The organism is Plastoroseomonas hellenica (genome assembly GCF_018129085.1).
In the GTDB taxonomy this organism is placed as follows: domain Bacteria; phylum Pseudomonadota; class Alphaproteobacteria; order Acetobacterales; family Acetobacteraceae; genus Plastoroseomonas; species Plastoroseomonas hellenica.
In genome coordinates this window covers 54,500-110,180 of the sequence record NZ_JAAGBB010000020.1, presented here as the reverse complement: position 1 = coordinate 110,180, position 55,681 = coordinate 54,500, and the positions used below count along the sequence as shown (strand labels likewise).

Genomic DNA, 55,681 nt, shown 5'->3' with positions numbered 1-55,681 from the left:
GGCCAGCTCCCCTACGACCCCGCGACCGCGCTCACCGCCATCGGCATGATGGGCCTCGCCCCCAATGTGCTGGTGGTGCACCCGAGCGTGCGGGCCACCACCATGCAGGAGCTGCAGGCCCTGGCCCGCGCATCGCGCACGCCGCTGACCTATGGCTCCTCCGGTGTCGGCAGCACCAGCCACGCGACGGGCGCGATGATCGCCCAGGCGCTCGGTGTCGAGATGCAGCACGTCCCCTATCGTGGCAGCGCGCCGGCGGTGAACGACGTGATCGCTGGGCGGCTCGACATGATGTCGAACGCAGCGGCGCCGATGCTGCCGCATATCCGCGCCGGCACGGTGCGCGCCATCGCGATCGCCGGCCACGCCCGCGCGCCGACGACGCCGGAGGTGCCGACCATGGCCGAGCAGGGCTTCCCCCAGATCGAGGCCGCGACCTGGTACGCCATGCACACCACCGGCGGCACGCCGCCAGACCGCGTCGCACGGCTGCACGCCGCCCTCAACCAGACCCTGGCGGAGCCCGATGTGAAGCGCGTGCTGGCGGATGTGGGCCTCAATGTCGAACCCTCCGAAAGCCCGGCCGCCTTCGCGCGCTATTGCGAGGAGGATACCCGCCGCTGGGAACCGGTGATCCGCGCGGTCGGCGTGACGACGGATTGAGCGGCGGGCGCCGCGCCCCCTCGCGGCGTGGCGCCCCTTCTGCTTTCCTGCGCCGCGACAGGAGACTGGATTCGCATGCACAGCATCTCGCGCCGCAAGATCGTCGGCGCCGGCGCCGGCCTGGCGGCCGCGCCTTTCGCACCCGCCCTGGCGCAGCCGGCAGCCAATTGGCCGAGCCGGCCCGTCCGCCTCATCGTGCCCTATGCCGCGGGTGGACCATCGGACATCCTGGCGCGCGCGGTGCAGGCGCCGCTGCAGGCGGCACTCGGGCAGCCGATCGTAGTCGAGAACCGGCCGGGCGGCGGCGCCATCATCGGCACCGAGACGGCGGCCCGCGCCGAGGACGGCCACACCTTCCTCGTCGCCGACAGCCCGCACACCATCATCCCGGCGGTGCAAGCGCGCGTGCCCTATGATCCCGCGAACGACTTCCGGCCCATCACGCTGTTCGGCGCCGTCTCCATGGTGCTGATGGTGAACCCGGCGCTGCCGGCGCGCTCGCTCGCCGAGTTCATCGCGAGCGCCAAGGCGCGGCCGGACGCCGTGACCTTCGGCAGCTCCGGCGTCGGCAGCCTGACGCATCTGCTGCCGGAATGGCTCGGGCTCATCACCGGCGCGAAGTTCACGACGGTGCCCTATCGCGGCTCCGGCCCGGCCTTGCTCGATGTCGTCGCCGGGCAGATCAACGCGATCTTCTCGAGCACGCTGTCCGCCGCCGGCCCACTCCGGGACAATCAGGTCCGGCCGCTCGCGGTCGCCGCACCATCGCGGATCCCGACGCTGCCCGAGGTGCCGACGATGCGCGAAGGCGGCGTCGACCTGGTCTGCGGCAATTGGTGGGGCGTGCTGGCGCCGCGGTCGACGCCGCCGCAGGTCGCGGCGCGGCTCGAGTCAGCACTCGGCGAGGCGATCGATCACCCTGCGGTCCGGGACCGCTTCGTGGCGCTGGGCATCGAGGCGCGGCCGCGCGGCGCCGCCCCCTTCGCCGAGTTGCTCAGCGCGGAATTCGCCACCTGGGCGCGCGTCGCCCGCGATGCCGGGGTCAGCGTCCAGTGAGCATGACGGGTTTTCTCGACGCGCTGCGGGCCGATGCGCAGCACCTCCAGGCCGATTTCGCGGCGATCTGCGCGACCGGCGGCCGCCTGCAGGGCACGCCCAGCATGGACCGGGCCACCGCACTGGTGCGCAATGCGCTGCTCGGCATCGGCGCCGGCACCCTCGCGACGCCGGAGACCGCCTATCACGGCTGGACCGGCGGCGCGGTCGCGATCGCGATCCGCGGCGAGGCGGAGCCGGTTCCCTGCGCGTCCCTGGTCGGCTCGGTCGCAACGCCGGCGGCCGGCGTGGAGCTGGAGGTCATCGACCTCGGCCGCGGCAGCCCGGCCGATATCGCCGCGGCCGGCGAGCGGGTGCGCGGGCGGGCGGTGCTGCTCCGCCACGAATACGCCTTCTCGCCGGACACCATCCATCGCCGCGTCAAGCTGCGCGCTGCGGCGGAAGCAGGTGCGGCCGCCGTCGTTATGGTGCAGCCGATCCCGGGCGTCGGCCCGGTCGCCGGCGGCGCCAATTCCTGCCCGATCCCGGGATTCGGCGTGGGCGTCGAAGGTGCGGCGCGCCTGCTGGCCGCAGGGCGCGCGCGCTTCCACCTGCAATCCCGCCACCATCCCGCGACGGCGACGCAGCTCGTGCTCGACATCCCCGGCCGCGGACCGGAGCGCGTCGTGCTCTCGGCGCATCTCGACGGCCATCGCCTCGCCGAGAGCGCGATCGACAACGGATCCGGCGTGGCGGCGCTGCTGAGCCTCGCGCGCGCAGCCGCGGGCTTCGTGGCGAGCATGCCGCGCGGCCTGACGGTCTCTGTCTTCAGCGCGGAGGAATGGTCGCTTTCGGGCTCCCGCGCCTGGCTCGCGGCGCTGCCGGCCGCGGAGGTCGCGCGTATGGCGATGAACCTCAACCTCGACAGCATCGTGGGCTCGCCCAGGCTGACCGCGCTGACCTCCGGCTATCCGGCGCTTGGCGGTTTCGCGCGGGAGGCGGCGGCGGAGGCCGGGCACGAGCTCGCCATCCATCTGCCGATCTCGGTGAGCAGCGACCATGCCAATTTCGCGGCGCATGGCGTGCCCTCGATGCGGCTGCTCGCCGGCTTCAACGAGCCGGACAGCCGGGTGGCGCGGCTGCTGACCGCAGCCGACACGCGCGACCTCGTGCCGCCCGAGGAGCTCGGCCGCGCGACGGAGGCCGCGGGCGCCATCCTGTGGCGGGCATTGTCGGCACCGGATGCCGAGATGGCGGCGCTGCGCCGGGACGCACCCGATCTGACGGCGGCGATGTCGGTGCTGGCGCCGCTGCCCGGCTGAACCAGGGGCGCCGCACCCCGGCCCCCGCTCAGCGCGCCCAGTAGAGGCGCGTCGGGTTGTCCACCAGCACCTGCCGGCGCAGCGCCTCCTCCGGAACCGCCTCCGCCAGCAGGTCCACGAGGTCGCCGTCATTCGGCATGTCGCCGGCGATGTTCGGGTGCGGCCAATCGGTGCCCCAGAGCACGCGGTCCGGCGCCGCCGCGACCAGCGCGCGCGCGAAGGGCACGGCGTCGCGGAACGGCGCCCCTTCGGAGGAAACACGCTCGGCGCCGCAGATCTTCACCCAGGCGAGCGGGTTGCGCATCAGCTCCAGGAGCTGCCGGAACGGCGCCTGCTCCAACCCCTTCTTCGCCTGCACGCGGCCCATATGGTCGATGACGAAGGGGATTCGGATACGGGCGATGCGGGGCGCCAGCTCGACCACGTCCTCGGCGTCCAGATGCAGCACCACGTGCCAGCCGAGCGGCTCCACCTGCGCCAGCACCCGTTCGAAGCACATCATGTCGGGCATGCCGCCGAGGTGCTTCACGAAGTTGAAGCGGACGCCCCGGATGCCGCCGGCGTCGAGCGCCGCGAGCTCGGTGTCGGTCACGCCGGGATCGACCACCGCCACCCCGCGCATGCGGCCGCCCGACCGCGCGATACCGTCGAGCGTCACCCGCATGTCGCTGCCATGGCAGGAGGCATGCACGATCACCGCGCGCTCGACGCCGAGGATGCCGTGCAGCTTCACCAATGCCTCATAGGGGGCGTCCGGCGGCGTGTAGGCGCGGTCCGGCGCGTAGGGAAAGACGCTGGCGGGGCCGAAGACGTGACAATGCGCGTCGCAGGCGCCCGGGGGCAGCCGGTGGGAGGGCGTCCGCGTGTCCGGGTCCGGCGCCTTGCAGGTCCTGTCGCTCATTGCCGTTCGATCCTCGCCCTTTCGATCACAGTGCGCCACTTCGCAACCTCCGAGGCCAGCAGCGCGCGCAGCGCCCCCGGCGTGCCGCCGCGCGCCTCGACCCCGGCGGCGAGCAACCTCTCGCGCAGCACCGGCGTCGCCAGCACGGCATCCGCCTCCCGGTTCAGCCGCTCGATCACTGCCTCCGGCGTACGCCCGGGTGCGACCAGCGCGTTCCAGGAGGAGACGTCGTAGCCCGGTAACGCGCCCTCCTGCAGGGTCGGCACCTCGGGCAACCTGGCCGCCCGTGCGGCGGAAGTGACGGCGATCGGCCGCAGCTCGCCGGCCTCGATCTGGCCCCAGATCGGCCCGGTGATCTCGAAGGCCACATCCACATCGCCCCGGAGCAGCGCGGTGATCAGCGCCGGCGTCGCGGGAAAGGTGACCGTCTCCGCCTCCACCCCGGCCTCAGCCTTGAACAGCGCGGCCGCGAGGTGCTGCGTGCTGCCGACGCTGATCGTGCCGATATTCACCGCGCCGGGCTCCCGGCGCATGCGCGCCAGCAGATCCGCAGGCGTGCGCAGTGGCGAGCCCGACGGCACGATGAGGGCGACCGCGAAGGCGCCGAGCGTGACGACCGGCGCCAGGTCGCGCAGCGGGTCATAGGGCAGCGAACGGAACAGGGAAGGCGCGATGGCGTGCGCATTGGTCGCCACCATCAGCGTGTACCCGTCAGGGGTTGCTGCCGTGAGCGCCTGCGCCGCGACGATGCCGCCGGCACCGGGGCGGTTGTCGATCACCACCGGCTGTCCGAGCCGTTCGGCGAGCGCCTGGCCGACGGCGCGCGCGGTCAGGTCGGCGACGCCGCCGGCGGCGTTCGGCACGATCACGCGGATGGGCTTGGCGGGCCAGGCCTGCGCACGCGCCGGCCGCGACGCCGACAGGGTGGCGACGCCGCCGAGCGCGGCCATGGTGACATTCCGCCGGCCAAGCATGAGATCGTCCTCCCCGGTTATTGCATCACGCTGGTTCTCAAGCCGGGTCGGACGGCGAGTCTTCCCAGACCTCGTCGAGCGCAAGCGGCCGCGGCAGCAGCCCCTGCTCGTGGGCGTAGAGAATGGCCAGCGACAGGGCCGGACGCAGCCCGTCGCGCCCCGGCACCTCGGCGCCGGAGGCCCGGGCCATCCGGACCAGCTCCGCGATGAGTTCGGGCCGCTCGCGCGCGAGGTCGCCGCGCACGACCAGCAGATGGTTCACCGGCACGAAGCCGTGCGCCGCCTGGAAGGCGGCACCGGCGGCCGCGGGATCCGGAAAGATCGGGCGCAGCGCCGGGTCCGCCGGAAGCTCGTTGCCGAAGATCGCCGCGTCGAGCTCGCCTGCCATCAGCATGGCGAGCATGTCGGCGCCGGCCGGGGCACGTTCTGCCCAGGGCGGATCGCGGTATTCCGCGAGGTGGGCGTCCTCGAAGGTCACCCAGCGCATGGTGTCGGGTCGCGTCCCGAAGCCGTCCTGCAGGATGCCGCGCAGCCACATCCCCGTGGTCTGGCTATAGGCGCGCACGCCGATGCGCTGGCCCGCGAGGTCGCCCGGGCCGCGGATGGCGCCTCCGGCCCGGAAGAGCAGCGCGGCTTCCTGGAAGCGTGCGGCGAGCACCACCGGCAGCAGCACCAGGTCCTTGCCGGCCGCCTTGGCCATCAGGAAGGTGGCGATCGCCATCTCGCTCACCTGGTATCGCCCCTCCCGCACCATCGGTGCGAAGGCGCGGCTGATCACCGGCACCGGTGCGAGGTCGAGCCGCAGGAGTGGCGAGGCGACGGCGCCGGTGAACAGCGCCTCGGTGCGCGGCGTGCGGCCGATCGCGGCGGCGAGGATTGCTGCCTCAGCCACCGCAGGCATCCATCCGCGGCAGGTCGCGGCGGACCTGAGCCACGGTCACGCCAGGCTCTCCACGACATGCGGGAAGACCGCCTGGTAGCCCTCGCCATAGGTGATCTTCTTGTCGGAGTTGCGGGCCGCCTGCGCGCCGCGCTGCAGGGCGACACGGGTATAGTATTCCCAAAGGTGCTCCTGCCCGGCCATGCACTCGATGGCGGCGCGCTTCTTTTCCCAGACCGGGGTGATGTCCAGCAGCACGTCCGGCTTCCAGTTGCACTGCTCGGGCTGGTGCGGCTCGAACAGGAAGACCGGCGGCGCGCCGAGCACCTTCTGGTGCGGATTGTGTCCATGCGCCTGGGCGGTGATGCGCGCATGCTGCGCGAAATCGGTCACCGCCGGGTGGTCGTGATTGTAGATGTCTTCCTTGCTGTGCGTCAGCACGAAGGCCGGATGAATGGCGCGATAGAGGTCGACCAGGCGATAGAAGGCATCCTGCGTCAGGTCGATCGGGTAATCGCCGAGGTCCCAGAACTGGATATCGGCGACGCCCAACGCCTCGGCGGCGGCGCGCGCCTCCTTCTCGCGCTCGACCTTCACGCGATCGAGCGTCATGCCGGGCTGGCGCCAGAGCTTGGCACTCTCCCCGCGCTCACCGTAGGAGAGGCAGACGACGGTCATCTTCCATCCGCGCGCCGCATGCAGCGCGATGGCGCCACCGGCGCGCCAGACGAAGTCGGCGGAATGGGCGCTGACGACGAGGGCGGTCTTCTCGGTCATGGGTGTCTCCTCTCGATGGCCCGGATCATCGCGTGCGCGCCGCCACATGCCCAGACGGGCCAGTCCGGCACGCATGCGCTCCTCCCCGCCCGGTCTCGCACCGGACGTCATCGGGGTTCTAGGAGCGTCGGTGGCGGCCTGTCCTATCGCTTCGCCGGTGCTCGGTATCAGCATTCGGCATACCACCGAACCCATGCGCCTCGATCGCCGCCAGGTGGGTGCGCAGCGCCTCGATGAAGGCGGAGACCGCCGGGGTGGGCGGCGGGTCGGCGGCCAGGATGATGCCGGCCGGGCGCGGCGGTGCGGGCACCGGCAAGGGAACGACCTGCAGCGCACCGCGCAGCAGGTCGCCCACCATCATCGAGCGGGGCATGATGGAGATCGCGTCGCTCGCCAGCAGCATCTCCCGGATGAAGCCGTAGGAGGAGGAGCGGAGCGGCACGTCCTGCGGCAGGCCGAGCAGGGCGAGCAGATGCTCGATCTCCTGCCCGACGCGCTGGCTGATGGTGGGCAGCACCATCTCATGCTCGGCGAGCGCCGCGGCCGTGACCGCGCCGCGCCGGCGCAGCAGCGGATGACCGGCGCGGGCGAGTACGGCGATCGGCTCCTCCCACATCGGCAGGCGCTGCAGGCCGTCGGGCACCGCCGGGGCGTAGAGGCGGCCGACCACCAGGTCGAGCTCGCGCGCGGCGAGCAGCGGCAGCAATTCCTCCGTGCGCCCCTGCTGCAGGCGTACGCGCAGCCCGGGATGCGTGGCGCGCAGCGCGATCAACGCACCCGGAAGGACACCGACCGCCGCGACCGGCAGCACGCCGACGGCGATCGAGCCGCCCTCGACGGCGCCGATCGCGTCGAGCTCGTGCTCCATGCGGCGCAATTCCCCGAGCACGCGGCGGGCGACGCGAATGACCGCGACCCCTGCTGCGGTGGGGCGCACGCCGCGCGGATGCCGCTCGAACAGCACGGCGCCCGTGATGTCCTCGAGCTCGCGCAGGCTACGGGTCAGCGCCGGCTGGCCGAGGCTCAATGCCGCCGAAGCCTTGAGGAGGCTGCCATGGGTGTCCAGCGCGTCCGCGACGCGCAGCAGGGACAGCTTCAGACGCTGGTCAAGGAAGCGTTGGGGCATGGTCCCGTCCTGGCCCGGCGCAGGACAGCGCGGTCAGCCCGGCCCGTCGGCGGGGCGGGTCGCGACGAAGAACAGCCGCGGGAAGGGCAGCAGCACGGTGCCGTCGGGCAGTGCCGGGTAGGCCTCCGCGATCAGGGCTTCGTAGCGGGCCAGGAAATCGCCGCGCTCGCTCTCGTCCAGCCGGTTCAGGTAAGGGCGCAGCGCGCTGCCCTTGAACCATTCGACGACCGCGCCGGGCCCGCCGGGCAGCGGGTGATGGAAGATGGTGCGCCAGACATCCACCGTGGCGCCGACGCCGGTCAGGATCCGGTAGTACCAGTCGGGACCGTGCCGGGCCTCCCGCGACGCGCCGGCGAGCTTGGCCGCCCAGGGGCCCGCTTCCGCCACCTGGCGCATCAGGCGATGCGCAGGCTCGTCCAGGTTGTCGGGCTGCTGCACCGCCAGGCTGCCCCCCGGCGCCAGCTTCGCCAGTAGGGCCGGCAGCAGGGCCGCGTGATCGGGCACCCATTGCAGCACGGCATTGGCCAGGATCACGTCGAAGGGGCCGCTCGCGCCCTGCCAGGTGCCGATGTCGGCCAGCTCGAACTGGATATCGGGCAGGCGCTTCCGCGCCGCCGCGATCATGTCCTCCGAGCTGTCCATGCCGGTGATGACGGCGCCCGGGAAGCGCGCGCGCAGCAGCTCGGTGGAATTGCCGGGGCCGCAGCCGATATCGGCGGCCTTGGTGACGGCGCCGTGCACCACCTGCGCCAGGAGGTCCTGCACCGGCCGGTTCCGTTCGCGTTCGAACTTCGAATACTGGGTGGCGGACCAGCTCATCGGGCGCTCCGTGATGCGGCGTTGCGCGAAGGCTAGTCCGCCTCCGCCATGCCCGCCACGGCCCGGCTTGGCGAATTGTTATACTTTTCCGACATCTCATCCCCCGGAGCTGCGCCGGTTTCGTGGGGTTTCGGCGAAAGCCCAAGACGAAGAACGGGGAGAAGGCCGCATGGCATGGCGGATCGGGATCAGGGTCCAGGACCTGAAATGCTATCCGCACTACGCGATGGTGCCGGACCAGGCGATCGTCGTCTTCGAACATGCCGATGGATCGCGGCAGCTCGGCATGCGCATCGCGCAGCCGATGAGCGGCGTCATCCTCGTGGAAGGCAAGAGCGCCGGCACCCTGATCCGGCCGGGCGAGCGGCAGATGCACACCGTGCTCGACGTCAGCGCGCTGACCGAGCTTGTCGTGGACCCCGAGATGGGGAGCGGCCGCGCCAAGCCTGGCGTGCCCGTCTTCGCGGTCTGGGACAACCGGGACGGCAAGCTGGTCGGGCTGGAGATGGAGGTGGCGCACCAGGCGCAGCAAGGCGCCGCGGTGGAGAACCATGCCATCCCGCTTCCGGGTACCCCGCCCACCTCCTCCATTGGGGCCATCCGGCGGCGCATCGGCACCGTGGCGGTGCGCTGGAAGGACGCCGCGGTGCTGGAGGAGACCGACGAGGCCTGAGAGGCGGTTTGCTCCGGATTGTGATCAGGGAAGCATGCGCGGGGTCGGCCATGCTGCCCGGCCATGCGTCCGCAGCTTCTTGGCCTGATCCCCTTCTTCGTCGCCGCCTGTGCGGGGCCGCCGGCACCCGCAGCTCCACCCGCATCCCCCCTCGCGCGCGCAGCACTCGCGGAATGGGAAGCCTGGGGCCGGGTCGCCGTCGATGGCTGGCCCGCGATGAGGCCGTCCGATATCGTCGCGACGCCCGAGCGCTTTGCCCGCCTGATCGAGTACTGGAGCGCCGTGCCCGATGGCGGCGCGGTGGTGCCAAGGCTGGTCGGGCTGCGCGCCGCCCTCCTGGCCCTTCAGACCGAGCCGAACGGCGGCGACGCGACGGGCGGCGATGGCGCTGGCACGGCGGCGGCGCAGTTGCCGCCGACGCCGGAGGATATCGGCGTCTATGCCCGCCCTGCCTGGTCGGCCGCCTTCATCTCGGCGGTCGCGCGCTGGGCCGGCATCGCGGAGAGCGACCTGCCCTCCTCCTCCCGGCATGCGAGCTATATCGACGCGGTGCTGGAGCGCGCGATCACCGATCCGGAGCGCGCCTATTTCCGTCCCCATGCGCCGGAGGAGCGGGTGCCGGCGCCGGGCGACCTGCTCTGCGCCGACCGCTCCACCACGCCGCTGATGCATTGGTCCATGCGGCTTGGCGAGATCGGGCGGCCGCGGGCCATGCATTGCGACGTGGTGGTGCGCGCCGGGCCGGGCGTCGTCGAGGCGGTGGGCGGCAATGTCGAGGACCTGGTGGTGCTGCGGCGCCTGCCGGCCGATCGGGAAGGGCGGGTGCTGCCCGCGCCCCCGGGGGAAGCGAGCTTTGTGTTGATCCTGGCCGCCCGCACGGCGGAACGCTGAGAGACTGTTTGAAAATGGCGGCGGCGGAGGGCTGGCGAAGGATTTCTCGCCCCTGGTGTGTCGGCTGACGCAGCCGATGCGGCGTTCAGGCTCGCCGGCGCCGATCGGCATGCGCGTGCCGTCAGTCCAGACGAGCATGTCGCCATCCCGCCCTGCGAGGTGATCCGGGTAGCTGGCAATCAGCCGCGCGATCTGCGCGGGCGCGAGCCCGCTGGCCGGCGGCGAGCGTCGGGATGCAGCAGAGGATCAGGCGCCGCCGGCCTGCCCTCGCTCCTGGCGACATTCACGTCCCGCTCAACACTCGCACAAACTCTCCATCGGCCGTCTCGATCGCCGGCACGAAGCTGTCATGCAGCGTCGAGACGAACAGCAGGGCCCCCATGATGCGCCCATCCCGATAATAGCGTTCATCGCTCATCTCGATCTGCTCGGGCACAAGGTGGTTCCAGACCGCCTCGTCACGGGCATCGGCGCCACCGGGCAGAAGCCCGCCTTCCCGGTGGAGGTCGGCCATGGGCTTGCTCGCGCGGCGGCGAAGGTCTTCCGAGCCGGCGATGATCCGGCTGAACGCGATGATCTGAGCCTGCGAGGGGCCATCGCCTTTCGCACGGACCAGGACCGGGAATGGCTTGTCGAAAGCCACCAGCGTCACCTCTCCCGACCACCAGGACTCGCCGTACTGGGTGTCGTAGGTCAGCCGGCCGAAAGCCGGGAACTCCTGCTTCGAACCGCGTTCAGCCATGCCTGCCCCCGATGCGCATCGGTACCCACCCCCGGCAGCCATGCGCAGCCGGCATCAGCCGAGCCCCAGCAGTGGCTCCGCCACCTCCAGGAAGCCGGCCGGGTTCTCCGCGTGCACCCAATGGCCCGCGGCGACGGCAGTCAGCGTCGCGGCGGGAAAGAGGGCGCGGATCGCGGGCCAGTCCTCGTCCCGGACGTAGTCGCTGCGACTGCCGCGGATGACGCCCACGGGTCCGGCATAGGTCGCGCCGAGCTCCGGGAAATCCTCGATCACCGGCATGGCGGCGGCGATCTCGTCGAGGCCGTTCCGCCAATAGGGCGGGTTCTCGAAGCGGAGGTTCTGCAGCAGGAAGGCGCGCATGCCGGGCTCCGCGATGGTCGCGGCCAGCGCCGCGTCGGCGGCCTTGCGCGTCAGGTTGTGCTCGAGCGGCAGTGCCTGCAGCGCGGCCGCGATCGTGCGGTTTGATGGGCCATAGTGGCGCGGCGCGATGTCGACCACGACCAGCCGCTCGACACGCTCCGGCGCTGTCAGCGCCAGCGCCATCGCCACCTTGCCGCCCATCGAATGCCCGAGCACCGCGGCGCTGGGGATGCCGAGCGCCGTCATGGTCTCCGCCACATCCGCGGCCATCGCGGCGTAGTCCATGACCGGATCATGCGGGGAAGCACCGTGGTTGCGGAGGTCGAGCGCCACCACGCGCGCCAGCGACGCCAGTGCCGACTGCACCGTGCCCCAGTTCTGCGCGGCACCGAACAGCCCGTGCAGCAGCACGACCGGCGTCCCGGTGCCGGCATCGACAGCATTCAGCCGCATCGCGCCCTCCCCGCCCTCAACTGCGCGCTGCCAGCGCCCATCATGAACTGCGCGCTGCCAGCGCGTGTCATGAACTGCGCGCTGCCAGCGCGACGCTCGCGACGATCAGCCCGCCGCCCAGGATCATGTCGAGCCCGATCGCCTCCCCGAGCCAGAGCAGCGAGACCAGCACGCCGAAGGCCGGCACCAGCAGGAAAGCGACCGAGGCGACCGCGCCCGGCAGGCGCCGCCCGATCTCGATCACGCACCAGGTGCCGATCGGCGCGACGATCAGCCCGATATAGAGCATGATCGGCCAGGACGGCCCTTGGATGCCGCCATCCGGCTCCAAAAACATCGCGATCGGCAGCAGGAAGAGATAGCCGAAGCCGAAGCACCAGGGCAGCAGCTCCAGCATCGGCGATTTCGGCGGCAGCGCCCGCGTCACCACGATCGCGACGCTCCAGAGCCCCGCCGCGCCGATCAGCATGAGGTGGCCGAGCACCATGTCCGCCCGGGTCCAGTCCACCGACCAGGGCCCGGCCAGCACCACGACGCCGGCGAGACCGAATGCGGCGGCCACCCAGCGCAGTGCCGACACCTTCTCCCCCAGCACCAGGATCGAGAGCGGGATCAGCCAATAGGTGGTGACCGCGGAGATGATCGCGGTGCGCCCGGCCGGCACCAACGCGACCGCGGCATGGGCGAGCGCGAAGAAGCCGCCGAGCTGCAGCAGCCCGAGCGCTAGCACCGAAGGCCAGTCAGCGGCGCGCGGCAGATGCAGGCGGCGCAGCACCGCGAGCAGCGCCGCCGCGACCACGGCGGCGAGGCCGGCGCGGCCGACCGCGAACCACATAGGCGTCGCATGGGTGAGCGCCGCCTTGGTGACCGGCCAAGCGCCCCCGAACAGCAGGACCGCGAGCGGCAGCAGTCGGAAGGCAGGCCCCATCAACCGAAGGCCGAGGCCATGGCGCCGCGGATGCGCCAGGCCTCGTTATCGGGCAGCGCGCCGAGGTCGCTCTCGGTCAGGATCACGCCTTCCGGCACGTCGCGCGCCAGCGCGACGCCATGCGCGAGGCCGATCGGCAGCGCCTGCAGCGAGGCGGACCGCGCCGCCGGCACGCATTTGCCCCAGACCAGCGCGCCGCCCTCCCCGTCCAGCACCTCACCCTTCCGGATCGCCCGCTTGGTCACCGCGACCACGTCGCCGCGCCAGGCGGTCGAGCTGCCGGTCGCTTCCTGCCGCAGTGCTGCGGAGGCGACGGAGACGCCGAGTTCCAAGCCGATGAAGTGGTAGGGCCGCCAGAGCGCCGCGTACCGCCCGCTGTCGTCGGTCGCGACGCCGTATTCGGCGAAGCAGCGCCGCGCGTAGTCGGTCTCGCCCTCGAATACCGCATAGACGCCCCAGCGGAGATTGTCCGGGATCTCGGCGCCGTCGCGGCGGACGGAGGAGACGACCTCCACCATGCCCTTCTTCGGCAGCACGCCGCCTTCATTGTGGGGGCGCAGCGCGAAGGGCAGCTCGGCGGTGCCGGCGGCGGGGAAGCCGAGCCCGTCCTGCGGCACGTCGAGGCCGGTGGCGTTCGCGATCGCAGCCATCTCGATCCCTGACTTGGTGCCGTCGAGGAAGGAGTTGAACATCTGCGGGTTCATGCCGCCCTCGCGTGCCTGTTCCGGTGTCAGGCCGTAGAAGCCCCAGACCGTCTCCGGCGTGCTGGCGTGGAAATGCGGCAGGTACTTCGTGCCCTTGCCGGCGGCGATGATGGTGAAGCCGGCGGCGCGGAGCGTGTCCACCAGCTCGCAGACCAGGGCCGGCTGGTCACCGTAGGCCATGGAATAGACGACCCCGGCCGCCGCGGCTTCCCGCGCCAGCAGCGGGCCGGCCAGCACATCGGCCTCCACATTCACCATCACCACATGCTTGCCATGGGCGATGGCGTGGCGCGCGTGGCGCAGCCCGGCCGCCGGGTTGCCGGTCGCCTCCACCACCACGTCGATCCGGGGATCGGCGATCAGCGCCATGCTGTCTTCGGTGAGGTGGGTGCGGCCGGTGGTGAAGGCCATGTCGAGATCGGCCGCGTCATAGGCCCAGACCGGCCAATGCACCCGATCCAACGCTGCCTGGGCGCGCGGGATGGAAAGGTCGGCGATACCCATGACATGCACGCCCGGCATGATCCGTGCCTGGTGCAGGAACATCGAGCCGAACTTGCCCGCCCCGATATGCGCCACCCGGATCGGCCGCCCCTCGGCGGCACGCGCCGCCAGCTTGGAATGGAGGTTCATGCACCCTTCCCCTTAACCCGCACCCGAGCACCCCCCATGAATACCCCGCGGCCGCAGGCCGCCACCAGAAAGGCCGGCCTGCAAGGCGTCAGCCGATGCAGACCGAGGCCGCGAATGCGGCCCGCGCGCGACCGCCCTAACCCGTCGGAGCACACCCGACAGCGCGAAAGCCAAGCCGGCGGATGCCGGCGCCGGCGCCTGAGGACAGAATTACGTCATCATCCAGCCGCCGGCGACATCGACCGCCTGGCCGGTGACGAATTCCGCATCCGGTCCCGTCAGATAGCAGGCGGTGCGCGCCACGTCCTCGGCCGTGCCGAAGCGGCCCATCGGCGTGACGGTCAGCACCTGCTCGTTCAGCCGGGGATCGACGGTCTTCGCGAGGTCGGTCGCGATGCGCCCGGGGCAGAGCGCATTGACCGTGATGCCATGCGGCCCGAGCTCGCCGGCCAGGTGTTTCGTCAAGCCGATCAGCGCCGCCTTGGTCGCGGTGTAGTGGCAGGCGACGATCGGGGTGTAGGTCTTCCCGGCAACCGAGGCCTGGTTGACGATGCGCCCGGCCTTGCGCGCGATCATCCCGGGCGCCAGCGCCCGGATCATCGCGAAGGCGCCGGTCAGGTTGACCGCGACGACCTGGTCCCATTCCTCGAAGGGCATCTCATGCACGCCGAGTGCCCTGCCATTGGTCTTGGGGCTGATCCCGGCATTGTTCACCAGGATGTCGGCGGGGCCGAGCTCCTTCTCCGCCGCCTCGCAGGCGGCCGCGACCTGGTCGCGGTTCGCGACGTCGCATTCCAGGGGGAAGCCGCCGAATGCCTTTGCGGTCCGCTTCGCCAGGTCGCGGTCGACATCGAGCACCGCCACCCAGGCGCCGCGCGCGGCCAGCGTGCCCGCGATGGCGGCGCCGATGCCCCGGCCCGCGCCGGTGACGATGGCGACGCGACCGGCGTGGGTTTGGGGCTCGCTCATCGCTACGTCCATGTCTGCGGCTCCTCCATCGGGCTACTCCGCGACCTGGAGCATGATCTTGCCGATATGCTGGCTGCTTTCCATCAGCCGATGCGCCTCGACGATGCCGCTCAGGGGGAAGGTCGCGAAAATCTCCGGCCCGCAGCGCCCGGCCTCCAGCGCCGGCCAGACCTTCTCGGCCAGGTCCTTGGCCAGCGCCGCCTTCTGCGCCGTGGTGCGCGGGCGCATGGTGCTGCCGGTGACGGTCAGGCGCTTGATCATGATCGGACGGAGATCGGCCTTCGCCGCTTCGAACCCGCCGAGGAAGGCGATGAAGACCAGTCGCCCGTCGAGCGCCAGGCTGCGCAGGTTGCGCTGGAAATAGTCGGCGCCGACCATGTCGAGGATGACGTCGACGCCCTTGCCTTCGGTCAGGCGCTTTACGGCATCCTGGAAATCCTCGGCCTTGTAGTCGATCGCCGCATCGGCGCCGAACTTCAGGCAGGCCGCGACCTTCTCCGCGCTGCCGGCGGTCGCGAAGACCCGGGCGCCGAATTCCTTCGCGAGCTTGATCGCGGTGACGCCGATGCCGGAGGTGCCGCCATGCACCAGCACCGTCTCACCCTTGGCGAGGCGGCCATGGCCGAAGAGGTTGGCCCAGACGGTGAAATAGGTCTCCGGCAGCGCAGCGGCGCGGAGCGCGTCATAGCCCTTCGGCCACAGCAGCGCCTGGGTCTCCGGCGCCACGCAATATTCGGCATAGGCGCCGCCGTTGGTCAGCGCGCAGACGCGGTCGCCCGGCTTGTAGCGGGTGACGGCGGCGCCCACCGCCACCACCTCGCCGGCGCATTCCAGGCCCATGACGGGGCTGGCGCCGGGCGGCGGCGGGTAGTTGCCCAGGCGCTGCTGGATATCGGGGCGGTTCACGCCGGTCGCCAGCACCCGGATCAGCAGCTCGTCCGGCGCTGGCGCCGGCAGCGGGCCGCGCTTCGCCACCATGATCTCCGGCGCGCCGCCGGTCCCATGGTCGATGAAACTCATCTCCTGCGGCAGCGCGACCATGGATACATCCTCTCTGTCTTGAGAGTCCGCCTGAGAATGGATGCGGGTCGGTCCGGCGGGTCTTTTCCGCCCCTGCCGCGCCGGCCTCCTCGCCGATGCAACCAGCATCGGCTGCGTCGCCCGACACGACAGGAACGAAAAATCCCTCGCCAGCCCTCCGCCGCACCATTCTCAGACGGACTCGAAAATCCGCGCGAAGGTTCCCCCCCGAGGCCGGCCCGTCAAGCGGGGTTGCGCGACATCACCATTCCGGAGACCATCGCACCAAATCGGGAGGTCCCTTCCCGGGGAGGACAGCCATGACCCTTATCAGTGGAGCGTCCGATTCAGACCTTCGGGCCATTCAGCCCTCCGGTCATCGGACACTCATCCGCCGCCGCCCGCTGCTCGCAGGGCTCGCCGCAACCGCAGTCGCCGCCCCGGGCGTGCTGCGCGCCCAGGGCAATGAGCTTCGATTCGGCGCGCTCTATCCCTTTTCCGGCCCGATCGCACTGCTGGGCGACGAGAGCTTCCGCGGCCTCGAGATTGCGACCGACGAGCGCAATGCCGCCGGCGGCGTGCTCGGCCGCCAGGTGCGGCTGATGAAGGGCGACGCGGTCGACCAGAACCAGGCGATCGGCGAGGTCCGCCGGCTGATGAGCGTGGAGCGGGTGGCCGCGGTCTTCGGCACCTACGCCTCCCCCCTCGCCTTCGCCGCGACCCAGGTGACGGAGCTGCAGGGCATTCCCTATTTCGAGATGGGCGCGATCAGCGACCCGATCACGGAGCGCGGCTTTCGCTACACCTTCCGCACCTGCCCGCGCAGCTCCGACTTCGCGGTCGCGATCATCGGCGCTGTGACCGATGCGCTGGCACCGGCCCTCAACCTCGATCCGAAAACGCTCCGCATCGCGATCCTGCATGAGGATGCGCTCTACGGGCAGACCGTCTCCGGCTTTCAGGAGTCGCAGATCCGGCAGCGGGGGCTGCAGCAGGTCGAGAAGCTGGCCTATTCGGCGCGCTCGGTCGACCTGTCCTCGGTCATCCAGCGGCTGCGCAGCGCCAATGCCGATGTGGTGCTGCATACCGGCTACCAGAACGACATCGTGCTGTTCTTCCGCGGCATGCAGGAAGCGAACTGGAAGCCGCGCATGGTGATCGGCGCCGGCGCCGGCTACAGCCTGACCGACACCGCCCGCGCGGTGGGGCCCGCCTTCGAGGGCGTGATGAATGTCGACTTCACCCAATTCGAGGTGAATGAGGCCTATGCCCCCGGCGTGAAGCAGTTCGTCGAGCTCTACCAGCGCAAATACGGCTCCGACCCACGATCCGGCCACAGCCTGGCCAATTACTTCGGCGGCCGGGTCTATTTCGATGCGGTGCAGCGCGCGGGATCGACCGACAAGGACCGCATCCGCACCGCGGTGCTGGCGACCGACATCGCCGAGGGCACCACGCCCACCGGCTGGGGCGTGCGCTTCGACGAGCGCGGCCAGAACACCCGGGTCCGCCCCTTCCTGCTGCAATGGCAGGGCGGCAAGCAGATGACGGTGTTCCCGCAGCAGGCGGCCGTCGGCACGCTGCGCACCCAGCTCGGGGCCTGAAGGACAGGGGGCGCGTCGCGCCCCCGCCGTCCCGTCCGATCCATGGACATCCTGATCCAGCTCATTGCCAATGGCGTGCTGCTCGGCGGCGTCTTCGCGCTGATCAGCATCGGGCTCACCCTCATCTTCGGCATCGTGCGCGTGGTGAACTTCGCGCATGGCGAGCTGTTGATGGTCGGGCTCTATGCCACCTGGCTGCTCTCCGCCAAGCTCGGCATCCACCCCTATCTGGCGGCGGTTCCGCTCGCCATCGCCTTCTTCTTCCTGGGCGCGCTGATGCAGCGGGCGATCATCCAGCCGCTGATGAACGCCGACCCGCATATCCAGATCTTCGCCACCGTCGGCATCGGGACCGCACTCGCGAACGGCGCGCTGATGATTTTCTCGGCGGATCTCCGCAGCGTCGACGTGCCCTGGGCGCGGCAGGCGACGGACCTGTTCGGGCTGGCCTCGGTCAGCCGCGGCAACCTGGTCGCCTTCGCGGTCTCCGGCATCGCGACGACGGGGCTGATCCTGTTCCTGCGCCGCACCCATCTCGGCCGCGCCATCCGCGCCGTCGCGCAGAACCGCTATGCGGCGCCGCTGATGGGCATCGACGTGAACCGCATCTACGCGATCACCTTCGGCATCGGCGCCGGCTGCGTCGGCCTCGCCGCCGCGGTGCTGGCACCGCTCTACCCCGCCTTCCCGACGGTCGGCAGCTTCTTCGTGCTGACCGCCTTCGTCGTGGTGGTGCTGGGCGGCATGGGCAGCCTGGAGGGTGCAGTCATCGGCGCGCTGATCATCGGCCTGGTCGAGAGCCTGGCCGGCTACTACGTGGCGCCCGACCTGAAGGAGGTGGTGTACTTCCTCATCTTCCTCGGCATCCTGATCGTGCGCCCGGCCGGGCTGTTCGGCGTGCGGGGGGCCGAATGATGCGCGCCGCCGCCGCCATCGCCGGGCTCTTCGCGCTGTTTGCGGTGCCCTTCTGGGTGATCCCGGCCTATGACGCCGAAGCCGCCGGCTTCTGGCAGCATATCTTCGTCACCATCTTCGTCTTCGCGGCCATGGCCTGCGCCTGGAACATCCTGGGCGGCTTCGCGGGCCAGCTCTCGCTCGGGCAGACGATCTTCTACGGCATCGGCGGCTATGCGGCTGCGCTGATGAACCAGCATTTCGGGCTCATCCCCTGGATCGGCATGTTCGCCGGCGCCGCGGTCTCCGTCGTCGTCGCGGTGCTGATCGCCTGGCCTTGCCTCAGGCTGCGCGGCCCCTTCTTCACGCTCTCCACCATCGCCTTCCTCGAGGTGATCCGGCTGCTGGCCATCCACTTCAAGGACTGGACCGGCGGCAGCGCCGGGCTGCCGGTGCCGATGTTCGTCGGCACCGAGCTGCGCATCGGCTGGTCCTGGATGCTGTTCCGCGAGAAGGAGAATTACCTGGTCATCGCCTTCGGGCTGCTGGTGCTGGCGCTGATCGCATCCTGGCTGGTGCGGCGCTCCCGCCTCGGCTTCTCGCTGGTCGCGGTGCGCGAGCGGGAGGATGCGGCGCGCGCGGTCGGCATCAACACGACAGCGGTGAAGCTCTCGGCCTTCGCGATCTCGGCCGGGCTCACCTCGCTGGTCGGCAGCTTCCATGGCATCTACCTGAACTTCATCGACCCGGAGACGATGTTCAGCCTGCCGACCGCCATCCAGGTCGCGATGTTCGCGCTCATCGGCGGCCTCGGCACGGTCAGTGGCCCGATCTGGGGCACGCTTCTGGTGGTGCCGATCGCGGAAGCCGCGCGCGGCTGGCTCGGCGCCGGCGCGAACGGGTTGCATGGCCTGGTCTATGGCGTGGTGCTGGTCGCGGTGGTGCTGACCATGCCGCATGGGCTGGTCGGCTCCATCGGCCCCTGGCTGCGCCGGCGCTTCGGCGCCGCGCGCGCGGTGGACCCGACCCGCATCGCGGCGCCTGTCACCGGAGACGCGATCGCCCGCCCGCCCATCGGCCCGGTGATCCTGGAGGCCCAGGGCCTGACGCGGCGCTTCGGCGGCCTGATCGCGACCAACGACGTCTCCCTGACCTTGCGCGAGGGCGAGGTGCTCGGCGTCATCGGCCCGAACGGCGCCGGCAAGACGACGCTGTTCAACCTGCTCTCGGGCTTCCTGCCACCCTCCGCTGGCACACTCCGCGTCATGATGCCGGACGGGAGCTGGGTGACGCCTTCCGCCCCGCATGCCTTCGCCGCCGCCGGCGTCGCGCGCACCTTCCAGATCGTGCAGCCCTTCGCGGGCTTGAGCGTACTGGAGAATGTGATGCTCGGCGCCTTTCACCAGACGCGCTCGGCCACCGAGGCCCGCCGCATCGCGGAGGAAGTGGCGACCCGCTGCGGCCTCGGCGCGCTGCTGCTGGCGGAGGCGCGGAGCCTGACGGTCGGCGGCGCCAAGCGGCTGGAGGTGGCGAGGGCGCTCGCCATGGGCCCGCGCATCCTGCTGCTGGACGAGGTCATGGCGGGGCTCAACCCGGCGGATGTCACGGCGGCGGTGGAGCTGGTGAAGGCGGTGCGCGACAGCGGTGTCGCGGTGATCGCGATCGAGCATGTGATGGCGGCGATCATGGCGATCTCCGACCGCATCATCGTCATCAATTCCGGCCGCATGATCGCCGAGGGCACGCCCGACGAGATCGCCCGCAACCCGGCCGTGATCGAGGCCTATCTCGGCGAGGACTATGTCCATGTTGCGGCTTGAGGGCCTGCGCGCGGGCTATGGCCCGGTCACGGTGCTGCAGGATGTCTCGCTGGAGGTGAATGCCGGCGAGGTCGTCACCATCGTCGGCGGCAACGGCGCGGGCAAGACGACGACGCTGCGCGCCATCTGCGGCCTGATCAAGCCGCAGGGCGGGCGCATCACGGTCGACGGACGCGATACCAGCAGGCTAGCCCCGCCCGAGATCGTCGACCTCGGCATCACCATGATCCCCGAGGGGCGGCAGCTCTTTCCCTTCATGACGGTGCGGGAGAATCTGATGCTTGGCGGCTTCAAGCCCGCCGCCCGCGCCCGCATCCCGGAGCGGCTGGAGGAGGTTCTGACCCTCTTCCCCCGCGTGCGCGAACGCATGACGCAGCTCGCGGGGTCGCTCTCCGGCGGCGAGCAGCAGATGGTCGCGATCGCGCGGGGGATGATGGCGAACCCGCGCCTGCTGATGTTCGACGAGCCTTCGCTCGGCCTGGCGCCGCTGATCGTCAAGCAGGTCTTCCAGATCATCGACACCGTGGTCGCCTCCGGCACCACAGTGCTGATCGTCGAGCAGAACATCGTCCATACGCTGCAGATCGCGACCCGCGGCTACGTGCTGGAGAATGGCCGCGTGGCGATGAGCGGCCCAGGGCCAGAGCTGCTGCGCGACCCGCATGTGAAGCGGGCCTATCTGGGCGTCTGAGGCGGGTTCACCATCGGCGGTGTACCACAGCCTTCCGGCAGGCCGCCGGTCATGCTTCGGCGATGCAGTCGATGGAGACCAGGAAATCCGGATGCGCCAGCCGCGCGGACTCCGTCGTCTGCCGCGCCGGGAAATTGCCTTCCTTGAAATAGGTGCGGAAGGTCGCGTCGAACTCCGCGTAGCGGCTCATGTCCGTCAGCGCGACGTTCATCTTCACGGCGCGGTCCAGGGAGCTGCCGGCCTCCTCCAGGATCGCTTGCATGTTCTGCATCACCTGGTGGATCTGGGCGACCAGGTCGCCCTTGGCGATCTCGGCGGCCATACGCTCAGACCCCTTGAAGGGGGTGACGCCTGTGACGAAGACGAAGCCACCCGCCTTGACCGCGTGGTTGACCGCGGAGCGCATGGGCGTCACGCGAGGGGAGGTGATGATCTCTCTGGCCATTGTTCCTCTCGGAGCCTGTCTCGGAAGGGTGCTCTCAGTCCTGCGTCAGGCCGATGGCGGCAATCAACCTGCCCAGCCTTTCGTTGTCCGACCGGATCTGCTGCGCGAGCTGCGCCGCGTCGAGTGGGAAGGGTGCGACCCCGAGCGGCAGTTTTTCTGCCAAGACAGCGTCGCTGACGGTCGCCAGAATTTCCCCCGCAATGGGGCGCACCAGCTCCTCCGACGTCCCTCTGGGGAAGAAGAGTCCCGACCAGGCATTGAGCATCTGCACCTCGGGCAGCGCTTCGCGGAAGGTGGGGACCTCCGGAAAATCCGGGCTGCGGCGCGCAGCATTGAAGGCCAAGGGCCGCAGAGTGCCGGATCTCATGTGCGGCACGGTGATGCTGGCGGAATCCATCGTCACCTGCACCCGATTGGCCAGCAGGTCCGTATTGGCGGCGCCGCTGGTGCGATAGGGCACATGCTGCATCGGGAAATCCATCGCCCGTCCGACCGTTTCCAGATTGAGATGCGGCACCGTGGCGTTGCCTGGCGAGCAGTAGAAGACCGGGTTCTCCGCCCGTCGCGACCGGCAATAGGCGGCGAGCTCGGCCAGGCTGTTCACTGGCAGCGAGGCATTCACGGCGAGGAAGGCGCTGGAGACGGAGACGCCGGCAACCGGGACCAAATCCGTGAATGGGTCATAGCGCAGCTGCTGCCTGGCAACATGCGGCGCGATGGCCAGCGCCGCGACCGAGACCATGCCCAGGATCGTACCATCCGCAGGGCTGCGGCTCAGATTGTAGGTGCCGAGCATGCCGCCCGCACCAGGCTGGTTGTCCACCACGAGGTGGCGGCCGGTGCGCGCGCCATGGACTTCCAGGAAGACCCGCGCCACCTGGTCGGTGATATTGCCGGCGCCATACGGTACGATCAGCTTGACCGGACCACCGCGTCCCTGTCCCCGGGCAGCCGAGGTGAGGCCCGCCAGCGCCATGCCGGAGAGGAGCAGCGACCGGCGCCCCGACGACCGGTTCGGAATGCCGGGCAGCAATCCAGTCGGCGCCTTCGCACCAAGCATGGCCTCACCTGCATTGAAATCGCTGCCCCGATGTTCGATGCAACCGAATCACCCTGTCAACGGGCCAACAGCCTCGATGCCGGCGCCGGCGCGATATCCTGCGTTCCGCGCTGCTTGGAGAGCGCCGTGGCCGGGTCGTCGCCATAATCAGCCTGCACCTTGCGACCCGCATGTGAAGAAGGCCTGTCTCGGCATCGCGAGCTCGCCTAGGCCTGCTCCGACCGACGACGTCGAAATATGCGTCAGCGACGTGCGGTTTCCTGGCCGAAGAGCCGAACGCGATCTCCAACGCGGATCGTGCCAGGCTTTGCCGTGGCGCAGTAAACACCGACCTCGTTGTCGAAGCTTCCAGCGACGGTCCGCATCACGGAAGGATCCCGCTCAGCCGTCTCCGGATCGATGGTGATGAGCGCGCACCGGGGAATGCCAGCATTGACAAGAAGCTGTGCCCCCTGCTCGTCCTCTCCGAAGAGCAACCGTCCCGAGCGCCAGGCCATCTCGCCTTGCTCGCTCTGGATGATGATGTTCAGTCGAAAGCGCCGCACATCGAGGGGTTTGCCGTGGGCGGCGTCGATCGCGGCAAGGCTCGCTGTCGAGGCCAGCGAGACCGGCATGGCGTCGAAGATGCCGCGCCCGACCTGCATGAGCCGTACCTCGGACCGCGCTTCGCGGGAGATCTGGGCCGCAAGGGCGGGGGCGCCAACCGGCAACCGATCGCCCGAAGCGAGCACCACATTAACAGGGGAATTACGGGGGTCGCCGGGGTCACGGTAGGCGGGCTTGTACAGAACCAAGCCGGACAGATCCCGCGCCGAGAGCCACGGGAACCTGGACTGGTCCTGCAGTCGGCAAAAGCCGTACTGGCGATCGCCATGCATGCCCGGCCAGCGCAGTTCGACCTCCGCAAGCGGCTCGCCCGCCATCGACTTTACAGGAAAGCGCGACAGCGCCGCCACGACCCCGATCACGCAGGCCGTCGTGTCTCCGACCATCTTCACAGGCTCCCTGAGAGTGTCCAGCGGGCGCAGCTTAGTAGGAGCGATCAAACAGGGAAGGATCGCCGCGGGTCCGGACCACCCCGCTCTCGCAGCCGAGGCTTCGCGTCAGCGCCAAGTGGCAGAAAGAAAAGAAGAGGCCCGGGGAATTCCTTCCCCGGACCTATCCACCTCAATCCACGCGGATATTGGCCTCGCGGATGATCGTCTCCCACTTCTCGATCTCGCTCCGCATCCAGGCCGCGGCGCGCTCGGGCGAGCTGTCGGTCTCGAGGCGCATCGCGAGGTCGGCCAGGCGCGTCTGCACGGACTGCTCCCGCGCCACGCGGCCGAAGGCCTGACTGATCTGCTGCACGACCGGCGCCGGTGTGCCGGAGGGCGCCAGCACCATGTGCCAGGTATAGGCCTCGAGCCCTGGGAAGCCCGCCTCGGCCGTGGTCGGCACGTCCGGGAGCTGCGGCAGGCGCTGGCTGTCCATCACCGCGAGAGCGCGGGTCTCGCCGCGGGTCACGAAGGGCAACGTGGTGGTCGCGACATCGACGATGATCGGCACGGTGCCGTTCAGCACGTCCGGCATCGCCGCCGCGGTGCCGCGATAGGGCACGTGGTTGGCGCGCACGCCGGCGCGGCGCAGGAACAGCTCGGACGCCAGGTGCAGCGCGCCGCCATTGCCGCTGCTGGCGTAGTCGTACTTGCCGGGCTCCCGCTTCAGCAGATCGACCAGCTCGGCCAGGGTGCGGGCCGGCAGGTCCTTGTTCACGGTGATCACCATCGGGATCACGCCGACCAGGGACACCGGGGTGAAGTCCGCCACGGGATCGAAGGGCAGGCGCGGGAACAACGCGCGCAGCACCGAATGGGCGACGGTGTTGTAGAGCAGCGTCTGCCCGTCCTTCGGCGCCTTGGCCACCACGTCGGAGCCGACGACGACGCCGGCGCCGGTGCGGTTCTCCACGATCATGCGCTGCGGCAGCGTTTTCGAGAGCTCATCGGCGAAGAGGCGGGCGGGGATGTCGGTCGGGCCGCCGGCGGCGAAGGGCACAACGAGCCGTACCGGCTGGGTCGGCCAGGTCGCCTGGGCGCGGGCGGCGGCGAAGGGGGCGGCGGTCAGCCCGGCGGCGGCGGCCAGGATTTGGCGACGAAGCATGGGAAGTCTCCTCCTCGATCCTTTGTGGATGGAGCGTTTCCCCGGACTGTTGGGCTGCGGATATCCTTATCCGGAGGGCAGAGGTCAAGCCCAAGTCGAAGCCATATTGACCCTGGAACGGGCGCTTCCTAGGCTCGCCCCGTGCTGTAGGGCGCATCAGCCATGGGGCTGGACGGGCGATGCCCGCCTACGTGTCGTCAACCGTCACGTGCCATGCCCAATCTCGAGAACCTCCGAAAGCAGACCAAGCAGTATCTGCGCTGGCATCGCGACCGGCACTATCCGGTGGCCGCGCAGATCCGCGCCGTGCTGCCACGCTACCGCGACCTCACGGATGCGGCGGTGCTGGCGAGCCGCTTCCAATTGAGCGACGCGCAGGAGATGGTCGCGCGCCTGCGGGGCTTCGAGAGCTGGGAGGCATTACGCAAGGGGTTTCAGACCATGCCCAGCACCACGACCGCGGCCGATCCCCGGCCGGTCCTCCTCCAGGCGGAACCGCAGCTTTTCGTCCGCGACATCGCGGCATCCTGCGCCTTCTACATCGGGACGCTCGGCTTCTCCCTGGTCTTCACCTATGGCGAGCCGCCCTTCTATGCGCAGGTCGCGCGCGACGGCGCCCGGCTGAACCTGCGCTGCGTCGATGCTCCGGTCATCGACCCCGCGCTGCGCGAGCGGGAGACGCTGCTCTCCGCCGCCATCACGCTGGAGGACGCGAAGCCGCTCTTCCTCGAATACCAGGCGGCAGGCGCGCCCATGCACCAGACGCTCCGGACGGAGCCCTGGGGGGCCAGGACCTTCATCGTCGCCGATCCCGACGGCAACCTGATCCTGTTCGCGGGCAAGGGCGGATGAGGGTTCCGGGCTAAGCTGGCTCGATGCCTTACGCCGTGACCTTGCGCCTGGACGAGGATGCCGCCGCCCGCGCGGGGCCTGGGTGCCGCATGTCACCCTGAGCAAGGAGGGGCAGGCATCGGCGGCGCGGACGATCGAGGTCGCGACCGCGGCCTGGGAGGAACCGATCATCGGGCGGCTCGACCGGCTGGAGCTGGTGCGGTTCCGCCCGGTCGAGATCCTGCGCAGCCAGGCCCTGCGGGCGCCGGGCTGATCCGCGTCAGTTCACCTGGATGTTGCGCTGCCTGACGATCGCGCCCCATTTCCGCGCCTCGCTCTGCAGGAAGGCGGCGGCGCTGTCGGGGGTCGAGTTGCGCACCACCTGCATGCCCTGCTCGGTCAGGCGCTGCACCACGGTGTCGTTCGCCAGCACGCGGTTCACCGCGGCATTGCACGCGGTGATCACCGGCGCCGGCGTGCCGGAGGGCGCCATCACCATGTGCCAGGTATAGGCTTCGTAGCCCGCGACGCCGCCTTCGACGAAGGTCGGCATGTCCGGCGCCAGCGGGGTGCGCTGCAGGGTGCTGATCGCCATCGCCCGGACGTCACCCTTGCGGGCGTATTCGAGCCCGGCGAGCCCGACATCGATGATCATGGCGACGCGGCCACTCAGCACGTCCGGCATCGCGGCCGAGGATCCGCGATAGGGCACGTGCCCGACCTGCAGCCCGCCGGCCATGGCGAGGAACAGCTCCGTCGCGAGGTGCACGGCGCCGCCATTGCCGCTGCTCGCGTAGTCGTACTTGCCGGGATTGGCGCGGAACAGCGCGATCAGCTCCGGCAAGGTCTGCGCCGGGATGTCCTTGTTCACCAGCATCACCATCGGCACCTGGCCGACGAGGGCGATCTGCGCGAAATCCGCATCCGGGTCGAAGGGCAGCCGCGCGAAGAGCGGGCGCAGCACCGAATGCGCGATCGTGGTGTAGAGCAGCGTGTGTCCGTCCTTCGGCGCCTTGGCGACCAGGTCGGTGCCGACGACGACACCGGATCCGGTGCGGTTCTCCACCACCACGCGCTGCGGCAGCACCTCCCCCAGGCGATCGGCGAGCAGACGCGCCGGCACATCGGTCGGGCCGCCGGCGGCGAAAGGCACGACCATGCGGATCGGCTGCGTCGGCCAGGCCGGGGCTGCGGCCGGGGCCTGGGCCCGCGCGGCGAAGGGAAGCAGGGCGCCAGCGCCCAGGAGATGGCGGCGGTTCAGCATCGGATGGTCCTCCCGGCGAGGGTTTGGCCCCCCGCGCATCGTCCCATCCTAGCCCGGATATCTCACCAGCCACAGCCGCGCTCGCTTGGTCTCGGCGCGATCATCGATGGCCTCGTGAGATATCCGGGCTAGTGCAAGTCAGGGCGCCCCGCATCAACCGCCGGCGGGATCGATCCTCGCACCCGTCGCCGCGTCGAAGACATGCAGCGCCTCCGGCGCGATCGCGAGCCGCATGCCTTCGGTGAGCGCCGCCGCACCCGGCAGCCGCGCGACCAGCGCCGTGTCGTCGGCGAGCCGCCCGTGCAGCACGGATTCCGATCCCAGCGGCTCCACCAGGTCCACCACGACCGGCAGCGCGTCCGGCCCGCCGACCTCCAGATGCTCCGGCCGGATGCCGAGGGTGACCGCCCTGCCCTCGCCCCCTGCGCGCGGGCCGTCCACGAAGCGGATCGGCGCGCCGCCGCCGGCGAGGCGCGCGGCGCCGCCGCCATCGACCAGCACCGCCGGCAGGAAGTTCATCGCGGGGCTGCCGATGAAGCCCGCGACATAGGTGTTGGCCGGGCGCGACCAGATCTCCATCGGGCTCGCCACCTGCACCGCATGGCCCTGATGCATAACGACGAGGCGATCGCCCAAGGTCATCGCCTCCACCTGGTCATGGGTGACGAAGAGGCTGGTGACGCCGAGCCGCTTCTGCAGCCGCCGGATCTCCGCCCGCATCTGCACGCGGAGCTTGGCGTCGAGGTTCGACAGCGGCTCGTCGAACAGGAACAGCTTCGGCTCCCGCACGATGGCGCGGCCCATGGCGACACGCTGGCGCTGGCCGCCCGAGAGCTGGCGGGGCTTGCGCGCCAGCAGCTCCTGGATGCCGAGCAGCGCCGCCCCTTCCTCCACCCGCCGCCGGATCTCGGGCTTCGGCAGGCCGCGGATCTTCAGGCCATAGGCCATGTTGTCGAAGACCGTCATGTGCGGATAGAGCGCGTAGTTCTGGAACACCATGGCGATGTCGCGGTCCGCGGGCTCGAGCGGCGTGACGTCGCGGCCGTCGATCCGCACCTGGCCTTCGCTCGGCGTCTCCAGCCCCGCGACGATGCGGAGCAGGGTGGACTTGCCGCAGCCGGAGGCGCCGACGATCACCACCATCTCGCCATCCGCGACCGCGAGGTCGACGCCGTGCAGCACCTGGGTCGCGCCGAAGGCCTTCTTCACGCCTGTCAGAGTGAGCGTCGCCATTACTTCTCGGTCTCCGTCAGGCCCTTGACGAACCAGCGCTGCATCGCGACCACCACGAAGACCGGCGGCACCAGCGCCAGCACGGCGGTCGCCATGATGACGTTCCACTCGTTCTGGGTATCGCCGCTGCCGATCATCTTGGCGAGGCCGACGACGATCGTCTCCAGCCCACGATCGTTCACGATCAGCAGCGGCCAGAGATACTGGTTCCAGCCATAGATGAAGAGGATGACGAAGAGCGCCGCGATGTTCGTCACCGACAGCGGCAGCACCACGTCGCGGAAGAAGCGGAGCGGGCCGGCGCCGTCGATCTTGGCCGCTTCCACATATTCGTCCGGGATGGTCAGGAAGAACTGCCGGAACAGCAGGGTCGCGGTGGCGCTGGCGATCAGCGGGATGGTGAGCCCCGCCATGGTGTTCACCAGCGACAGGTCGACCATCACCTGGAAGGTCGGGATGATCCGCACCTCCACCGGCAGCATCAGCGTCAGGAAGATGGTCCAGAAGGCGAGCATGCGGCCGGGGAAGCGGAAGAACACCACGGCATAGGCGGAGATCAGCGAGATCGCGATCTTGCCGCCCGCGATCAGCACCGCCATCAGCAGCGAATTGCCGAGCATCAGCCCGGCCGGCGCGCTGCGGTAGCGGCCGCCGCCGGCATTCCAGGCGGCGGTGTAATTGGCGATGGCCTCGCCCCCCGGCAGCAGCGGCACGTCGCCGCGCCCGATCGTCGCGGTGTCATGCGTCGAGCCGACCAGGGTGATCCAGATCGGCAGGAAGAAGATCAGGACGCCGATCGCCAGCACCGCATGCGCCCAGGCTGCGCCGCGCAGCCGGCGCCGGCGCGTCGTCGCGGCATCCATCAGTAATGCACCCGGCGTTCGACGAAGCGGAACTGCACCATGGTCAGCCCGACCACCAGCACCATCAGGATCACGCTCTGCGCCGCCGAGGCCCCGAGGTTCAGGTTCTGCACCCCATCGACATAGACCTTGTAGATCAGCGTCTCCGTCGCGTTGCCGGGGCCGCCGCCGGTGAGTGCGTGGATCACGCCGAAGGTGTCGAAGAAGGCGTAGACCAGGTTCACCACCAGCAGGAAGAAGCTGGTCGGCGACAGCAGCGGGAAGACCACGGTCCAGAAGCGGCGGAAGGGCCGGGCGCCGTCGATCGCGGCGGCTTCCAACACGCTGCGCGGGATGGACTGCAGGCCGGCCAGGAAGAAGATGAAGTTGTAGCTGACCTGCTTCCAGGCGGAGGCGACGATGACCAGCAGCATCGCCTGGCCGCCATTCAGCTTGTAGTCCCAGGCGACGCCCGCCGCGTTCAGCGCGCGGCCGATCAGCCCGATCGAGGGGTGGAAGAGAAACAGCCACAGCACGGCGGCGACCGCGGGCGCCACCGCATAGGGCCAGATCAGCATGGTCTTGTAGAGGTTGGCGCCGCGGATCGCCTTATCCGCCTGCACCGCGAGCAGCAGCGCGACGCCGAGCGCCAGCGCCGCCACCGAGACCGAGAAGACCGCCGTGTTGCCGAGCGCGTTCAGCCAGAGCGGGTCGTTCAGCACCGCATCGAAATTCTCGGTGCCGACGAATTCACGGCGGAGGCCGAAGGGATCCTCCTGCAGCAGGGACTGGTAGATCGCCTGCCCAGCCGGCCAGAGGAAGAACACCGCGGTGACCGCGAGCTGCGGCGCCAGCAGCAGCAGCGGAAGCAGCTGCCCCTTGAAGATGACGCGCTTGATCATGCCGCCCGGCGGTTCCCCGGCACTCTCAATTCCTATTCTGGCGTTCGAAGTTGCGCAGCACGACATTCGCGCGCCGCACCGCCGCATCCAGCGCCTGCTGCGCGGTCTGCTGGCCCTGGAACGCCTTCTCCATCTCTTCCTGCATGATGTTGCGGATCTCGACATAGCCGCCGAGGCGGATGCCGCGGGTGTTCTCCGTCATCTGCCCGCCGCCGCGCAGCAATTGCTCGATCGGCACGTCCGCGCCCGGGTTCTGCTGGTAGAAACCGGTCGCGCGCACCTGTTCGAAGGCGGTCCGCGTCACCGGCAGGAAGCCGGTCTCCGTATGCCAGCGCGCCGCCACTTCCGGCCGCGCCAGGAAGGCCAGGAATTCCGCGGTGCCGCGCCATTCATCGGCGCTGCGCCCGCCGGTCGCACCACCCTGCGGGCCGCGGTTCAGCACCCAGAAGCTGGCGCCGCCGATGATCGAGTTGCGCGGCGCGCCCGCGACATCCGCGTAATAGGGCAGCATGGCGGTGCCCCATTCGAAGCGCGCTTCGCGGATGGTGCGGCTGCGCACGCCGGAGGAGGCCATGGTGATGCTGCATTCGCCGTTCGGGAACAGCGCATCGCCCGCGGAATCGCGCCCGCCATAGCGGAACAGGCCTTCGCGCTGCCAGGTCATGAGGTTGTTGAGGTGGCGGACCATCAGCGGGTTGTTGATGGCGAGCTCCGCATTCAGCCCGCCGAAGCCATTGCCCTGGGTCGCCAGCGGCACGTTGTGCAGCGCGCTCATCTGCTCCACCTGCACCCAGGCCGGCCAGGAGGTGGTGACCGGGCAGGCGATGCCGGCGGCCTTCAGCCGCTGCGCCGCGGCCGCCACCTGTTCCCAGGTCTGCGGCGGCTCATCCGGATTGAGGCCGGCGCGCCGGAAATGGTCCTTGTTCCAGAACATCACCGCGGTCGAGCTGTTGAAGGGTAGGCTCATCTGCTGCCCATCGGTCGACTGGTAGTAGCCGGCGATCGCCGGCAGGTAGTCGGCGAAGTTCACGGTGATATTGGCATCCGCCAGCACCTGGTGGACCGGGCGCACGGCGCGGCCGGCGGCCATCATGGTGCCGGTGCCGACTTCGAACATCTGCACGATGTGGGGCGCGGTGTTGGCGCGGAAGGCGGCGATCGCGGCCACCATGGTTTCCGGATAGCCGCCGCGGAAGCTCGGCACCACGCGGAAGCGCTGCTGGCTGGCGTTGTAGTCGGCGACGATCTGCTCGAGCTGGCCGCCGAGCGGCTGCGCGAGGCCGTGCCAGAACTGGATCTCGACCGGCTGCTGCGCGGCGGCCGGCAGCGCGGCGAGGCCCGCGGCGAAGCCGGCGGCGATGGCGATGCGTCGCGTGAACACTGGGCTTTCCCCCTTGGAACAGACCGGCGCGGGTTAGCCCCCGGGCCATTGCGCTCAGATTACAGATAAAAGTCCGTTGGATGACAGAGGGTTCCGGGCCGGGCGTGGCATCACGCCGGCCCGCCCGCCTCCTCACGCGCATTCCAGCCGAACAGGCCGTTCCGATTGCGCCCGTGCACGCGCCGGAATTCCTGCTGCGCCGTGCTGCCGCTGGCGTTGGCCTGTTCCAGCGCCTGGTCCGGGCGCTGCCGGCCCTGGAAGACCGCTTCCAGCGCCTGTCCGATATCCTCGCGGATGGCGGCCATGAAGCCCAGGCGCAGGCCGGCCGAATGCGGCGTCGCTTCGCTGCGCATGAGCTGGAGGACCGCGGCATCGGCGGCCGGGCCTTGCGCATCGGCGTCCGCGACGGTGATCGGCGCATAGCCGGTCGTTGCATGCCACCACCGGCTTTCCCCGGGGGATGCGATGAAGCGACAGAATTCCGCGGCGCCGCGGGCTTCGTCCGTCGTGGCGTCGCGCAGCCACAGGCTGCTGCCGCCGGCATGGGCGTTGCGCGGCGCCTGGACCAGATCGGCATGGTAGGGCAGCGGCAGGGAGGCCGAGCGGAACGGCGCCTGCCGCCGCATCCGCGCGTGGTCGGCCGAGGCGCCGAAGGCGATCGCGCATCGCCCGGTCGCGAACAGCGCATCCGCCTCGGCGCCGCGGCCCTGGTGCAGATAGAGTCCCTGCCGCTGCAGATCCCCCAGGAAGCGCAGATGGTGCCGGAAGAATGGGCCGGTCAGCAGCAGCCCGGGGGGCGGCCCGTCCGGGCGTTGCAGCCACTCGGCCTCCACGTCGAAGCCGTTCCGGTGGGTGGCGAAGGGCGCGTCATGGATCGCCGCCATCTGTTCGAACATCGTCCAGGCGGGCCAGGAGGCGGCGATCGCCTGCGGTGCCGCGCCCGCCGCCTTGATGCGCAGGGCCGCGGCCCGGACCTCCGCCCAGGTGGCGAGAGCCGTGGCGGAAAGCCCCGCCCGGTCGAGGGCATCGAGGTTGACCGACATCACCGCGGTGAAGGCGGTGTGCGGCATCGCGACCAGCCGCCGCTGGAGGCTGTGGAAGCTCTCCTGCGGCCGCGGCAGGTCAGCGCAGGGGCCGCGCACGCCGGCCGGGATCGCTTCGAGGTCGATGGCGACGCCGGTCTCGGCCAGCAACTGATGGAGCGGGCGGAAGGCCGGCACGGCCGGGCGCTGCAGCGACACCCGGTCGAGCGCCAGGATCATCGGCGTGGCATGGTCGGGGAGCAGGCTGAGCTGCGCGTCCCGCGCCACCAGCCGCGCGAAGATCTCCTTCTCGACCAGCGTGAGGGTGCAGGCATCCTGGCTGGCGTTGAAGCGGGCGGCCTGTTGCTGCAGCCAGGCGAGCGGCGCGGCGCGCAGGCCGTGGCTGAGCCGGATGCCGATGCGCCGCTGCTGCGCGATGGCCGGCAGGGCCGCGAAGGGCAGCGCGGCGGCGGCCAGGGCGAGGGTCCGGCGGTGCATGGGCGGTTCCTGTTCCGGCACTTTGGCCCGCCCCTTCTATTCGATCCGGAAACGAAGACCCAGCCCTGGCCGGGCGTCAGTCAACCAGCCGTGCATAGACCTCCGGATCGGTGGCGCCCTCGGTGCCGAAGAGCAGCACGCGGCTGTCGGCCTCCAGCGCCAGCACCGCGCGGCCGAAGGGCTCCGGCCCGGCCAGCAGCAGGGCCGCCAGGCCCGCGACGCCGCTTTCGCCGGCCACGATCTCCGGCCCCCGCGCCGCCAGCAGGCGCATGCAGGGGGCGATGGCGGCGTCGGGGATCGCCATGAAGGCGTAGGCGCTGCGCTCCAGCTCCTGCCAGGCGAGCAGGCTCGGCTCCCCGCAGGCGAGGCCGGCCATGACGGTGTTGAGCTCACCGGTGATGGTGACGGGCTTGCCGGCCTCTGCACTCGCCATCAGGCAGGCCGCCGCCTCCGGCTCCACGATGATGATCTTCACGGCTTCGCCGAAGCGGCTGCGCATCTGGGTCGCGACCGCGGCGGCGACGCCGCCGACGCCGCCCTGGATGAAGACATGGGTGGGCGGCGCCGGAATCTGGTCCGCGGCTTCGTCCGCCATCAGGCGGTAGCCCTGCATGACGTCGCGCGGCACTTCGGTGTAGCCGGGGTAGGAGGTGTCGGAGATGACGAACCAGCCATTCGCCTCCGCCTCATGCTGCGCGGCGCGCACGCTGTCGTCGTAATTGCCGGGGACTTCGCGCACCTCCGCCCCGTAATGGGCGATGGCGGCGCGGCGGGCCTTGGTGACGCCGGGATGGACGAAGATGACGCAGCGGGCGCCGAAGCGCTGCGCGCCCCAGGCGACGCTGCGGCCGTGATTGCCATCGGTCGCGCAGGTGACGGTGATGGCCTTGGTCGCGTCCTTGTACTTGCCTTCCAGCAGCTCCGTGGTTTCGGCATTCGGCGCGACGCCGCGCTTCGCGAGTTCATTGACCAGGACCTGCTGCACCGCATAGGCGCCGCCGAGCGCCTTGAAGCTGCCGAGGCCGAAGCGGGCGCCTTCATCCTTCCAATGGACGGTGGCGACGCGGGCGGCGGTCGCCACTTCCGGCAGCGGCAGCAGCGGCGTCTTCTCGTAGCCCGGCCATGCCGTGATTTCCTGCTTCGCGCGGCGGAAGCCGGATTCGGGCAGCACGACGGTGCCGGGCGTGCCGTGATGGCGGTTGGCGAGCAGGCGGTGCGGGAGGCGTGGAATCATGCGGCGGAGTATTGCGCCCTGCCCCGCCCCGCGCCAAACCGGATCGCGGGAGGGCTTTGCGATGCAGATCACGATCCTCGGCGGCGGCGGCTTTCTCGGCCGCAAGCTGGCGGAGCGCCTGGCGAAGGACGGCAGGCTCGGCGGCGAGGCCGTGACCGGCCTGACCTTGTTCGACCTGAACGAGCCGGCGCCGGTGCAGGCGCCCTTCCCGGTGCGGTGCCTGGCCGGGGACATCACGACCGATGCCGCGCTGCAGCAGGCGATCCCCGAGGGCACGCGCGTGGTCTTCCACTTGGCGGCGGTGGTTTCCGCCGCGGCGGAGGCGGATTACGAGCTCGGCATCCGCGTGAACCTGCTGGGCACGCTCGCGGTTGTGCGGCGTTGCCGGGCGCTGGGCACCAATCCGCGCGTCGTCTTCCCCTCCTCCGTCGCGAGTTTCGGCGGCGGGCAGGAGGCGCGGGTGCGCGAGGATGAGCGTCAGGTGCCGACCAATTCCTATGGCGCGCAGAAGGCGATGGCGGAGCTGCTGCTGGCGGACGCCAGCCGCCGCGGCTTCCTGGATGCGGTCTGCATCCGCTTGCCGACTGTCGTCGTCCGCCCGGGCCGCCCGAACAAGGCGGCATCCAGCTTCGCTTCCGCCGTGCTGCGGGAGCCGCTGCTGGGCCTGGAGACCACCTGCCCGGTCTTCCCCGATTTCCGCGTCTGGATCTGTTCCCCCCGCAGCGCCACCGCCTGGTTCCTGCACGCCGCCACGATGGATACTGCGCCCCTGGGCCTGGAGCGCGGCATCAACCCGCCGGGCATGACGGCGACGGTCGCGGAGATGCTGGATGCGCTGGAGAGCGTGACCGGCCCGGAGACCCGCGCCTTGGTGCGCTTCGTGCCGGACGAGGAGGTGCAGGCGATCGTGCGCGGCTGGCCGGCGGGCTTCGTGATCGACCGCGCGCTGGGGCTGGGGTTTGCGCCGCATGAGTCGCTGACGGATGTGGTGGTGGCGTTTTTAGCGGATGACTTGCAGGCGACACGACTGGATAGGGGGCTATGAGAACGACCTGGAAGCGAGTTCCTCTGCTGGTCACCGCTGTTCGGCACAGCAGTTCGGATGGAGGCATCGGTGAAGATGATTAAGAAATTGCTTCTAGGCGCCAGATAGTAATGGAAACCGAGGCGAGCTTCGGTCAGTATTTCCAGAGTGAATCGATTTATGACTCCTGCTTGTGGGCCGGGGAGGAAGATTTTCCGATGGAGACTGATTGTTGCTCAAGCACCGTGAGTAAGGGCTGGAGATAGGTTCCTTGCTTAACCTCACACTCCCATACGACGTGAATCGTCCAGCCACGCGCCGCAAGATCGGAATAGGCGCGCTGGTCCCGCGCGATGTTCGATCGAAACTTAGTCTGCCAAAATTCCTGGCGCGTTTTGGGATTAGAAGCGAAGCGGCAACCCTGATGGCGATGCCAAAAGCACCCATGAATGAAGATCACCGTTCTTCGCGACTTCATGACGATATCGGGGCGCCCCATCAGGGTCCGGTCGTGCAGGCGAAATCGATAGCCATGGGCGTGCAGTGCGCGCCGCACCGCCATCTCGGGGGTCGTGTCGACACCACGCACGCGCTGCATGATCCGGCGTGTCAGCTCGGTCACCGGAGGGTTCGGATCAGCCAATCAACGCTCCATAGGTCGCTTCGCTGCAGATTAGGTGTAGGTGAGTTGCCCATCCACGTTAGGCGATCTTGAGAGGCGGGCGACGGTTATGACAACCGGGGGACGGCAAATGGACGATATCACAATCGAGGCCATGCCAACGAAGGAGCTCTTCGTCCATGTCCTCACTCGGGATATCCGACTTGAGGACGCCGTTCTTGACCTCATAGACAACAGCATAGATGGCGCGAAACGCCTCCGCCCGGCGGCGGACGCCCGCTTCGACGATCTATGGGTGAAGATCATCTGCTCATCGGAGCGCTTTGTAATTGAAGACAACTGCGGTGGCATAAACGTGCATACCGCGCGCAATTATGCTTTCCGCTTCGGCCGCGATCCGAAGATGGCACCTACGCCTAACTCTATCGGTCAATTCGGAGTAGGCATGAAAAGGGCCTTGCTGCGGTTTGGCCGATTTTTTCGAATTGAATCGACCAGCGAGAGTGAACACTTCGTTCTCTTGATCGACGTAGATAACTGGTTACGCGATCCCGAATGGCATTTCCGGTTCGATACCGTGCGCGCACGTGCCCCGAACGAAGCTCGCGGCACAAAAATTATCGTCGAACGCCTTACAGAAGATGCCGCCGCGCGCTTCCCTACGGACGAATTCGTAACAGCATTAAAGAACTCTGTCGAAAGCAGGCAGCAAGATTATCTAGGTCGAGGATTGGCGGTATGGATTGGGCCAGCGCGGATTGGTGCGCGCCCCTTCCAGCTCCTCTTCGATGAGGAACTCAAACCTTCGCGTCGCGAGAAAGTCTACTTCGGGGACAGCGATACTCCGGTCCGGGCCGAATTTATCGTTGGCGTCGCGCCGTCGAGTCCGATGGAAGCCGGATGGTACGTTGCCTGCAACGGACGCGTGATTCTCGCGGCCGATCAGTCACGCATCACCGGCTGGGACACAGTGACTGACGATGGAGTGCCAAAATACCATAATCAATTTTCGAGATTCCGCGGATATGCTACATTTGACTGCATAGATGCTGGGAAGCTACCATGGAACACTATGAAAACTGGCGTTGACCCCGACGCCACGATCTATCAGGACGCTCGCCGTGAGATGATCACCATGATGCGGCCCGTCATCGACTTCCTTAATAGGCTCGATGCCGAAAAGGAGGAGCCAGAAGATGAGAGGCCGCTGACACGCCTTGTGGAAAGCGCCCGCCCCACTTCATTTCGAGAAGCAACGGGGTACACGGCCAGCTTCAGCGTAACAGTATCAAGTAAACCTCGCGGCCCTCGGATGACTAATATCCTATATAAGAGGCCGGCAAGCAAGGTCGAAGAGTTAATGCAAGCGATTGGTGCCCGAAGCGCCAAGGACACAGGTGAGCGCTCTTTCGATGAAGCCTATCGCCGATACGTTGAGGGCGATGAAGAATGACCGCAAGTTACAAAAAAATTGATTATAGATTGCGTCCAGCGAAACACGCTGAGCGATTGATAATAGCAGAAATAGGAGGCCGCCTTCGGTTTTTTGACATCCATTCATATCGTTATGTAGGGCTTGGATCTCCTTATTTTGCCGATTTTAAACTCATGCATCGAGCCCTCGGTATTAGTTCCATGCTGAACATCGAAGCCATGGAGCGTGATCGAGAGCGATTCAACTGGAACATGCCTTACGCCACGATCGATATGCGATACGGAACCACCGACACAATTCTGCCTGCGTTGGATTGGACGATGCCCTCTATCGTGTGGTTGGACTACGATGACCAGCTCTCGCAGCCGAAATTGCTCGACATCGATCTATTAGTGCGGCGCGCGGCGCCAGGCTCGCTACTGCTTTTCTCGGTCAATGCTGAGCCGCCGGCGCCCCCTGGCCAGCGCCGGAACGCTAGTGGCGACGAAGCGTCGCGGAGTGACTTCGTGGAAGCGCTTAGGGCGATGGTGGGGAAGGATCGCGTCGATCCGTCCTTAAAGCATGAAGACCTCCAAGGCTGGTCAGCCGGACGCGTATATCGGCGCATAATGACAGCAGTGATCGAAGCGACTCTCGCGGCAGCAAACGCAGTGATCACGCAGGCCGAACGTCGACGTCGCTGGCGACAGATCCTCAATATCGAGTACAAAGACGGTGCTCGCATGCTAACTCTCGGCGGCGTGCTCTACGAGGAGAGCCAAGAGGGAGCCTATCTTGCTGGAGCATTTGAGAAGCTGAGCTTCTTTCGTGACGATGCGACGGCATATCGTATCGAAGTTCCACGACTGACGCTCAAAGAGATGGCCCATCTCGAACGTTCAGTCATGCATTCCCCGGATGAAGTTCACGAATTACCTTGGCTCACACCTAAGGAGCGCAGGCAATATCTTCAGCTATACAGATATCTTCCAAATTTCGTCCCGGCAGAGATCTGAACATTTAGATCGCCTATTTATTTTTATATCTGCCGTGACACCGATCGACGGCGCAGATCCAAAACTGCTACAATGCCACTTCGATAAGGAGCGAATCGGAGCATGCTGTCGTATGGCCCCTAAAGGCAGCGTCGTGGACCTGTTCTGCGGCGCGGGAGGATTTAGCCTAGGAGCCGCCCTTACGGGTTTCGATATCCTCGGTTCAATAGACCTGGATGAGACCCTCACGTCGTCCTATCGCACCAACTTTCCATCAGCTAACCTCATTCACGCTGATATTTCGGCTATAGAGCCCTCCGCAATAGCGATGAAAATCGCTGGCGGCCGTCGGGTAGACGTCGTTGTCGGCGGCCCGCCCTGCCAGGGGTTCAGCCATATAGGGGCACGCCAAACCCTGGACGCTCGCAACCAGCTCTTGGTGCATTTTTTCCGCCAAGTGGCAGGCCTCTCTCCCCGATGCTTCGTAATGGAAAACGTTCCCGGGCTTTTGGACGGCCCCGGTCGGGGTCTGCTTGAAGACGGCATTGCTCTTCTCAACTCCCGGTATAAGATCGTCGGGCCATTTATTGTCGACGCGGCGAACTTCGGCGCCGCGACACGACGGAGGCGCGTGCTTGTCGTCGGCTACGATCCGGCCGATGTCGATCCAATTAGCGAGGAGATGCTGCGTTCTTGTGGTACTCGGTCCGCCACCACGGTAAAGGACGCCATTCGCGATCTACCGGAGCCGAGGAGTGATTTGGATAAGAACGACCTTGGCTGGTGGAAGTTCGACGGCCGGCATCGGCGATTGTCCGAGTATGCCAGATGGGCTCGCACCGCTCCCATAGAAGGTTTGGGCGACGCCATCGCCAAAGAGCGACTCAGAGCCGGCCTGGTTTCGGGCTTACACGACACCACACATACGCCGAACGTTCAGGCGCGCTTTGCTGCGACGCGTACCGGTGGAGAAGATCCTGTTTCGCGTTACCCGCGCTTGGAGTGGGAAGGTCAGAGCCGCACCCTTCGAGCAGGCACGGGAAGTGAGCGCGGGGCGTTTCAGTCCATGCGCCCCATTCATCCGGAGAAGGCGCGAGTGATTAGTGTTAGGGAAGGCGCGCGCCTGCAGGGGTTTCCCGACTGGTTCGTATTCCACCGAACAAAATGGCACAGCTTTAGAATGATCGGGAACAGCGTCTCTCCCGTTCTGTCTCGCGCTATATTCTCCTATCTAAGCGAGCGGCTTGGCGTGTTGGGCGCGAAGTCCGCGGAGAGTTCTTCAGCCGGACCACCTCAGCGCGAAACGAAGGCCTCCCCGACAAAAGGGATTGAATCCTGCCTGGAAGCAACGGGCTAGCGGGATTAGGTTAGCAACACCGGAGCCGGCGGAAGCTTCGCCGGCGTAGATTTAGGTGTGATTGTCTCGTCCGACACTTAAAATACGAGTACGTCGCAATGTAGATCGCATAGGAGTGAATCATGACCTTGGTTCCGGTCCACTTTGGAGCGGACCCCGCCTACCTGATCAGGGGTCTCTCCACCGACATTTCCTCGATGGAGTGTATTTTTGATCTTATCGATAACTCCATCGATGCCGCACGCAATGAGTTACTCAGCTTTGGTAACGCAAAAAAGGATCAGCGTGGTCTTCCAGACTCCTATGCTGGCTTTCATATTGACCTTGTTTTCACAGATTCATCGCTGAGTATTAAAGATAACTGCTCTGGAATGGAGGAAATCGATCTCTCGAGACGAGCCTTTCGTACCGGCGCAAAGTCGCGTCATCCATTTGGTATCGGTCACTTCGGCGTAGGCCTCAAGCGCGCCATCTTCAAGTTAGGTACTTCGATCGCGCTTGAGACGGACAATGGAAACGGCGCATTTCGCTTCGCATTCACCGAGGCCAGCGTCTTAGCTGCCGGTGATCAGCCTCTTCTAGCCGAGCGTCGTTCGTCGAGCGGGAGCAAGAGCACCGCCATCAGAATCACCGGCCTCCGTTCAGATGTCGCCGCGGACGTTCGGTCAAGCCTCTGGATTGATCGCCTCACGGACGGGGTAAAGCGTCGCTACGGCATCTTCACGCGAAAAGGTATAGAGATTCGACTAAATGGTACAATTATCGGCCCGTTCGGTCCAACGGTGCGAGAGCAAGACGTAGGTCCTGTGCGACGCGCTATGCAGTACATGGAAACTCGCTTAGGGGTAGGTGTATTCGCCGAGGCTGGACTTCACGAAGATTATCGAATTAAGGGTCTGGAATCCGACTACGACGAAGCGCGCCATCGAGCGATCTCCAGTGAGCAAGGGTGGTATGTCGTCTGCAACGACCGTATTATTCTTTCATCGGATCGCACTGAGCGGACCGGCTGGACGACTGGTTGGCACAACGAGTATGCCGGCTTCCTCGGCTGGGTACACTACGTTTCGGAGGACCCCGAATTACTCCCCTGGGACAGCAAGAAAGCAGGAATTAACGTTTCAAGCGAAGCTCATCGAGAATCTGTCATTTGGCTCAAAGGAATTGCTGACGAGTTCAGAGCTCAGAAGAACAGATTACGTTCTAGAGGCGACCGCCAACGTTCGACTGCAGCTCCCAGTTCAGGGAAAATCCCAGGTCGGGCCGCTGACGCGCCGGCCAGCGGTCCTGCCAAAGATAATATGCCCGCCCCATCCCAAAACTCGCCAGATCCGAATCGCCATGATAAAGATTTAATTCATACAGAAACCCACACCACACTCTTCCATACGTGCAAAATTAGAACCTCCTCACCCAAGGTACGTTCGCTTGCGGACGAGGCGGTGAGGATGGAGATTGGAGATTTTCCCTACGCCTCGGCTCTCCTGCTTCGCGGCTTCTTCGAAATCGTATTGATCGATTATTTGAAACGCATCAAACGGTATGGAGAGGTAAAAGAACTCGTTTTTGTAAACCAAGCCGCGCAAGGGCGTCCGTTTTCTGACGCTCAAAAGAAGAATTTTTCTCCCACTCTCGACAATGTCCTTGAATGGTTAGTCAAACACGAAGATGCCTTCCCTGAACACGAAAGGCGAACCTGCCGATACGGGTGCGAAAGTTTCAAGGGGTACGTAAAGAAAATCAATGGCATTGTACACGAGGATGGCATTTTGACGGGCGGATCCCAGGTTACAGAATTTCGAAATTCCGTGTTGCCGACTTTACGTATCTTGCTAGAGCATAACGCACCATAATATTCGTAATTGACGCTCTAAAATTGAATTCCGTAATACTATTTCTTTGCAGTGGAACGTTTTTCAAGAATTTTAGCAATGCACGCGGCTACAGCATCGCTGAAGGCTGTAGTCGGCTCTGCCAATGGTCTCACCTCCAGGAATTTTGGCATCTTTCCGACCCACGGATTGCCTTCCATGACCGCAAGCCAGCCGCTGAGCCCTTGTACGCGCAGAGCCTTCTCCGCCTCGGTGATTTCCTGCTCGCTTGGGTCGCCATGACGACCCAAGCTCACATAGCGTCCATCAGGAGCAACAATTACCCATCTACGCTCGCGCGAGCTTTCGGCTTTCGTCGGCATATCAGAATTATAGGGTATTCCCTACAATATGAAAGCCTCCCCCAGAAACAATCCTTGTCCATAACCGTGCATTATTACGAGATCGGAAAGTAAATTTTCGAATATGACGCTCTGAGCGCCTGGATTATCAGCATAATCTATTCGACCTGCTGGCCACGATGGCGCCGAAGTAGCACGCGCCGACCCAGAGGCGGCTCGACACTGTACACAACGCAGACTTGTCGCTCCGCTCGTGCTGGCCTCGATACCACGCCGGCCAAGCCAGACTACTGCCGCTCCTCTGCGGCAAGCGCCAAGCGATGCATCCAGGTTAAATCAAGTCACACCCCAGAGTCATCTCGCCACTGCCCCCTCACCTCCGGCACGTCTGCCTCCGCCTCCGCTAGCGTCGGCGCGATCAGCTCATTTCCGCTAGCGGCCGCGGACCCTCCGACGGCGGCACGTCAGGGCGGAGCGACTGGCTGAAGTAGCGCCGCCCCACCCGGCTGTACCGGGGCCAGCAGTGGGTTCCTGGAACAGCTTCGCCGCGTTCAAATGCAGCGCGTTGTGCAGGATCGCGGCGGATACTGAGAGCAGCATGCCCGTAGTGACGACGATCGATCTAGAACGAATGGTCCTAAGCATCCAGCGCTTCAGCAGGGCAGCGCAGACCAATTAAAGCGACCCAACGACCTCCACGCAGAAATCAACGAACGCCCGCACCTTGGCTGGCGGATGCTTCCGCGACGGATGGAAGGCAAACAGCGGAAAGCGCTCGCCATGCCAGTCCGGGAACAGATCGATCAGCCGGCCGCTGGCCAGCAGCTCCCGCACGCCCCAGCCGATCACCTGGGCGATGCCGCTGCCGGCCACGCATTCCTCCAGCATCGACTTCGGATCGGTGAAGGTCAGCGGGCCAGAGGTCGGAACCTCGATCACCTCCCGGCCGCTGACGAATTCCCAGTCATAGGGCCGCCCGGTGTGGGGATCGAGGAATTGCAGGCAGCGATGCCGCGCCAGCTCCAACGGATGGCCAGGCCGGCCATGGCGCTCGATGTAGCGCGGCGCGGCGACGGTCAGGATCGGCGCCTCGATCAGCTTGCGCGCGACGAGGCTCGCGAAACGCGGCCGGCCGAAGCGGATGGCGAGGTCGATCCCCTCCGACACCAGGTCACCGACGCGCTCGCTGGTCACGAATTCGATCGCGAGCTCGGGGTGGCGGTCGCAGAATTCCCCGAGCCTTCCGGCCAGCACCAGCGGCAGGAAGAAGGGATCGATATCGACCTTCAGCCTTCCGCGCACGGCTGAGACGGCGCCGGAAGCGATCGCCGCTGCATCCTCGATCCCCGCGAGATGCGGCTTCACCGCCTCATAGAAGCGCCGGCCTTCATCGGTCAGGGTGACGGCGCGCGTGGTGCGGTCGAGCAGCCGGACGCCGAGCCGCGCCTCCAGCCGGCCGATCGCCCGGCTGACCCCGGAATCGGTGATGCCGATCAGCCCTGCGGCCTTCACGAAGCTGCCGCCTTCGACCACCGCCGCCAGCACGCTGACCCCGGACAGGATCCGCCCGTCGAAGCCCATGGCCCCATCCTGATATTCAGTCAGGAATCATCTGACGTATCGGCACTTAATTCAAGGATGTCAGGCCCCGATAGTCCCGCCCGAAGGCCGGCAGCCCGGCCCCCACGACAGGGACATGACCCATGACCGCGCAACACCCAGGCCGCACGCTCTTCCGCGGCGGCACCGTCATCACCTTGGATGCGGGGCATTCTGACCTCGCCACCGGCGACGTGCTGGTCGAAGGCAGCCGCATCGCCGCGATCGGCGCCGATCTCCCGGCCGAGGGCGCCGAGATCATCGACGCCGCGGGCTGCATCATCCTGCCCGGGCTCATCGATGCGCATCACCATGCCTGGCTCGGCGCTATCAGGCGGATGCTGCCGGATGTCGATGACCTCTTCGCCTATATCGGGGTCGTGGCGGAGACGCTCGGCGCGCAGTACCGGCCGGTCGACATGCATCTCAGCACAAGGCTGACGGCGCTGGCCTGCCTCGATGCCGGCATCACCACCATCATCGATGCCTGCCACAACGCCCGCAGCGGGGAGCACAGCGACGCCGCGCTGGATGCGCTTGAAAGCACCGGCATCCGGGCGCTGCACATGGTGGGCGCTGCCATGGACAAGCAGGCCTCCGCCGCGCATCTGCCGGGGGATCTGGCGCGGCTGGCGCGGCGCTGGAACGGCGATGGGGCCTTGGTGCGCGTCGGGCTCTTCGGCCAGTTCAATCTCGACTGGTGGAAGGTTGCCCGCGGCCTCGACCTGCGGATCCTGACCGAGTTCATCGGCGACCTCGCGACGCTGCCGCCGGACTGCGTGGCGTTGCTCGGCCCGCACAACATCTTCAACCACTGCACCCGCATCCCCGAAGAGGCCTGGCGGCGCTTCGCGGCGGCGGGCGTCGCCATCACCGTCAATCCGCGCTCGGACGCGCTGTTCGGCTTCGACGGTGAGGGCTTCGCCTGGCAGCAGGCTCACGATCACGGGCTGGCGCCCGCCCTCGGCATCGATCTCGACACCGCCTTCGGCAGCGACATGTTCGGGGAGATGCAGGCCCTGTTCGGCCAGCAGCGCACGACCATGCGCCATCGCCGCTTCCGCGGCGAAGCGGATGCGCCGGCGCCGATCACGGTGCGGGCGGTGCTGGAAGCGGCGACCGTCAACGGCGCCCGCGCCGCCGGGCTGGAAGGCGCGATCGGCACGCTGGCGCCGGGCAAGCAGGCGGACATCATCATGATCCGCACCGATGGCATCGGCGTCTTCCCGGTGGGCGATGCCATCGGCACCATCGTCCAGGCGGTCGGGCGCGCGGATGTCGATGCCGTCATGGTCGCCGGCCGCTTCCGCAAGCGCGGCGGCAAGCTGATCGATGTCGATCTGGCGAAGCTGGCCGCCGAGGTCACCGCCTCCCGCGATCATCTGCTGCAGGCCAGCGGCTACCGGCCGGGCGTCCGCGCAGCGGCATGAGTCCCCCCACTTCCCCCGATACGATGGAGCCTGCCATGTCGGCATCGTCAGCCGCGGCGCCGCGCGCGGCCGCGCACCCCCTGCCCCGCCCCGCGCCGGGCATCATCGCCGCACTCTTCTGCGGCTATCTCGCGGTCGGCCTGCCGCTGCCGGTGCTGCCGCTCTTCCTGCATGACGGGCTCGGCTTCGGCAGCCTGACCGTCGGGCTCGTGATCGGCATCCAGTTCCTGGCGACGGTGCTGACGCGTGGCTATGCCGGCCGCGTGACGGACCAGCAGGGCGGCAGGCGGGCAGCCCTGCAGGGTGCGGCATTCTGCGCGCTGGGCGGGCTGCTCTATCTCACCGCCGCCATGCCCGGGCTGCCGCCGGCGGCCGGCCTCGCCGTCATCATCCTGGGCCGGCTCGCGGCGGGCTTCGGGGAGAGCCAGTTCGTCACCGGCTGCGTCTCCTGGTCGATCGCCTCGGTCGGGCCGGAACGCGCGGGGCTATCGATGTCCTGGACCGGGATCGCGATGTTCGCCGCACTCGCCATCGGCGCGCCGATCGGCATGGCGCTCTACCAGGCCTGGGGCCTGCAGGCCGCCATGGCCGCCTGCCTCGCCGCGCCGCTGGTCGCGGCCGGCATCGCCCTCCGCGCGGCCGCCCATATCTCACCGGCCGGGCCACGGCTGCCCTTCCATCGCGTGATCGGCCAGATCTGGAAGGAAGGGCTCGGCCTGATGCTGCAGGGGGTGGGGCTGTCGGGGCTCACCGCCTTCGCCTCCCTCTATTTCGCGGCGCATGGCTGGGGGCATGCGGGGCTGGTGATGACCGCCTTCGGCATCGGCTTCATCGCCGTGCGCGTGATGCTCGGGCACCTGCCCGACAGGATCGGCGGCTATCGCGTCGCGCTCTGGTCGCTGCTCGTCGAAGCCATCGGCCAGGCGATGCTCTGGGCGGCGCCGTCGGAGGGCGTGGCGCTCGCGGGCGCCCTCGTCACCGGCCTCGGCTGCGCGCTGATCTTCCCCGCCCTCGGCGTCGAGGCGCTGAAGCGGGTGCCGCCGGCGAACCGCGGCAGCGCCATGGGCGGCTTCGTCGCCTTCCTCGACATCGCCTATGGCCTGGCCGGTCCCGCGGCCGGGCTGATCGCCGGCCAGTTCGGCTATGCCGCGGTCTATCTGCTCGGCGCGGCCTGCGCGCTGCTCGGCGCTGGCCTGGTGCTCGCCAGCCGCGGCGAGCATCTCCTTGGCATCGGCGCGCCGTGCGGAAGTCAATATCCTGAATAGAGCCCGGCATGGGCCGGCGGCCGCGATGCTCCCGGCACACCAGGAAGGCTGGGCCGACAATGAAAGAGGCGTCCGGACCGGATTCTGACGCCGCCGTTTCAGCCAAAGCCAAGCCCGGCGATCGGGCGTTGCTGCCGGCACCGGACGCATGGCGGCGGTGCAACCGGCAGATCCATCGAACGCCCTGTCCAGCACGTCGGCGTGGTCGATCAGGCGCCGCATGATCGGGCACCAGCGGCGCAGCCGGTCAGGGTCGAAGGGCGCGCAACACGTCCGCGGCACAACGCGATTCCCCAGCAACCGGAAAACACCGAATCCGTTTTGTCAGCGCGCGCTCGCCGGCCGGGATCTTCCAAGGCGCCAAGGCTGCGGGCGACGCGCCCAGGAGGACGTCCAATGAGCGCGAGCAATTCCACACACGGCGCCGGCGGCGACGCAGACCGGCGGCAGGATGCGGGGCAGGACGAGAGTGGCAGGCACGCCGGTGCCGGGATCCCCGCCGGCGAAGCCACCTCCGCCGCGACCGATACGGCTGAGGCCACTGCCGCCGCCGCCAAGGCGGAGGCCGAGGACGTCGTGAACGCCGCACGCGCGCGCACGGAGAGAGCCGCGGAAGACACGAAGGAAGCCGGCGCCAGGCAGGGCTTCGGCATGGCGCGCGCCATACGCCATGCCGCCGAGGATCTGGACGAGAGCTCGCCCGCCATCGCGAAGCACGTGCGCGCGGCGGCCGATTCCGTGGAAGGCGTTGCCGAGGCATTGAAGGCGCAGAGTCTCGGCGACCTGCTCGGCAAGGCGGGCGCCTTCGCACAGCGCCAGCCTGCCGCTTTCTTCGGCGCCGCGATGCTGGCGGGCTTCGCCGCCGCCCGCTTCGCCATGAGCAGCGGCGGGAATACCCGGCGCCAAGCTGCGGGAGGCGGCCGCCATGAGCGTTGATCCGACCCGATCGGTCCCGGACCTTCTCGGCGATCTCGTGAAGGACTCCTCGGAGCTCGTCCGGCGGGAGTTCGCGCTGGCGCGCGCCGAGGTGAATGAGAAAATCGGCCAGATCGCCGGGGCGGCCGGCGGCATCGCGATCGGCGGGGTTCTCCTGCTCGCGGCGCTGATCATCCTGCTGCAGGCCCTGGTGCACTGGCTGGTGATCATGGGCCTCTCGCCCGCGCTCGCGGCATTGATCGTCGCCGTCGCGGTCGGCGCGGGTGGCGCCTTGGCGCTCAGCGCCGGGTTGCGACGGCTGAGAGCCGCAAGCCTGACACCGGAGCGCACGGTCAATCAGTTGTCCAAGGACGCCGCAGTCGCCAGGGAGAAAGTCGAATGAGCGCGAACACGGATCCGCAGGGCCGGACGGCAGCCGAGATCGAGCGGGATGTCGAACGCAGCCGAGCCCGCGTGAGCGACACCATCGATGAGCTCAGGGCGCGCATGTCGCCCGGCCAGATCATGGATCAGGTCGTGGACTACGCGAGGAGTTCGGGCGGTGCCGAATTCCTTCGGAATCTCGGCGGCTCGGTCCGGGACAACCCGCTGCCTGTCCTGCTGATCGGCGCGGGCATCGGCTGGCTGGCGCTGTCCGGCGACAGGGGTCGCGCGGCACCGGCGCCGGTGGGCCGTCGTGCCCTGCCGCCGCCGCCCGACGATGCGGAATACCTGCCGGAGTATGACGAGACCGGCTTCGGGGAGCGTGGAGAATTCGGAGATCCGGCGTCGCATGATGATGCCTCCCCGCGCCTCGGCGAACGCGTCGGCCGCGGGGCCGCCACCCTGCGCGACAGCGCGAAGAGCGCCGCCGCCACGGCCGGCGAGACGATCTCGGAAGCCGCCGGCCAGGCCACTGCCGCCATGCGCGGCGTCGCCAATACGACCTCCGAGCTCGCTGGTCGCGCGTCGCGCACCGGCGGTGCCGCGGCGCAGCAGGCGCGCATGCGCTACCATGACGCGCGCGATGCGGTCGCTGGCGCGGCGGAGCGTGCCAAGAGCGGCTGGGCGACCATGGTCGAAGAGCGGCCGCTTCTGCTCGGTGCCCTGGGTCTCGCGGCTGGTGCCGCCATCGGTGCCCTGCTGCCGCGGTCGGAGGCGGAGGATCGTCTGATGGGCGAGGTCAGTGACGCCGCCCTGGGCGAGGTCAAGGAAGCGGCGGAGGAAGGCTACGAGCGGCTGCGCGACACCCTCGGTGAGCAGGCGGCGGAGGTGAAGGACGCGGTCGCCGATGCCTACCTCGACGCCCGGGATCGGCTGGACCGGGATGGCATCGGCGCGGCAGGAGAAGCCGCGGCCGACGCAGCGAGCCAGGTCGCGGCCGCTGCCACGGATGCCGTCCAGACGGTCTCCGACGAGACGCGCGCGGCCTTGGACGACGAGGAGGCGGCGCGGCAGCGGAATGCGAACAGGCCGGCCGAAAAGTCGCCGGGTTGAGGCGAAGGCGCGCCCGGCTGGGCCCATGTCCCGCATCTTCATCACGGGCTCCTCGGCCGGCCTCGGCCTGATGGCCGGCCAGCTGCTGGGCGAGCAGGGCCACCAGGTCGTGCTGCACGCCCGCAACGCCGCCCGCGCCGAGGAAACGCGGCGCGAGTTGCCCCGGGCCGAGGCGGTCTTGGAAGGTGACCTCGAGACCATCCAGGGTGCGAAGGATGTCGCGCAGCGGGTCAATGCGCTCGGCCGCTTCGACGCGGTGATCCACAATGCCGCGGTCGGCTATCGCGAAAGCCACCGCCTGACCGCGGATGGCCTGCCGCATCTCTTCGCGATCAACACGCTGTCGGCCTATGTGCTGACCGCGCTGATCGAGCGGCCGCGGCGGCTCGTCTATCTCAGCTCCGGCATGCACCACCAGGCGCAGGCCAATCTCGACGACATCCTGTGGCGCAAGCGGCGCTGGAACGGCTCCACCGCCTATGCCGAGAGCAAGCTGCACGACGCCATGCTCGCTTTCGCCATCGCCCGCCGCTGGCCGGATGTGCTGTCGAATGCGCTGGAGCCGGGCTGGGTGCCGACGAAGATGGGCGGCCCGGGCGCGCCTGATGACATGGACCAGGCGCATCGCACCCAGGCCTGGCTCGCCGCCAGTGAGGACCCGAAGGCCCGCGTGACCGGCGCCTATTTCTACCACCTGAAGCGGCGCGCCCCGAACCCCGAGGCGCAGGACCCCGCGCTGCAGGACCGCCTGCTGGCGCTCTGCGCGGAGCTCTCCGGCATCGCCCTGCCCGACATGTGACGCAAGGCACCGCCACCTCGGGGCCCATGGCGCAAAGCTGCGCCGCAAGCCGCACAGGAGGTGCAGCGATGCCGGCGCGCTTGATGTCCTTTTCCGTGCTCGCCCTGGCGGCGCTGCTGCTCGGCGCCGCCAACCGGACGGCGTCCGCCGCGGAGGGTTTCGCGGAATACGCGCTGCTGGAGTTCGACGCGGCTGTGCATGGCGGGCAGGCATGGCACGGGCCGCAAAGCGGGCTGCTCCTCTATCCCGCCGGCTGGGCCGTGGGCGATGCCGCGGCCCTGGTCGTCCATGACGGACCATCGCTCGGCGCAATGGGGCGCGACGTGCGGGAGCGCCTGCTGCAGGAGCAGGCTGCGGTGCTTGAGCTCGCCGCCGGTCCGCAGCCGCCCGCGATCTTGGTCCCGGCCGCGTTCGCGGCCCTGCACGCGCTCCGTCACCACGCCGGCGCAGGGCTCGTCGTTATCATCGGGGTCGGCATGGCCGGCGAGGTGGCGCTTCTCTCCGCTGATCCGGCACAGGCGGATCGGCACGCCGGCGCCGATGGGCCGCGCTTCTCGGCCCACCTGCATCTGGATCCGCTGCAGGCCCGCTTCCTGCCCGGGAACCAGTCGGCCGATGCCCGTGAAGCCTGGCCCGCGCGGGCCTCAGCGCTCTGCATCGCCTTGGCGCAGTCCGATGTCTTCGACCCCGGCAACCCCTCGGCGACCGTGGCACGCGATTGCAGCGTCGCCCTCACCGCCATCGGGCCGTAGCGGAGGCCGCGCCGGCGTCCCCCATTACACCCCGAAGGGATCGCGCCGGAAAATCATGCCGTATCCTGGCTGAAAATGCGGCGGTCAGCGGCCGATGAACGGGACAGCCCGCCCGTTGCGCGAATTTTCGCGCGCGCCACTGTCGTAACATAAGGAATTGTGGCGAGAAAGGCATTGGGATCGACCGAAGGATCTTCTCATGGAATCCGGCTTCGAGGTGGATGCGCCCGCCGCCGCACTTCCAGGCGGCAGCCCAAATTGTCGGCTCCGTTATGTTTGATGGCTTCGGATCTTGCGAAGCCGGGCCGGTGCGGCGCATGACAGGCAGGTTAGTTGCGTTTGCAGAATGCCCATCGAGGCCACAGGCTGAGGTTCAGCAGCTTCACCGTCGAAAGGAGTTCCCCATGCACCGACCATCCCGCTTGGTTGCCGTGCTGGCGGCAGTGAGTGTGGCCGGCTGCGTCGTGGCGCCCGGCCCTGTCGAGCAGCAGGCAACCCAGGCAAGCATTGCCTGCCAGCAGGGCTATCAGCAGGCCTGCCAGGATGCCGCCTACCTGCAGCAGGCTGCTTCGGCCGAGCGCGCCCAGGCCCAGCAGGACGCCAATGTCGGCGCCGCCGTGGCCGCGGGCGTGGTGGGGCTGGCGGCCGGGGCCGCCATCGTCGGCTCCAGCGGGCGCCACTATCACGGGCGCTCCCACTATGGCCGCGGCCACCACTATCATCGGGGCCGCCACTACGGCCGGGGCCATTATCGCCGCTGGTAGTCACGGGTGATGGCGCCACCGGCTTCGGCGAAGCACCTCACACCCCAAAGGTATCCCGCCACCGCTCCCGCACCTCCGGCACGCCGGTCTCCGCTTCCGCGAGCGTCGGCGCGATCAGCGTCACTTCCGCCAGCGGCCGGGATCCCTCCGGCGGCGGCACGTCGGGGCGGAGCGACTGGCTGAAGTAGCGCCGCGCCACCTGGCTGTAGCCGGGGCCAGTCGTGAATTCCTGGAACAGCTTCGCGGCATTCGGATGCGGCGCATTGTGCAGGATCGCCGCGGGTGCGGAGACCAGCAGCGTGCCATCCGTCGGATAGATCAGCTTCAGCGGATTGCCTCTGCTGATGCTGAGCAGGGTCGTGGCACTCGGCGCCGCGACGGCGACCGCGCGTTCGCCCGCGTTCAGCGTCGTGATCGGGTCCTGGCTGGACCGCCCGATCATCGGGCGGTTGCGCTCCAACTGCGTGAAATAGTCCCAGGTGAACATCTTGCGCATCTGCACGGCCCAGAGCCCGATCGCGCCGCTATAGCCGGGATGCCCGACCGAGAGCTGGTCGCGCCAGCGCGGATCCAGCACGTCCCGCCAGGCCTTGGGCGCATCGGCCTCGTTCACCCGGGTCGTGTTGAAGGCCATCATGTAGAGGCCGATGTAGGAGGCCTGATAAAAATCCTCCGGGTCAGCGTGGCGGATGCTCTCCAGCAGCCCATCCGCATTGCGCGGGCGGAAACGCAGCAGCGCCTCCTGCCGCTTGAGGACGGAGAAGTGCCCGTAATTGGTGGAGGCGAAGATGTCGCATTGCGCGGTGCGCGCCCGCATGTCCTGCGACAGGCGCTGATACGCCACCTGGGACGTGCTGCGTGTCACGTTCACCCGCACGCCCGGGTAGCGTTCGGTGAAGGCGCGGCCGACCGCCTCCGATGTCTCGGCGGAGAATTGCCCTGTGTACCAGGTGAGCTCGCCCTCGCGCTGCGCCGCGTCATAGAGCGCACGCTCATGCTCGGGCAGCGCCTCTGCCGCCGCCCTCGCCGCCGCCGTCAGTCCGAAGCCGATCGCGAAGACGCTCCGCCTGCCGAACCGTGTCATCCCCGGCCTCCTGTCCGTTCCATCCCGCCGCCCGCCTGTTCCGGCGGTGCGGCGATGCATGCTCGGGGCAGAGGCCAGCGATTGCAAACCCCGATGGGCGGAGCGGCCCGGCGCCCAGGTTTACACAAACCTAACGCGGCGGCGCGACGATGGCGGCATGAACGCCATCGGCGCCACCTCGGCCCTCGCCCTTCAGCCGCTCACCGCGGGCTCGGACAAGGGCGCGTCGGCGGCGGCGCCCCCGACCCTGCTCGACCAGGTCGCGAGCCGGCAGCGCGGCAGCTTCACGAGCAAGGAACTGGGCGAGATGATGGCCGCCCTGGCCCCCGGCCTGGACACCCTGCCGGCCGATGAAGCCGAGGAGGTCATGAGCGGCCTGCTCGGCGAGCTCGCGACGCGGCGGGCGGCTGGCCAGGATGCGGTGCTATTCACGATGGAAGTGCCCGGCGGCGGGTTCATGGCGACCGTCATGAGCGCCAGCGAGCTGGCCCGCGCCCTCGCCTCCGACGATCCGGCTTCGCTCGGCTACACCATCACGGATGACGGCAAGACGACCTATCACCGCGACGTGCTGCGCCAGGCGCTCGGCATGAACGACGCGAAGGACGGCGCGGCTGCGGAGGGCAAGGACGCCCTGTCGCCGAAGGACCAGGTTGCCGCGGCGATCGTGGCGATGCTGGACAAGGCCTTGCGCGAGGAGAAGGCCGGCGGCGAGGATGACCACAGCGACGTCACGGCGGCGCCGCTCTCCTTCACCACCGAGGCCGACGGCACGAAGGTCAACTTCTTCGCCTTCCCCCGCTTGGCGGCCGAGGCGGGCCAGTCCGGACCAGGCCTGCTGCTGGACGTGCAGGCCTGACCTAGTCAGAGCCGGAACGCGAAGTCGGTCGCGCAGGCCGCCGGGCCGCGCTGTCCCCACCTTCTCGTCCGTCCATCCCGCGAGGCGGGCCATCCACAGATCCGGTTCCTCGCAGCCGCAACGCAACCGCAGGCGCTCGCCGGAGTTTCCGGATGAGATCCGAAACGGTGCGTTTTTATGATGCTGTTCCACTGCCGGGCTTGCGGCCAGATGCTCTACTTCGCGGACACTATCCGCGGACGCAAGCTCACCAAGCGGTGTCCCTCGTGGATGCCGGCACGGTCAGCGCACCCGTATCCATGGGTTGGTCCGCCCTCGCGGTAAGGCCTTGCGGCGCCGACGCGCCGGATCTTTCACAGCCAGCGATTGCCGAGGAGCCTCCCATTGGGACCTGCCATCAACCAATCCCGCGTCACGCAGGGCCGCCCGAACCCGCTCGGCGCGAGCTGGACCGGCCTCGGGGTCAACTTCGCCCTGTTCTCCGCCCATGCGACCAAGGTCGAGCTCTGCCTCTTCGACCTCTCCGGCACGACGGAGCTCGAGCGGATCGAGTTGCCGGAATACACGAACGAGGTTTTCCACGGCTTCCTGCCGGACGCCCGGCCCGGCACGATCTATGCCTATCGCGTCCACGGCCCCTACGATCCCGAGCAGGGGCATCGCTTCAACCCGAACAAGCTCCTGCTCGATCCCTACGCGCTCTCGCATGTGGGCGACCTCGAATGGAACCCGGCGCTCTACGGCTACACGATCGGCCATGAGGCCGGCGATCTGTCCTTCGACGACAGGGACAGCGCCGCCTTCATGCCCAAATGCCGCGTCGTCGATCCGGCCTTCACCTGGGGCAATGACCGCCGCCCGCGCGTGCCGTGGGAACGCACGCTGATCTACGAAGCCCATGTGAAGGGCCTCACCACGCGGCACCCTGCCTTGGCGGAGGAGCTGCGCGGCACCTATGCCGGCCTCGGCAGCCGGGAGATGATCCAGCACATCAAGTCGCTCGGCGTGACCTCGGTCGAGCTCCTGCCGATCCAGTTCTTCCTCAACGACGATCACTTGGTGCGCAGGGGCCTGGTGAACTACTGGGGCTACAACTCGCTCGGCTTCTTCGCACCGGCGCGGCGCTATGCGCGCACCCCCGATTTCGCCTTCTCCGAGTTCAAGGAAATGGTGGCGCGGCTGCACGATGCCGGGCTCGAGGTCATCATGGACGTGGTCTACAACCACACCGCCGAAGGCAATGAGCTCGGCGCGACGCTCTCCTTCAAGGGCATCGACAACGCCAGCTATTACCGCCTGCTGCCCGACCGGAAGCGCTACTACATCAACGACACCGGCACCGGGAACACGGTGAACCTCAACCATCCCCGCGTGCTGCAGATGGTCACCGACAGCCTGCGCTACTGGGTGAACGAGATGCATGTCGATGGCTTCCGCTTCGACCTCGGCACCATCCTGGCGCGCGAGCCGGATGGCTTCGACACGCAGTCCGCCTTCCTCAAGGCCTGCATGCAGGACCCCGTGCTGACCGATGTGAAGCTGATCGCCGAGCCCTGGGATATCGGGCCGGGCGGCTATCAGGTCGGCAACTTCGCGCCGGGCTGGGCGGAATGGAACGACAAGTTCCGCGACACGGTGCGCGGCTTCTGGGTCGGGGAAGAGGGGATGGCGGCCGATCTCGGCAACCGGCTGTCCGGATCCGCGGACCTCTTCAATCACCGCGGCCGCAGGCCATGGGCGAGCATCAACTTCATCGCCGCGCATGACGGCTTCACGCTCAACGACCTCGTCACCTACAACGAGAAGCACAATGAGGCGAATGGCGAAGAGAACCGGGATGGGCATTCCCACAACCGGTCCTTCAATCACGGCGTGGAAGGCCCGACCGACGACCCCGGGATCAACGCGATCCGGGAACAGCAAATCCGCAACATGCTGGCGACGCTCTATCTGTCGCAGGGCACGCCCATGCTGCTCGCCGGCGATGAGTTTGGCCGCACCCAGCAAGGCAACAACAATGCCTATTGCCAGGACAACGAGATCTCCTGGCTGGACTGGGATTGGGGCGACGGAAACCGCCGGCTCCTCGCCTTCGTGCAGCGCCTGGCGGCGCTGCGGGAGCGGCTTCCGGTCCTCCGGCGCGGCCGCTTCCTGACCGGCGAGTACCATGAGGCGAGCGGCAGCAAGGCGCTCGCCTGGTTCAAGCCCGGCGGCGAGGAGATGGACGCCTCGGACTGGGAGGATCCGAACACCCGCTGCCTGGCCCGCATCCTGGATGGCCGCGCCCAGGAGACGGGCATCCGCGTCCCGGCGCATGACCAGACGCTGCTGCTCATCGTCAACGCGCACCACGATGCGGTGGATTTCAAGCTGCCGCGAAGCGAAGGCGCCAGGTCCTGGCTGCGACTGCTCGACACCCACCTCTTCGGCAGCAAGGACGACAAGGAGGAGGTCTTCCGCGTCGGCCAGAAATACAAGGTGCCCGGCCGTTCGTTGATACTCTTCCAACTGCGCACGGGCTGAGAGACCTTTTGGAAAAGGCGGCGGCGGAGGACTGGCGAGGGATTTTTCGTCCCTGGTGTGTCGGCTGACGCAGCCGATGCTGGTGGCATCGGCGAGGAAGCCGGTACGCCAGGGGCGGAAAAGACCCGCCAGACCGACCCGCAGCCTTTTTCAAAAGGTCTCTGAGGACCGACCAGGCAACCGATGGCACCCGGATGGGTTTGTCGGTCGCCTTGGAACGGGAGCGCGGCATGGAAAAGGAGGACGATTTTCTCTCGGAAGCCGAGACGCGGATTCACGCGGGCATTGCCTGCGAGGAACTCCAGCTCTGGGCATGGCGATGGCGGAACGCGGATGACGCAGGGGGCCGGGATGTCCTCACGGCCTTGCGCCGCCGCCTGGCTGATCTCGCCTCCGGCAATGCGTGCAAACGCGCGGCTTATCTGGCGCTGCGCGAGGGGCTGGGCGACGGGGCGGATTCCTGAAACTGGCCGTCCTGCGTCAGAGCGCGCGGTCGACCTGCGTGGCTAAGGAAGCCCTTCCACGCTGACCAGCCGCGCAGCGCTGCAGGCCTCCCGGACCTCCTTCAGGCCCTGATAGACCGGGCCCTCATAGAACTCCTCGAAGGCGGCAATCGACGGGAATTCCAGCAGGACGATCCGGCGCGGCTGCCAATCCCCCTCATGCACCTTGTGCGCACCGCCGCGCGCCAGATAGCGGGCGCCGGCGGCTTTCAGGGCCGGCTTCACCTGCGCCATGAAAGCCTGGTAGCGCTCCGTATCGCGGATCTCGACATCGAAGATCACATAGGCCGGCATGGGCGGGTTCTCCTCCCGTCGTCATTGGACAGGCGCCCGGTTACCAACCCGTTCGGTGGCGCGATATGCTCAAGGGCAC

The 55,681-nt window shown here is 68.1% G+C and carries 55 protein-coding genes (1 of these 55 only partly in view); 27 read left to right on the top strand and 28 right to left on the bottom strand.

Going from position 1 to position 55,681, the window contains the following annotated elements:
* From GXW71_RS17480 to GXW71_RS17470, 3 genes are all read left to right on the top strand, one after another.
* Positions 1–663 carry the 3' portion of a Bug family tripartite tricarboxylate transporter substrate binding protein gene (locus GXW71_RS17480; RefSeq protein WP_211853827.1) on the top strand. 309 nt of this gene lie to the left of the window's left edge, so only the last 663 of its 972 coding nucleotides appear in the window; the start codon falls outside the window, past its left edge; its stop codon occupies positions 661–663.
* Positions 664–738: 75 nt separating this feature from the next.
* Complete coding sequence (locus tag GXW71_RS17475) at positions 739–1,719, top strand: Bug family tripartite tricarboxylate transporter substrate binding protein (protein WP_211853826.1); 981 nt, start codon at positions 739–741, stop codon at positions 1,717–1,719.
* A gap of 2 nt (positions 1,720–1,721) precedes the next feature.
* On the top strand, positions 1,722–3,020 hold the full coding sequence (locus GXW71_RS17470) for a M28 family peptidase (RefSeq protein WP_211853825.1): 1,299 nt from the start codon (positions 1,722–1,724) through the stop codon (positions 3,018–3,020).
* A 28-nt stretch (positions 3,021–3,048) separates the two neighbouring features.
* On the opposite strand, the gene GXW71_RS17465 is transcribed toward GXW71_RS17470, so the two are convergent.
* From GXW71_RS17465 to tam, 6 genes are all read right to left on the bottom strand, one after another.
* On the bottom strand, positions 3,049–3,921 hold the full coding sequence (locus tag GXW71_RS17465) for an amidohydrolase family protein (RefSeq protein ID WP_211853824.1): 873 nt from the start codon (positions 3,919–3,921) through the stop codon (positions 3,049–3,051).
* Positions 3,918–4,895, bottom strand: a complete 978-nt coding sequence (locus GXW71_RS17460; RefSeq protein WP_246526665.1) for a Bug family tripartite tricarboxylate transporter substrate binding protein — start codon at positions 4,893–4,895, stop codon at positions 3,918–3,920. Before GXW71_RS17460 ends, GXW71_RS17465 begins: the two co-directional genes overlap by 4 nt.
* A gap of 37 nt (positions 4,896–4,932) precedes the next feature.
* On the bottom strand, positions 4,933–5,787 hold the full coding sequence (locus tag GXW71_RS17455) for a substrate-binding domain-containing protein (protein ID WP_211853823.1): 855 nt from the start codon (positions 5,785–5,787) through the stop codon (positions 4,933–4,935).
* 45 nt (positions 5,788–5,832) lie between these two features.
* Positions 5,833–6,552, bottom strand: coding sequence for a PIG-L deacetylase family protein (locus GXW71_RS17450; protein WP_246526664.1), 720 nt, complete (start codon positions 6,550–6,552; stop codon positions 5,833–5,835).
* Positions 6,553–6,670: 118 nt separating this feature from the next.
* Positions 6,671–7,678 carry a LysR substrate-binding domain-containing protein gene (locus GXW71_RS17445; protein ID WP_211853822.1) on the bottom strand — a complete coding sequence of 336 codons (1,008 nt, stop codon included), beginning with the start codon at positions 7,676–7,678 and terminating at the stop codon, positions 6,671–6,673.
* A 33-nt stretch (positions 7,679–7,711) separates the two neighbouring features.
* Positions 7,712–8,497 carry a trans-aconitate 2-methyltransferase gene (gene tam, locus GXW71_RS17440; RefSeq protein ID WP_211853821.1) on the bottom strand — a complete coding sequence of 262 codons (786 nt, stop codon included), beginning with the start codon at positions 8,495–8,497 and terminating at the stop codon, positions 7,712–7,714.
* 169 nt (positions 8,498–8,666) lie between these two features.
* Here tam and GXW71_RS17435 point away from each other — a divergent pair, with 169 nt between their 5' ends.
* Positions 8,667–9,170, top strand: a complete 504-nt coding sequence (locus GXW71_RS17435; protein WP_211853820.1) for a hypothetical protein — start codon at positions 8,667–8,669, stop codon at positions 9,168–9,170.
* A 63-nt stretch (positions 9,171–9,233) separates the two neighbouring features.
* Positions 9,234–10,061 (top strand): DUF2272 domain-containing protein, encoded by an 828-nt coding sequence (locus tag GXW71_RS17430; protein WP_246526663.1) that lies wholly within the window; start codon positions 9,234–9,236, stop codon positions 10,059–10,061.
* A gap of 283 nt (positions 10,062–10,344) precedes the next feature.
* Here the strand turns inward: GXW71_RS17430 and GXW71_RS17425 are convergent, their stop codons facing one another.
* From GXW71_RS17425 to GXW71_RS17400, 6 genes are all read right to left on the bottom strand, one after another.
* Positions 10,345–10,803 carry a hypothetical protein gene (locus GXW71_RS17425; protein ID WP_211853819.1) on the bottom strand — a complete coding sequence of 153 codons (459 nt, stop codon included), beginning with the start codon at positions 10,801–10,803 and terminating at the stop codon, positions 10,345–10,347.
* 54 nt (positions 10,804–10,857) lie between these two features.
* Positions 10,858–11,616 carry an alpha/beta fold hydrolase gene (locus GXW71_RS17420; protein ID WP_211853818.1) on the bottom strand — a complete coding sequence of 253 codons (759 nt, stop codon included), beginning with the start codon at positions 11,614–11,616 and terminating at the stop codon, positions 10,858–10,860.
* A 67-nt stretch (positions 11,617–11,683) separates the two neighbouring features.
* Entirely contained in the window at positions 11,684–12,544 is an 861-nt protein-coding gene (locus GXW71_RS17415; protein ID WP_211853817.1) for a DMT family transporter, read from the bottom strand.
* A complete protein-coding gene (locus GXW71_RS17410) occupies positions 12,544–13,881 on the bottom strand; it encodes an NAD(P)H-dependent oxidoreductase (RefSeq protein WP_211853816.1) in 1,338 nt (445 codons plus the stop codon). Before GXW71_RS17410 ends, GXW71_RS17415 begins: the two co-directional genes overlap by 1 nt.
* Before the next feature lie 210 nt (positions 13,882–14,091).
* Positions 14,092–14,850, bottom strand: coding sequence for an SDR family oxidoreductase (locus GXW71_RS17405; protein WP_246526662.1), 759 nt, complete (start codon positions 14,848–14,850; stop codon positions 14,092–14,094).
* Between the two features lie 33 nt (positions 14,851–14,883).
* Positions 14,884–15,891 carry an NAD(P)H-quinone oxidoreductase gene (locus GXW71_RS17400; protein ID WP_211853814.1) on the bottom strand — a complete coding sequence of 336 codons (1,008 nt, stop codon included), beginning with the start codon at positions 15,889–15,891 and terminating at the stop codon, positions 14,884–14,886.
* 299 nt (positions 15,892–16,190) lie between these two features.
* Between GXW71_RS17400 and GXW71_RS17395 the strand changes: the two genes are divergently transcribed.
* From GXW71_RS17395 to GXW71_RS17380, 4 genes are read left to right on the top strand one after another with little or no spacing between them, the layout of a single operon-like run.
* The gene (locus GXW71_RS17395; protein WP_211853813.1) at positions 16,191–17,474 is read left to right on the top strand and encodes an ABC transporter substrate-binding protein; all 1,284 of its coding nucleotides are present in this window, start codon (positions 16,191–16,193) and stop codon (positions 17,472–17,474) included.
* 42 nt (positions 17,475–17,516) lie between these two features.
* Positions 17,517–18,389, top strand: coding sequence for a branched-chain amino acid ABC transporter permease (locus GXW71_RS17390; protein ID WP_211853812.1), 873 nt, complete (start codon positions 17,517–17,519; stop codon positions 18,387–18,389).
* Positions 18,386–20,188: a branched-chain amino acid ABC transporter ATP-binding protein/permease gene (locus GXW71_RS17385; RefSeq protein ID WP_211853811.1), complete on the top strand. Its 1,803-nt coding sequence runs from the start codon at positions 18,386–18,388 to the stop codon at positions 20,186–20,188. Before GXW71_RS17390 ends, GXW71_RS17385 begins: the two co-directional genes overlap by 4 nt.
* The gene (locus tag GXW71_RS17380; RefSeq protein WP_211853810.1) at positions 20,175–20,879 is read left to right on the top strand and encodes an ABC transporter ATP-binding protein; all 705 of its coding nucleotides are present in this window, start codon (positions 20,175–20,177) and stop codon (positions 20,877–20,879) included. The genes GXW71_RS17385 and GXW71_RS17380 overlap by 14 nt, the downstream gene beginning before the upstream one ends.
* A gap of 49 nt (positions 20,880–20,928) precedes the next feature.
* Here GXW71_RS17380 and GXW71_RS17375 read toward each other — a convergent pair whose 3' ends face one another.
* The 4 genes from GXW71_RS17375 to GXW71_RS17360 all read right to left on the bottom strand — a co-directional run bounded on the left by GXW71_RS17375 (position 20,929) and on the right by GXW71_RS17360 (position 24,526).
* The gene (locus tag GXW71_RS17375) at positions 20,929–21,324 is read right to left on the bottom strand and encodes a RidA family protein (RefSeq protein ID WP_211853809.1); all 396 of its coding nucleotides are present in this window, start codon (positions 21,322–21,324) and stop codon (positions 20,929–20,931) included.
* A 34-nt stretch (positions 21,325–21,358) separates the two neighbouring features.
* The gene (locus GXW71_RS17370) at positions 21,359–22,384 is read right to left on the bottom strand and encodes a Bug family tripartite tricarboxylate transporter substrate binding protein (RefSeq protein ID WP_211853808.1); all 1,026 of its coding nucleotides are present in this window, start codon (positions 22,382–22,384) and stop codon (positions 21,359–21,361) included.
* A gap of 242 nt (positions 22,385–22,626) precedes the next feature.
* A complete protein-coding gene (locus tag GXW71_RS17365; protein WP_211853807.1) occupies positions 22,627–23,376 on the bottom strand; it encodes an MOSC domain-containing protein in 750 nt (249 codons plus the stop codon).
* A gap of 175 nt (positions 23,377–23,551) precedes the next feature.
* Positions 23,552–24,526 (bottom strand): Bug family tripartite tricarboxylate transporter substrate binding protein, encoded by a 975-nt coding sequence (locus tag GXW71_RS17360; protein WP_211853806.1) that lies wholly within the window; start codon positions 24,524–24,526, stop codon positions 23,552–23,554.
* A 213-nt stretch (positions 24,527–24,739) separates the two neighbouring features.
* Between GXW71_RS17360 and GXW71_RS17355 the strand changes: the two genes are divergently transcribed.
* Together GXW71_RS17355 and GXW71_RS17350 are read left to right on the top strand one after the other, a co-directional pair.
* Positions 24,740–25,378 carry a bleomycin resistance protein gene (locus GXW71_RS17355; RefSeq protein ID WP_211853805.1) on the top strand — a complete coding sequence of 213 codons (639 nt, stop codon included), beginning with the start codon at positions 24,740–24,742 and terminating at the stop codon, positions 25,376–25,378.
* Between the two features lie 82 nt (positions 25,379–25,460).
* The gene (locus tag GXW71_RS17350) at positions 25,461–25,631 is read left to right on the top strand and encodes a hypothetical protein (protein ID WP_211853804.1); all 171 of its coding nucleotides are present in this window, start codon (positions 25,461–25,463) and stop codon (positions 25,629–25,631) included.
* Between the two features lie 6 nt (positions 25,632–25,637).
* Here the strand turns inward: GXW71_RS17350 and GXW71_RS17345 are convergent, their stop codons facing one another.
* From GXW71_RS17345 to GXW71_RS17315, 7 genes are all read right to left on the bottom strand, one after another.
* Positions 25,638–26,621 (bottom strand): tripartite tricarboxylate transporter substrate binding protein, encoded by a 984-nt coding sequence (locus GXW71_RS17345; protein WP_211853803.1) that lies wholly within the window; start codon positions 26,619–26,621, stop codon positions 25,638–25,640.
* 153 nt (positions 26,622–26,774) lie between these two features.
* Complete coding sequence (locus GXW71_RS17340; RefSeq protein WP_211853802.1) at positions 26,775–27,854, bottom strand: ABC transporter ATP-binding protein; 1,080 nt, start codon at positions 27,852–27,854, stop codon at positions 26,775–26,777.
* The gene (gene ugpE / locus GXW71_RS17335) at positions 27,854–28,717 is read right to left on the bottom strand and encodes a sn-glycerol-3-phosphate ABC transporter permease UgpE (RefSeq protein ID WP_211853801.1); all 864 of its coding nucleotides are present in this window, start codon (positions 28,715–28,717) and stop codon (positions 27,854–27,856) included. Before ugpE ends, GXW71_RS17340 begins: the two co-directional genes overlap by 1 nt.
* Positions 28,717–29,598, bottom strand: coding sequence for a sn-glycerol-3-phosphate ABC transporter permease UgpA (ugpA, locus tag GXW71_RS17330; RefSeq protein ID WP_211853800.1), 882 nt, complete (start codon positions 29,596–29,598; stop codon positions 28,717–28,719). Before ugpA ends, ugpE begins: the two co-directional genes overlap by 1 nt.
* Positions 29,599–29,623: 25 nt before the next feature.
* On the bottom strand, positions 29,624–30,979 hold the full coding sequence (ugpB, locus tag GXW71_RS17325) for a sn-glycerol-3-phosphate ABC transporter substrate-binding protein UgpB (protein ID WP_211853799.1): 1,356 nt from the start codon (positions 30,977–30,979) through the stop codon (positions 29,624–29,626).
* Between the two features lie 110 nt (positions 30,980–31,089).
* A complete protein-coding gene (locus tag GXW71_RS17320; RefSeq protein ID WP_211853798.1) occupies positions 31,090–32,499 on the bottom strand; it encodes an extracellular solute-binding protein in 1,410 nt (469 codons plus the stop codon).
* Between the two features lie 76 nt (positions 32,500–32,575).
* Entirely contained in the window at positions 32,576–33,733 is a 1,158-nt protein-coding gene (locus GXW71_RS17315) for a diaminopropionate ammonia-lyase (protein WP_211853797.1), read from the bottom strand.
* Between the two features lie 61 nt (positions 33,734–33,794).
* On the opposite strand from GXW71_RS17315, the gene denD reads away from it, so the two are divergent.
* Positions 33,795–34,778 carry a D-erythronate dehydrogenase gene (gene denD / locus GXW71_RS17310; protein WP_211853796.1) on the top strand — a complete coding sequence of 328 codons (984 nt, stop codon included), beginning with the start codon at positions 33,795–33,797 and terminating at the stop codon, positions 34,776–34,778.
* A 157-nt stretch (positions 34,779–34,935) separates the two neighbouring features.
* Here the strand turns inward: denD and GXW71_RS17305 are convergent, their stop codons facing one another.
* Positions 34,936–35,400 carry a very short patch repair endonuclease gene (locus tag GXW71_RS17305; protein WP_246526661.1) on the bottom strand — a complete coding sequence of 155 codons (465 nt, stop codon included), beginning with the start codon at positions 35,398–35,400 and terminating at the stop codon, positions 34,936–34,938.
* A gap of 109 nt (positions 35,401–35,509) precedes the next feature.
* Here GXW71_RS17305 and GXW71_RS17300 point away from each other — a divergent pair, with 109 nt between their 5' ends.
* From GXW71_RS17300 to GXW71_RS17285, 4 genes are all read left to right on the top strand, one after another.
* Positions 35,510–36,832, top strand: coding sequence for an ATP-binding protein (locus GXW71_RS17300; protein ID WP_211853795.1), 1,323 nt, complete (start codon positions 35,510–35,512; stop codon positions 36,830–36,832).
* A complete protein-coding gene (locus GXW71_RS17295) occupies positions 36,829–37,809 on the top strand; it encodes an O-methyltransferase (protein WP_211853794.1) in 981 nt (326 codons plus the stop codon). The genes GXW71_RS17300 and GXW71_RS17295 overlap by 4 nt, the downstream gene beginning before the upstream one ends.
* 112 nt (positions 37,810–37,921) lie before the next feature.
* Positions 37,922–39,145, top strand: coding sequence for a DNA cytosine methyltransferase (locus GXW71_RS17290; RefSeq protein WP_211853793.1), 1,224 nt, complete (start codon positions 37,922–37,924; stop codon positions 39,143–39,145).
* A 122-nt stretch (positions 39,146–39,267) separates the two neighbouring features.
* Positions 39,268–40,998, top strand: coding sequence for an ATP-binding protein (locus tag GXW71_RS17285; RefSeq protein ID WP_211853792.1), 1,731 nt, complete (start codon positions 39,268–39,270; stop codon positions 40,996–40,998).
* A 38-nt stretch (positions 40,999–41,036) separates the two neighbouring features.
* Here the strand turns inward: GXW71_RS17285 and GXW71_RS17280 are convergent, their stop codons facing one another.
* The gene (locus GXW71_RS17280) at positions 41,037–41,339 is read right to left on the bottom strand and encodes a hypothetical protein (protein ID WP_211853791.1); all 303 of its coding nucleotides are present in this window, start codon (positions 41,337–41,339) and stop codon (positions 41,037–41,039) included.
* Positions 41,340–41,993: 654 nt separating this feature from the next.
* Positions 41,994–42,899: a LysR family transcriptional regulator gene (locus GXW71_RS17275; RefSeq protein ID WP_211853790.1), complete on the bottom strand. Its 906-nt coding sequence runs from the start codon at positions 42,897–42,899 to the stop codon at positions 41,994–41,996.
* Positions 42,900–43,021: 122 nt separating this feature from the next.
* Between GXW71_RS17275 and GXW71_RS17270 the strand changes: the two genes are divergently transcribed.
* The 8 genes from GXW71_RS17270 (at position 43,022) to GXW71_RS17235 (ending at position 50,339) form a co-directional block, all read left to right on the top strand.
* Positions 43,022–44,347: an amidohydrolase family protein gene (locus GXW71_RS17270; RefSeq protein ID WP_211853789.1), complete on the top strand. Its 1,326-nt coding sequence runs from the start codon at positions 43,022–43,024 to the stop codon at positions 44,345–44,347.
* Positions 44,348–44,382: 35 nt separating this feature from the next.
* The gene (locus GXW71_RS17265; protein ID WP_211853788.1) at positions 44,383–45,612 is read left to right on the top strand and encodes an arabinose transporter; all 1,230 of its coding nucleotides are present in this window, start codon (positions 44,383–44,385) and stop codon (positions 45,610–45,612) included.
* A 396-nt stretch (positions 45,613–46,008) separates the two neighbouring features.
* Positions 46,009–46,548 (top strand): hypothetical protein, encoded by a 540-nt coding sequence (locus tag GXW71_RS17260; protein ID WP_211853787.1) that lies wholly within the window; start codon positions 46,009–46,011, stop codon positions 46,546–46,548.
* Positions 46,538–46,930: a phage holin family protein gene (locus GXW71_RS17255; RefSeq protein ID WP_211853786.1), complete on the top strand. Its 393-nt coding sequence runs from the start codon at positions 46,538–46,540 to the stop codon at positions 46,928–46,930. The genes GXW71_RS17260 and GXW71_RS17255 overlap by 11 nt, the downstream gene beginning before the upstream one ends.
* Positions 46,927–48,024, top strand: a complete 1,098-nt coding sequence (locus GXW71_RS17250; protein ID WP_211853785.1) for a DUF3618 domain-containing protein — start codon at positions 46,927–46,929, stop codon at positions 48,022–48,024. The genes GXW71_RS17255 and GXW71_RS17250 overlap by 4 nt, the downstream gene beginning before the upstream one ends.
* A gap of 25 nt (positions 48,025–48,049) precedes the next feature.
* Entirely contained in the window at positions 48,050–48,823 is a 774-nt protein-coding gene (locus GXW71_RS17245; protein WP_211853784.1) for an SDR family NAD(P)-dependent oxidoreductase, read from the top strand.
* Positions 48,824–48,891: 68 nt separating this feature from the next.
* A complete protein-coding gene (locus GXW71_RS17240) occupies positions 48,892–49,575 on the top strand; it encodes a hypothetical protein (RefSeq protein ID WP_211853783.1) in 684 nt (227 codons plus the stop codon).
* 404 nt (positions 49,576–49,979) lie between these two features.
* On the top strand, positions 49,980–50,339 hold the full coding sequence (locus tag GXW71_RS17235; protein ID WP_211853782.1) for a hypothetical protein: 360 nt from the start codon (positions 49,980–49,982) through the stop codon (positions 50,337–50,339).
* A gap of 37 nt (positions 50,340–50,376) precedes the next feature.
* On the opposite strand, the gene GXW71_RS17230 is transcribed toward GXW71_RS17235, so the two are convergent.
* Entirely contained in the window at positions 50,377–51,423 is a 1,047-nt protein-coding gene (locus tag GXW71_RS17230) for an ABC transporter substrate-binding protein (RefSeq protein WP_211853781.1), read from the bottom strand.
* Between the two features lie 157 nt (positions 51,424–51,580).
* On the opposite strand from GXW71_RS17230, the gene GXW71_RS17225 reads away from it, so the two are divergent.
* The 3 genes from GXW71_RS17225 (at position 51,581) to GXW71_RS17215 (ending at position 55,269) form a co-directional block, all read left to right on the top strand.
* Positions 51,581–52,282, top strand: coding sequence for a hypothetical protein (locus tag GXW71_RS17225; RefSeq protein WP_211853780.1), 702 nt, complete (start codon positions 51,581–51,583; stop codon positions 52,280–52,282).
* 384 nt (positions 52,283–52,666) lie between these two features.
* Complete coding sequence (glgX, locus tag GXW71_RS17220; protein ID WP_211853779.1) at positions 52,667–54,805, top strand: glycogen debranching protein GlgX; 2,139 nt, start codon at positions 52,667–52,669, stop codon at positions 54,803–54,805.
* Positions 54,806–55,035: 230 nt separating this feature from the next.
* Positions 55,036–55,269 (top strand): hypothetical protein, encoded by a 234-nt coding sequence (locus GXW71_RS17215; protein ID WP_211853778.1) that lies wholly within the window; start codon positions 55,036–55,038, stop codon positions 55,267–55,269.
* Between the two features lie 42 nt (positions 55,270–55,311).
* On the opposite strand, the gene GXW71_RS17210 is transcribed toward GXW71_RS17215, so the two are convergent.
* On the bottom strand, positions 55,312–55,602 hold the full coding sequence (locus GXW71_RS17210) for a DUF1330 domain-containing protein (RefSeq protein WP_211853777.1): 291 nt from the start codon (positions 55,600–55,602) through the stop codon (positions 55,312–55,314).
* Between the last annotated feature and the right edge of the window lie 79 nt (positions 55,603–55,681).

Coding starts and splice junctions, on each gene's coding strand:
- GXW71_RS17475 (WP_211853826.1), top strand. CDS start 739: ATGCACAGCATCTCGCGCCGCAAGATCGTCGGCGCCGGCGCCGGCCTG.
- GXW71_RS17470 (WP_211853825.1), top strand. CDS start 1,722: ATGACGGGTTTTCTCGACGCGCTGCGGGCCGATGCGCAGCACCTCCAG.
- GXW71_RS17465 (WP_211853824.1), bottom strand. CDS start 3,921: ATGAGCGACAGGACCTGCAAGGCGCCGGACCCGGACACGCGGACGCCC.
- GXW71_RS17460 (WP_246526665.1), bottom strand. CDS start 4,895: ATGCTTGGCCGGCGGAATGTCACCATGGCCGCGCTCGGCGGCGTCGCC.
- GXW71_RS17450 (WP_246526664.1), bottom strand. CDS start 6,552: ATGACCGAGAAGACCGCCCTCGTCGTCAGCGCCCATTCCGCCGACTTC.
- GXW71_RS17445 (WP_211853822.1), bottom strand. CDS start 7,678: ATGCCCCAACGCTTCCTTGACCAGCGTCTGAAGCTGTCCCTGCTGCGC.
- tam (WP_211853821.1), bottom strand. CDS start 8,497: ATGAGCTGGTCCGCCACCCAGTATTCGAAGTTCGAACGCGAACGGAAC.
- GXW71_RS17435 (WP_211853820.1), top strand. CDS start 8,667: ATGGCATGGCGGATCGGGATCAGGGTCCAGGACCTGAAATGCTATCCG.
- GXW71_RS17430 (WP_246526663.1), top strand. CDS start 9,234: ATGCGTCCGCAGCTTCTTGGCCTGATCCCCTTCTTCGTCGCCGCCTGT.
- GXW71_RS17425 (WP_211853819.1), bottom strand. CDS start 10,803: ATGGCTGAACGCGGTTCGAAGCAGGAGTTCCCGGCTTTCGGCCGGCTG.
- GXW71_RS17420 (WP_211853818.1), bottom strand. CDS start 11,616: ATGCGGCTGAATGCTGTCGATGCCGGCACCGGGACGCCGGTCGTGCTG.
- GXW71_RS17415 (WP_211853817.1), bottom strand. CDS start 12,544: ATGGGGCCTGCCTTCCGACTGCTGCCGCTCGCGGTCCTGCTGTTCGGG.
- GXW71_RS17410 (WP_211853816.1), bottom strand. CDS start 13,881: ATGAACCTCCATTCCAAGCTGGCGGCGCGTGCCGCCGAGGGGCGGCCG.
- GXW71_RS17405 (WP_246526662.1), bottom strand. CDS start 14,850: ATGAGCGAGCCCCAAACCCACGCCGGTCGCGTCGCCATCGTCACCGGC.
- GXW71_RS17400 (WP_211853814.1), bottom strand. CDS start 15,891: ATGGTCGCGCTGCCGCAGGAGATGAGTTTCATCGACCATGGGACCGGC.
- GXW71_RS17395 (WP_211853813.1), top strand. CDS start 16,191: ATGACCCTTATCAGTGGAGCGTCCGATTCAGACCTTCGGGCCATTCAG.
- GXW71_RS17390 (WP_211853812.1), top strand. CDS start 17,517: ATGGACATCCTGATCCAGCTCATTGCCAATGGCGTGCTGCTCGGCGGC.
- GXW71_RS17385 (WP_211853811.1), top strand. CDS start 18,386: ATGATGCGCGCCGCCGCCGCCATCGCCGGGCTCTTCGCGCTGTTTGCG.
- GXW71_RS17380 (WP_211853810.1), top strand. CDS start 20,175: ATGTTGCGGCTTGAGGGCCTGCGCGCGGGCTATGGCCCGGTCACGGTG.
- GXW71_RS17375 (WP_211853809.1), bottom strand. CDS start 21,324: ATGGCCAGAGAGATCATCACCTCCCCTCGCGTGACGCCCATGCGCTCC.
- GXW71_RS17370 (WP_211853808.1), bottom strand. CDS start 22,384: ATGCTTGGTGCGAAGGCGCCGACTGGATTGCTGCCCGGCATTCCGAAC.
- GXW71_RS17365 (WP_211853807.1), bottom strand. CDS start 23,376: ATGGTCGGAGACACGACGGCCTGCGTGATCGGGGTCGTGGCGGCGCTG.
- GXW71_RS17360 (WP_211853806.1), bottom strand. CDS start 24,526: ATGCTTCGTCGCCAAATCCTGGCCGCCGCCGCCGGGCTGACCGCCGCC.
- GXW71_RS17355 (WP_211853805.1), top strand. CDS start 24,740: ATGCCCAATCTCGAGAACCTCCGAAAGCAGACCAAGCAGTATCTGCGC.
- GXW71_RS17345 (WP_211853803.1), bottom strand. CDS start 26,621: ATGCTGAACCGCCGCCATCTCCTGGGCGCTGGCGCCCTGCTTCCCTTC.
- GXW71_RS17340 (WP_211853802.1), bottom strand. CDS start 27,854: ATGGCGACGCTCACTCTGACAGGCGTGAAGAAGGCCTTCGGCGCGACC.
- ugpE (WP_211853801.1), bottom strand. CDS start 28,717: ATGGATGCCGCGACGACGCGCCGGCGCCGGCTGCGCGGCGCAGCCTGG.
- ugpA (WP_211853800.1), bottom strand. CDS start 29,598: ATGATCAAGCGCGTCATCTTCAAGGGGCAGCTGCTTCCGCTGCTGCTG.
- GXW71_RS17320 (WP_211853798.1), bottom strand. CDS start 32,499: ATGCACCGCCGGACCCTCGCCCTGGCCGCCGCCGCGCTGCCCTTCGCG.
- GXW71_RS17315 (WP_211853797.1), bottom strand. CDS start 33,733: ATGATTCCACGCCTCCCGCACCGCCTGCTCGCCAACCGCCATCACGGC.
- denD (WP_211853796.1), top strand. CDS start 33,795: ATGCAGATCACGATCCTCGGCGGCGGCGGCTTTCTCGGCCGCAAGCTG.
- GXW71_RS17300 (WP_211853795.1), top strand. CDS start 35,510: ATGGACGATATCACAATCGAGGCCATGCCAACGAAGGAGCTCTTCGTC.
- GXW71_RS17295 (WP_211853794.1), top strand. CDS start 36,829: ATGACCGCAAGTTACAAAAAAATTGATTATAGATTGCGTCCAGCGAAA.
- GXW71_RS17290 (WP_211853793.1), top strand. CDS start 37,922: ATGGCCCCTAAAGGCAGCGTCGTGGACCTGTTCTGCGGCGCGGGAGGA.
- GXW71_RS17285 (WP_211853792.1), top strand. CDS start 39,268: ATGACCTTGGTTCCGGTCCACTTTGGAGCGGACCCCGCCTACCTGATC.
- GXW71_RS17280 (WP_211853791.1), bottom strand. CDS start 41,339: ATGCCGACGAAAGCCGAAAGCTCGCGCGAGCGTAGATGGGTAATTGTT.
- GXW71_RS17275 (WP_211853790.1), bottom strand. CDS start 42,899: ATGGGCTTCGACGGGCGGATCCTGTCCGGGGTCAGCGTGCTGGCGGCG.
- GXW71_RS17270 (WP_211853789.1), top strand. CDS start 43,022: ATGACCGCGCAACACCCAGGCCGCACGCTCTTCCGCGGCGGCACCGTC.
- GXW71_RS17265 (WP_211853788.1), top strand. CDS start 44,383: ATGTCGGCATCGTCAGCCGCGGCGCCGCGCGCGGCCGCGCACCCCCTG.
- GXW71_RS17260 (WP_211853787.1), top strand. CDS start 46,009: ATGAGCGCGAGCAATTCCACACACGGCGCCGGCGGCGACGCAGACCGG.
- GXW71_RS17255 (WP_211853786.1), top strand. CDS start 46,538: ATGAGCGTTGATCCGACCCGATCGGTCCCGGACCTTCTCGGCGATCTC.
- GXW71_RS17250 (WP_211853785.1), top strand. CDS start 46,927: ATGAGCGCGAACACGGATCCGCAGGGCCGGACGGCAGCCGAGATCGAG.
- GXW71_RS17245 (WP_211853784.1), top strand. CDS start 48,050: ATGTCCCGCATCTTCATCACGGGCTCCTCGGCCGGCCTCGGCCTGATG.
- GXW71_RS17240 (WP_211853783.1), top strand. CDS start 48,892: ATGCCGGCGCGCTTGATGTCCTTTTCCGTGCTCGCCCTGGCGGCGCTG.
- GXW71_RS17235 (WP_211853782.1), top strand. CDS start 49,980: ATGCACCGACCATCCCGCTTGGTTGCCGTGCTGGCGGCAGTGAGTGTG.
- GXW71_RS17230 (WP_211853781.1), bottom strand. CDS start 51,423: ATGACACGGTTCGGCAGGCGGAGCGTCTTCGCGATCGGCTTCGGACTG.
- GXW71_RS17225 (WP_211853780.1), top strand. CDS start 51,581: ATGAACGCCATCGGCGCCACCTCGGCCCTCGCCCTTCAGCCGCTCACC.
- GXW71_RS17215 (WP_211853778.1), top strand. CDS start 55,036: ATGGAAAAGGAGGACGATTTTCTCTCGGAAGCCGAGACGCGGATTCAC.
- GXW71_RS17210 (WP_211853777.1), bottom strand. CDS start 55,602: ATGCCGGCCTATGTGATCTTCGATGTCGAGATCCGCGATACGGAGCGC.